47 protein-coding genes and 1 other RNA gene (2 of these 48 cut by a window edge) are annotated in these 57,671 nt (G+C 59.9%); 21 read left to right on the forward strand and 27 right to left on the reverse strand.

Translation table 11 applies throughout. The annotated features are described in order from the left end of the window. On the reverse strand, positions 1-108 hold the 5' end (the start) of the coding sequence (rmf, locus tag AC3Y64_RS09385; RefSeq protein WP_003223300.1) for a ribosome modulation factor. 108 nt of this gene lie to the left of the window's left edge; 108 of the gene's 216 nt are visible here — the first part of the coding sequence; it begins with the start codon at positions 106-108; its stop codon lies off the left edge, out of view. Between the two features lie 532 nt (positions 109-640). Between rmf and rlmKL the strand changes: the two genes are divergently transcribed. Beyond that, entirely contained in the window at positions 641-2,911 is a 2,271-nt protein-coding gene (rlmKL, locus tag AC3Y64_RS09390) for a bifunctional 23S rRNA (guanine(2069)-N(7))-methyltransferase RlmK/23S rRNA (guanine(2445)-N(2))-methyltransferase RlmL (protein WP_158954665.1), read from the forward strand. 145 nt (positions 2,912-3,056) lie between these two features. Continuing rightward, positions 3,057-5,438: a sensor domain-containing diguanylate cyclase gene (locus AC3Y64_RS09395; protein ID WP_489987208.1), complete on the forward strand. Its 2,382-nt coding sequence runs from the start codon at positions 3,057-3,059 to the stop codon at positions 5,436-5,438. 137 nt (positions 5,439-5,575) lie between these two features. On the opposite strand, the gene dacB is transcribed toward AC3Y64_RS09395, so the two are convergent. Beyond that, the gene (dacB, locus tag AC3Y64_RS09400) at positions 5,576-7,036 is read right to left on the reverse strand and encodes a D-alanyl-D-alanine carboxypeptidase/D-alanyl-D-alanine endopeptidase (protein WP_158954669.1); all 1,461 of its coding nucleotides are present in this window, start codon (positions 7,034-7,036) and stop codon (positions 5,576-5,578) included. Positions 7,037-7,270: 234 nt separating this feature from the next. Between dacB and AC3Y64_RS09405 the strand changes: the two genes are divergently transcribed. Then, positions 7,271-7,615, forward strand: coding sequence for a YggL family protein (locus AC3Y64_RS09405; protein WP_007916365.1), 345 nt, complete (start codon positions 7,271-7,273; stop codon positions 7,613-7,615). A gap of 37 nt (positions 7,616-7,652) precedes the next feature. On the opposite strand, the gene AC3Y64_RS09410 is transcribed toward AC3Y64_RS09405, so the two are convergent. Then, the gene (locus tag AC3Y64_RS09410; protein ID WP_489987209.1) at positions 7,653-8,849 is read right to left on the reverse strand and encodes a benzoate/H(+) symporter BenE family transporter; all 1,197 of its coding nucleotides are present in this window, start codon (positions 8,847-8,849) and stop codon (positions 7,653-7,655) included. A 348-nt stretch (positions 8,850-9,197) separates the two neighbouring features. Here AC3Y64_RS09410 and AC3Y64_RS09415 point away from each other — a divergent pair, with 348 nt between their 5' ends. Beyond that, a complete protein-coding gene (locus tag AC3Y64_RS09415; RefSeq protein ID WP_105707893.1) occupies positions 9,198-9,962 on the forward strand; it encodes a GntR family transcriptional regulator in 765 nt (254 codons plus the stop codon). Positions 9,963-10,144: 182 nt separating this feature from the next. On the opposite strand, the gene guaD is transcribed toward AC3Y64_RS09415, so the two are convergent. The 4 genes from guaD to xdhA all read right to left on the reverse strand — a co-directional run bounded on the left by guaD (position 10,145) and on the right by xdhA (position 16,312). Next, positions 10,145-11,449, reverse strand: coding sequence for a guanine deaminase (gene guaD, locus AC3Y64_RS09420; protein ID WP_489987210.1), 1,305 nt, complete (start codon positions 11,447-11,449; stop codon positions 10,145-10,147). 13 nt (positions 11,450-11,462) lie between these two features. Next, on the reverse strand, positions 11,463-12,320 hold the full coding sequence (gene xdhC, locus AC3Y64_RS09425; protein ID WP_489987211.1) for a xanthine dehydrogenase accessory protein XdhC: 858 nt from the start codon (positions 12,318-12,320) through the stop codon (positions 11,463-11,465). Positions 12,321-12,465: 145 nt separating this feature from the next. After that, the gene (gene xdhB / locus AC3Y64_RS09430) at positions 12,466-14,865 is read right to left on the reverse strand and encodes a xanthine dehydrogenase molybdopterin binding subunit (RefSeq protein WP_489987212.1); all 2,400 of its coding nucleotides are present in this window, start codon (positions 14,863-14,865) and stop codon (positions 12,466-12,468) included. After that, the gene (xdhA, locus tag AC3Y64_RS09435) at positions 14,858-16,312 is read right to left on the reverse strand and encodes a xanthine dehydrogenase small subunit (protein WP_489987213.1); all 1,455 of its coding nucleotides are present in this window, start codon (positions 16,310-16,312) and stop codon (positions 14,858-14,860) included. Before xdhA ends, xdhB begins: the two co-directional genes overlap by 8 nt. A gap of 290 nt (positions 16,313-16,602) precedes the next feature. Between xdhA and AC3Y64_RS09440 the strand changes: the two genes are divergently transcribed. The 8 genes from AC3Y64_RS09440 to AC3Y64_RS09475 all read left to right on the forward strand — a co-directional run bounded on the left by AC3Y64_RS09440 (position 16,603) and on the right by AC3Y64_RS09475 (position 28,646). Further along, positions 16,603-17,262: a GntR family transcriptional regulator gene (locus AC3Y64_RS09440; protein ID WP_158955207.1), complete on the forward strand. Its 660-nt coding sequence runs from the start codon at positions 16,603-16,605 to the stop codon at positions 17,260-17,262. Between the two features lie 2 nt (positions 17,263-17,264). Beyond that, complete coding sequence (gene smc / locus AC3Y64_RS09445) at positions 17,265-20,753, forward strand: chromosome segregation protein SMC (RefSeq protein WP_489987214.1); 3,489 nt, start codon at positions 17,265-17,267, stop codon at positions 20,751-20,753. A 259-nt stretch (positions 20,754-21,012) separates the two neighbouring features. Further along, a complete protein-coding gene (gene zipA, locus AC3Y64_RS09450; protein WP_489987215.1) occupies positions 21,013-21,876 on the forward strand; it encodes a cell division protein ZipA in 864 nt (287 codons plus the stop codon). Between the two features lie 145 nt (positions 21,877-22,021). Continuing rightward, positions 22,022-24,379 (forward strand): NAD-dependent DNA ligase LigA, encoded by a 2,358-nt coding sequence (ligA, locus tag AC3Y64_RS09455; RefSeq protein WP_489987216.1) that lies wholly within the window; start codon positions 22,022-22,024, stop codon positions 24,377-24,379. A 155-nt stretch (positions 24,380-24,534) separates the two neighbouring features. Then, complete coding sequence (locus tag AC3Y64_RS09460) at positions 24,535-25,698, forward strand: zinc-binding metallopeptidase family protein (protein ID WP_489987217.1); 1,164 nt, start codon at positions 24,535-24,537, stop codon at positions 25,696-25,698. Positions 25,699-25,832: 134 nt separating this feature from the next. Next, positions 25,833-25,929, forward strand: an RNA gene (gene ffs, locus AC3Y64_RS09465) — signal recognition particle sRNA small type. A gap of 171 nt (positions 25,930-26,100) precedes the next feature. Beyond that, positions 26,101-26,646, forward strand: coding sequence for a hypothetical protein (locus AC3Y64_RS09470; protein WP_489987218.1), 546 nt, complete (start codon positions 26,101-26,103; stop codon positions 26,644-26,646). A gap of 35 nt (positions 26,647-26,681) precedes the next feature. Beyond that, entirely contained in the window at positions 26,682-28,646 is a 1,965-nt protein-coding gene (locus AC3Y64_RS09475) for a hypothetical protein (RefSeq protein ID WP_489987219.1), read from the forward strand. Positions 28,647-28,664: 18 nt separating this feature from the next. Here the strand turns inward: AC3Y64_RS09475 and AC3Y64_RS09480 are convergent, their stop codons facing one another. After that, a complete protein-coding gene (locus AC3Y64_RS09480) occupies positions 28,665-29,414 on the reverse strand; it encodes a substrate-binding periplasmic protein (protein WP_489987220.1) in 750 nt (249 codons plus the stop codon). 145 nt (positions 29,415-29,559) lie between these two features. Between AC3Y64_RS09480 and dnaX the strand changes: the two genes are divergently transcribed. The 5 genes from dnaX (at position 29,560) to AC3Y64_RS09505 (ending at position 35,353) form a co-directional block, all read left to right on the forward strand. Beyond that, entirely contained in the window at positions 29,560-31,668 is a 2,109-nt protein-coding gene (dnaX, locus tag AC3Y64_RS09485; protein WP_489987221.1) for a DNA polymerase III subunit gamma/tau, read from the forward strand. 67 nt (positions 31,669-31,735) lie between these two features. Beyond that, the gene (locus AC3Y64_RS09490; protein WP_042558527.1) at positions 31,736-32,074 is read left to right on the forward strand and encodes a YbaB/EbfC family nucleoid-associated protein; all 339 of its coding nucleotides are present in this window, start codon (positions 31,736-31,738) and stop codon (positions 32,072-32,074) included. Positions 32,075-32,346: 272 nt separating this feature from the next. Then, a complete protein-coding gene (locus tag AC3Y64_RS09495; RefSeq protein WP_489987222.1) occupies positions 32,347-33,381 on the forward strand; it encodes an NADP-dependent oxidoreductase in 1,035 nt (344 codons plus the stop codon). Between the two features lie 66 nt (positions 33,382-33,447). Continuing rightward, the gene (gene recR / locus AC3Y64_RS09500; protein WP_460158140.1) at positions 33,448-34,050 is read left to right on the forward strand and encodes a recombination mediator RecR; all 603 of its coding nucleotides are present in this window, start codon (positions 33,448-33,450) and stop codon (positions 34,048-34,050) included. Positions 34,051-34,204: 154 nt separating this feature from the next. Further along, positions 34,205-35,353 (forward strand): acyl-CoA dehydrogenase family protein, encoded by a 1,149-nt coding sequence (locus tag AC3Y64_RS09505; protein WP_489987223.1) that lies wholly within the window; start codon positions 34,205-34,207, stop codon positions 35,351-35,353. 121 nt (positions 35,354-35,474) lie between these two features. Here the strand turns inward: AC3Y64_RS09505 and AC3Y64_RS09510 are convergent, their stop codons facing one another. After that, positions 35,475-36,023, reverse strand: coding sequence for an adenine phosphoribosyltransferase (locus AC3Y64_RS09510; RefSeq protein WP_024012326.1), 549 nt, complete (start codon positions 36,021-36,023; stop codon positions 35,475-35,477). A gap of 78 nt (positions 36,024-36,101) precedes the next feature. Continuing rightward, positions 36,102-36,836 (reverse strand): fumarate/nitrate reduction transcriptional regulator Fnr, encoded by a 735-nt coding sequence (fnr, locus tag AC3Y64_RS09515; RefSeq protein WP_129391522.1) that lies wholly within the window; start codon positions 36,834-36,836, stop codon positions 36,102-36,104. 154 nt (positions 36,837-36,990) lie between these two features. Here fnr and AC3Y64_RS09520 point away from each other — a divergent pair, with 154 nt between their 5' ends. Beyond that, entirely contained in the window at positions 36,991-37,473 is a 483-nt protein-coding gene (locus AC3Y64_RS09520) for a hypothetical protein (protein WP_489987224.1), read from the forward strand. Here the strand turns inward: AC3Y64_RS09520 and hemN are convergent. The 7 genes from hemN to AC3Y64_RS09555 all read right to left on the reverse strand — a co-directional run bounded on the left by hemN (position 37,470) and on the right by AC3Y64_RS09555 (position 44,996). Then, positions 37,470-38,852 (reverse strand): oxygen-independent coproporphyrinogen III oxidase, encoded by a 1,383-nt coding sequence (gene hemN, locus AC3Y64_RS09525; RefSeq protein ID WP_489987225.1) that lies wholly within the window; start codon positions 38,850-38,852, stop codon positions 37,470-37,472. The genes AC3Y64_RS09520 and hemN overlap by 4 nt on opposite strands. A 170-nt stretch (positions 38,853-39,022) precedes the next feature. Then, positions 39,023-39,706 (reverse strand): sulfite exporter TauE/SafE family protein, encoded by a 684-nt coding sequence (locus AC3Y64_RS09530; RefSeq protein WP_039770036.1) that lies wholly within the window; start codon positions 39,704-39,706, stop codon positions 39,023-39,025. After that, positions 39,699-39,911, reverse strand: a complete 213-nt coding sequence (gene ccoS, locus AC3Y64_RS09535; RefSeq protein WP_039763029.1) for a cbb3-type cytochrome oxidase assembly protein CcoS — start codon at positions 39,909-39,911, stop codon at positions 39,699-39,701. Before ccoS ends, AC3Y64_RS09530 begins: the two co-directional genes overlap by 8 nt. Before the next feature lie 22 nt (positions 39,912-39,933). After that, complete coding sequence (locus AC3Y64_RS09540; protein WP_489987226.1) at positions 39,934-42,384, reverse strand: heavy metal translocating P-type ATPase; 2,451 nt, start codon at positions 42,382-42,384, stop codon at positions 39,934-39,936. Between the two features lie 127 nt (positions 42,385-42,511). Then, positions 42,512-43,051 carry a FixH family protein gene (locus AC3Y64_RS09545; RefSeq protein WP_489987227.1) on the reverse strand — a complete coding sequence of 180 codons (540 nt, stop codon included), beginning with the start codon at positions 43,049-43,051 and terminating at the stop codon, positions 42,512-42,514. Between the two features lie 11 nt (positions 43,052-43,062). Next, positions 43,063-44,478, reverse strand: coding sequence for a cytochrome c oxidase accessory protein CcoG (gene ccoG, locus AC3Y64_RS09550; RefSeq protein WP_489987228.1), 1,416 nt, complete (start codon positions 44,476-44,478; stop codon positions 43,063-43,065). A gap of 257 nt (positions 44,479-44,735) precedes the next feature. Beyond that, complete coding sequence (locus tag AC3Y64_RS09555) at positions 44,736-44,996, reverse strand: hypothetical protein (protein ID WP_489987229.1); 261 nt, start codon at positions 44,994-44,996, stop codon at positions 44,736-44,738. 187 nt (positions 44,997-45,183) lie between these two features. Here AC3Y64_RS09555 and AC3Y64_RS09560 point away from each other — a divergent pair, with 187 nt between their 5' ends. Then, the gene (locus AC3Y64_RS09560) at positions 45,184-46,188 is read left to right on the forward strand and encodes a metallophosphoesterase family protein (protein ID WP_489987230.1); all 1,005 of its coding nucleotides are present in this window, start codon (positions 45,184-45,186) and stop codon (positions 46,186-46,188) included. Positions 46,189-46,249: 61 nt separating this feature from the next. Here AC3Y64_RS09560 and ccoP (AC3Y64_RS09565) read toward each other — a convergent pair whose 3' ends face one another. The 8 genes from ccoP (AC3Y64_RS09565) to ccoN (AC3Y64_RS09600) form a co-directional block, all read right to left on the reverse strand. Beyond that, a complete protein-coding gene (gene ccoP, locus AC3Y64_RS09565; protein ID WP_489987231.1) occupies positions 46,250-47,233 on the reverse strand; it encodes a cytochrome-c oxidase, cbb3-type subunit III in 984 nt (327 codons plus the stop codon). Beyond that, positions 47,230-47,415: a CcoQ/FixQ family Cbb3-type cytochrome c oxidase assembly chaperone gene (locus tag AC3Y64_RS09570; protein ID WP_003175465.1), complete on the reverse strand. Its 186-nt coding sequence runs from the start codon at positions 47,413-47,415 to the stop codon at positions 47,230-47,232. Before AC3Y64_RS09570 ends, ccoP (AC3Y64_RS09565) begins: the two co-directional genes overlap by 4 nt. A gap of 5 nt (positions 47,416-47,420) precedes the next feature. Next, positions 47,421-48,029 carry a cytochrome-c oxidase, cbb3-type subunit II gene (gene ccoO, locus AC3Y64_RS09575; protein WP_158959430.1) on the reverse strand — a complete coding sequence of 203 codons (609 nt, stop codon included), beginning with the start codon at positions 48,027-48,029 and terminating at the stop codon, positions 47,421-47,423. After that, on the reverse strand, positions 48,029-49,471 hold the full coding sequence (ccoN, locus tag AC3Y64_RS09580) for a cytochrome-c oxidase, cbb3-type subunit I (RefSeq protein ID WP_322846513.1): 1,443 nt from the start codon (positions 49,469-49,471) through the stop codon (positions 48,029-48,031). Before ccoN (AC3Y64_RS09580) ends, ccoO (AC3Y64_RS09575) begins: the two co-directional genes overlap by 1 nt. Before the next feature lie 499 nt (positions 49,472-49,970). Further along, on the reverse strand, positions 49,971-50,927 hold the full coding sequence (gene ccoP / locus AC3Y64_RS09585; protein WP_489987232.1) for a cytochrome-c oxidase, cbb3-type subunit III: 957 nt from the start codon (positions 50,925-50,927) through the stop codon (positions 49,971-49,973). After that, the gene (locus AC3Y64_RS09590) at positions 50,924-51,121 is read right to left on the reverse strand and encodes a cbb3-type cytochrome oxidase subunit 3 (RefSeq protein WP_489987233.1); all 198 of its coding nucleotides are present in this window, start codon (positions 51,119-51,121) and stop codon (positions 50,924-50,926) included. Before AC3Y64_RS09590 ends, ccoP (AC3Y64_RS09585) begins: the two co-directional genes overlap by 4 nt. Positions 51,122-51,124: 3 nt before the next feature. Continuing rightward, positions 51,125-51,733 (reverse strand): cytochrome-c oxidase, cbb3-type subunit II, encoded by a 609-nt coding sequence (gene ccoO / locus AC3Y64_RS09595; RefSeq protein ID WP_489987234.1) that lies wholly within the window; start codon positions 51,731-51,733, stop codon positions 51,125-51,127. 10 nt (positions 51,734-51,743) lie between these two features. After that, a complete protein-coding gene (gene ccoN / locus AC3Y64_RS09600; protein WP_217850964.1) occupies positions 51,744-53,168 on the reverse strand; it encodes a cytochrome-c oxidase, cbb3-type subunit I in 1,425 nt (474 codons plus the stop codon). Between the two features lie 95 nt (positions 53,169-53,263). On the opposite strand from ccoN (AC3Y64_RS09600), the gene AC3Y64_RS09605 reads away from it, so the two are divergent. Both AC3Y64_RS09605 and AC3Y64_RS09610 read left to right on the forward strand, forming a co-directional pair. Next, entirely contained in the window at positions 53,264-53,944 is a 681-nt protein-coding gene (locus AC3Y64_RS09605) for an alpha/beta family hydrolase (RefSeq protein WP_489987943.1), read from the forward strand. Between the two features lie 1,482 nt (positions 53,945-55,426). After that, positions 55,427-55,792, forward strand: coding sequence for a DUF6124 family protein (locus tag AC3Y64_RS09610; RefSeq protein WP_489987235.1), 366 nt, complete (start codon positions 55,427-55,429; stop codon positions 55,790-55,792). A gap of 204 nt (positions 55,793-55,996) precedes the next feature. Here AC3Y64_RS09610 and AC3Y64_RS09615 read toward each other — a convergent pair whose 3' ends face one another. Together AC3Y64_RS09615 and AC3Y64_RS09620 are read right to left on the reverse strand one after the other, a co-directional pair. Then, on the reverse strand, positions 55,997-57,562 hold the full coding sequence (locus AC3Y64_RS09615; RefSeq protein WP_158959686.1) for a methyl-accepting chemotaxis protein: 1,566 nt from the start codon (positions 57,560-57,562) through the stop codon (positions 55,997-55,999). 102 nt (positions 57,563-57,664) lie between these two features. Beyond that, positions 57,665-57,671, reverse strand: partial view of a CPBP family intramembrane glutamic endopeptidase gene (locus AC3Y64_RS09620; protein ID WP_489987236.1) — the final stretch only. Its footprint extends 785 nt past the window's final position; only the last 7 of its 792 coding nucleotides appear in the window; its start codon lies off the right edge, out of view; its stop codon occupies positions 57,665-57,667.

Consider the following 57,671-nt stretch of genomic DNA (forward strand, 5'->3'; position numbering starts at 1 on the left):
TACCGACGGTAGAGTAAATGGGCAAAGCTCACGGGATTTGCCACCAACGCCATATTGATATCCGCGCAAAAATGCTCTTTCCAACGGATCACGCTTAAGTCTTCTCATAGGGTGTTTCCCTCACTTGTTGACTGTTTTGTGTCGCGTTGACCTCAACTGAGGTCTGGCAGAAAAAACCTGCCATGGTGCGGCTCGCTGCCGGCGTCGCGAGCCAAGGTGTTGACGCCGTTGCGACGTCAACCTGTGCTCAGTTCTAACCAATGAGTCACAGCGATGGAATGACCGTTTTGTCATAAGGACGTAACGAAAAGGGTGCTATAGCGATAAGTAACTGCGTATTTATTGAATGTTTATTGGGCAAACCCCGGTATGATCGGCCCCCCGCTGGATGATGGGCTTAATTCTTTAGTGAGAATGACCCACGTTTGCGCTGGGGTACTATTCGACGAAGGGTCGCTTTAAGACTTTTTGTTGCATCAACTTTTTTATCTGTCCTGGCATCTAAGCTCTTTTAACCCGAGCAGCGGGGATGGAACGGCACACCTTCGTGCCACGCGGGCGTTCTTTTAGAAAAGCGCCTGATTGAAAACCGGGTCGGCAATGCGTTGCCGATTCACTAGCCAAAGGCTCTGGAAATACCATGTCCGACCGTTTCGAACTCTTCCTCACTTGCCCTAAAGGCCTTGAAGGCCTGCTCATCGAGGAAGCCGTCGGGCTTGGCCTTGAAGAAGCGCGCGAGCACACTTCCGCCGTGCGTGGCATGGCAACCATGGAAACCGCTTATCGCCTGTGCCTCTGGTCGCGTCTGGCCAACCGGGTGCTGCTGGTGCTCAAGCGTTTCCCGATGAAAGACGCGGAAGACCTCTACCACGGTGTGCTCGACATCGAATGGCAGGATCACATGCTCAGCGACGGCACCCTGGCCGTCGAATTCAGCGGCCACGGCTCGGGCATCGACAACACTCACTTCGGCGCCCTGAAAGTCAAAGACGCCATCGTCGATAAACTGCGCACCCCGCAGGGCGACCGCCCGTCGATTGACAAGCTCAATCCGGACCTGCGCATTCACCTGCGTCTGGATCGCGGCGAAGCGATTCTCTCCCTCGACTTGTCCGGCCACAGCCTGCACCAGCGCGGCTATCGCCTGCAGCAAGGTGCGGCGCCGCTGAAGGAAAACCTCGCGGCCGCCATCCTGATCCGCTCCGGCTGGCCACGCATTGCCGCTGAAGGCGGCGCGCTGGCTGACCCGATGTGCGGTGTCGGTACGTTCCTCGTCGAAGCCGCGATGATCGCCGCCGATATGGCACCGAACCTGCGTCGTGAGCAGTGGGGTTTTACCGCGTGGCTCGGTCACGTCCCGGCGCTGTGGAAAAAACTTCACGAAGAAGCCGTCGAACGCGCCGCTGCCGGTCTGGCCAAGCCACCGCTGTGGATTCGCGGTTACGAAGCTGACCCGCGCCTGATTCAACCGGGCCGCAACAACGTTGAGCGTGCCGGCCTGAGTGAGTGGATCAAGATCTACCAGGGCGAAGTCGCGACTTTCGAGCCGCGTCCGGACCAGAACCAGAAAGGTCTGGTGATCTGCAACCCGCCGTACGGCGAGCGTCTCGGCGACGAAGCCAGCCTGTTGTATCTCTACCAGAATCTTGGCGAGCGTCTGCGTCAGGCCTGCCTGAACTGGGAAGCGGCGGTGTTCACCGGCGCCCCGGATCTGGGCAAGCGCATGGGCATCCGCAGCCACAAACAGTATTCGTTCTGGAACGGCGCGCTGCCGTGCAAGCTGCTGTTGATCAAGGTTCTGCCGGATCAGTTCGTCACTGGCGAGCGCCGGACCCCGGAACAACGTCAGGCCGAGCGCGAGCAAGCGGCTTACGATCTGACCCCGGACGAGCCGCAAGAGCGCAAATTCAACAAGAACGGCAACCCGATCAAGCCGACGCCAGCCCCGGCACCGGTGATCGAGCAGCCGCGCTTGAGCGAAGGCGGGCAGATGTTTGCCAACCGTCTGCAGAAGAACCTCAAGGCCATGGGCAAGTGGGTCAAGCGCGAAGGCATTGATTGCTACCGCGTCTACGATGCCGACATGCCTGAATATGCAATGGCCATCGACCTGTACCACGATTGGGTGCACGTTCAGGAATACGCCGCGCCGAAGTCGATCGACCCGGAAAAAGCCTCGGCGCGCATGTTCGATGCGCTGGCAGCGATTCCGCAGGCGTTGAACGTCGACAAGAGCCGCGTCGTGGTCAAGCGCCGCGAGCGCCAGAGCGGCACCAAGCAGTACGAGCGTCAGGCTGCTCAGGGCAAGTTCAACGAAGTGACCGAGGGCGGCGTGAAGTTGCTGGTCAACCTCACCGACTACCTCGACACCGGTCTGTTCCTCGATCACCGCCCGATGCGCATGCGCATTCAGAAAGAGGCGGCCGGCAAGCGTTTCCTCAATCTGTTCTGCTACACCGCGACGGCCAGCGTGCACGCGGCCAAGGGCGGGGCGCGCAGCACCACCAGCGTCGATCTGTCGAAAACCTATCTCGACTGGGCGCGCCGCAACCTGTCGCTGAACGGTTACTCGGACAAGAACCGTCTGGAGCAGGGCGACGTGATGGCGTGGCTGGAAAGCTGCCGCGAAGAGTACGACCTGATCTTCATCGATCCGCCGACCTTCTCCAACTCCAAGCGCATGGAAGGCATCTTCGACGTGCAGCGTGACCAGGTGCAGTTGATCGACCTGGCCATGGCCCGTCTGGCACCGGGCGGCGTGCTGTACTTCTCCAACAACTTCCGCAAGTTCCAGTTGGAGGAGAACCTCGCCGAGCGTTACGCGGTCGAGGAAATCAGCGCGCAGACCATTGATCCGGATTTTGCCCGCAACACCAAGATTCACCGCGCCTGGAAAATCACGGCTCGTTGACGCTCGGCGAAATTGGATCCACAGAGCCTTGATTTTTAAAGGCTCCGTGGATCTTCCCGCGCTAGCTAAATTAGTGGCTAATAGCTATAACTCACACACGGTCAATGGGGTTTTCCCGTAAATGCTGGCGTAGTGAGTTGTTTTTATGTCGTTGCACCCCGTGCGCCCAAAAATTCTGGGTTTTATCAGCGAAGACGTCTCGGCCTGGCTGGTCGCGCTGCTGGTATTGCTCGCCGGCGGGATTCTCACGGGGCTGCTCGCCTGGGGCACGCTCAATCAGTTTCAGCAACAAACGCGTCAGCGCTTTCAACTGCTGGCCAATGAACGATACAGCCGTATCGAAGAGCGTTTTCAGGATCAAGAGCAACGTCTAGACGGTCTGCGCCGTTTCTTCGCCAACTCCGAATCGGTGTCCCGCGCCGAATTCGACGGTTATACCCGACCCCTGTTACTGCGTACCCAAGCCTATTCCTTTGCCCTGAAGGTCAGCGGTGCCGAGCGCGCAGCGTTTGAACAGCGCGTACGCGACGAAGGCCTGAGCAGCTTCACCCTGCGTGAACTCAACGCCCAGGGCGAACTGCAACTGGCGGACGTGCGCGATGAATACGTGCCGGTGCTGTATAGCCAGACCCAGAGCCGTCTCGGTTCACCCCTCGGCTATGACTTGCTGGCGCAACCATTACGCCGCGACACCCTGCAACGCGCCGATAAACTCAACAGCCTGGCAGTCTCGCAGCCGCTGCAACTGGTCAGTATCGAACCTTCCTACGCGCGCGGTGTGCTGTTGGCGGCACCCGTTATCCGCGAGGGCGAGCAGCAGTCGTTCGGTTACGTGATGGCGGTGATCAGCATGCGGCAACTGCTGGCCGACGGTTTGCCGGATGCCTTCCATGATTACCTGTCGGTGCGCATTCTCGACTTGTCGACCAATGATCAGCACGAGGTGTTGTTCGAGTCGACCAACGAACCGGCACCGAGCGATCTCGCCGCGACGCGATTGTTGCGCATGGCCGATCACGATTATCAGGTCGATATCCTGCCGAGCGATGCGTTCGTTCAAGGCAACCATTCGTCGGTTAACAGCGTGGTGATTCTCGGTGGCTTGCTCAGCTTGCTGCTCAGTGCGCTGTTGTATGTGCTGGTCAGTCAGCGTCAGCGCGCCTTGCGCATGGTCGAGCAGCGCACCCAGGAGTTGCATGAGCGCGAACAGGAGCTGCGCGGCACCCACGGCCAATTGCGCGGTGTTTTGAATGCGGCGACTCAAGTGGCAATCATCGCCACCGATCTGCGCGGGGTGATCAACACCTTCAACCCTGGCGCCGAACAAATGCTCGGTTACAGCAGCGCCGATGTCGTCGGCCACATGACCCTGGAAAACCTCCATCTGCCCCGCGAACTGACGGCCCGCGCTGCTGAATTGAGTTCGCGCTACGGCAAAAGCATTCCGACTTGCCACGCGATGCTGGTCGAAGGCGGCGAAGTCGGCGGGCACGAGGCGCGCGAGTGGACGCTGGTGCGTAGCGATGGCAGTCATATTCCGGTGAACATGCTCGCTACCCCGGTGCTCGATGAGCAGGGTTTGTGGGTCGGTCATCTGGCGATCTGCATCGACATCACCGAGCGCAAACGCGTGCACGAAGTGCTGGCGGCGCGGGATGTGTTGCTGAAGAAACTCAGCGCGCACGTGCCGGGCGGCATCTACCAGTTCAAGATGGAATTCGACGGGCGTTTCAGCGTGATCTATGCCAGCGATGGCATCCGCGAGATCTACGAGCTGGAGCCGGATGTGCTGCTGCTCAACGCCGAGGCTATCTTCACCCGGATTCATCCGCAGGACACCACGCGCGTGCGCTCGTCGATTCGCGCCTCGGCCGACAGCCTCAGCCCGTGGCGCGAGGAATACCGCGTGCAACTGCCTGCACGCGGCCTGCGCTGGGTGCGCGGCGAGGCGACGCCGGAAGAACTGCCGGGCGGCGGCGTGCTGTGGCACGGCTACATCTCGGACATTTCCGATCTGAAGCGCGTGGAAGAAGAGCTGCGCGCCTTGTCCGTGACCGATTCTTTGACCGGCATTCACAACCGCCGCTACTTCCAGGAACGCCTGACCACGGAAATGGCCCGGGTTGAGCGCGGCGGTGGCGAGCTGTCGGTGATCATGCTCGACATCGACCACTTCAAACGCATCAACGACCAGTACGGTCATGCCGTCGGCGACCGGGTGCTGCAAGCGGTGTGCGAGCGCATCGGTCACCGTTTACGGCGCACCGATGTGTTCTGCCGTTTGGGCGGCGAGGAGTTCATGGTGCTGTGCCCGGACATCGACGGCGAGCACGCGCACATGCTGGCAGTCGAGTTGTGGCAAGGCTTGCGCGGCGCGCCGGTGGATGTGGTCGGCGTGGTCACGGCGAGTTTCGGTATCGCCAGTTGGCGACCGGGGGAGGGCGCGGATGCGTTGCTGTTGCGCGCGGACTCGGGTGTGTACATGGCGAAGCAGCGCGGACGCGATCGCGTCGAGCAGATGAGCTGATCCTCGATACACCACAAACCTGTGGGAGCTGGCTTGCCAGCGATAGGGTCATTCCAGTCAGCCTATTCGTTGCCTGACACTCCGCTATCGCTGGCAAGCCAGCTCCCACAGCGTTTTGTGGTATTGCTAGAACGGCGTTACAGGACCGAAGCCGTCTGCGGCAAGCGCGGTTGCTTGTAGAGGTCCAGCAGCACCTGATCCAGCACCGACGATGCACCAAACGGCGCCTTGTCGTTGAGGATCGCCACCACCGCCCAGGTATTGCCATTCACGTCACGGCTGAAGCCGGCGATCGCCCGCACGGTGTTGAGGGTGCCGGTCTTGACGTGCGCTTCGCCGCGCATCGCCGTGGTTTTCAGACGCTTGCGCATGGTGCCGTCGGTGCCGGCGATTGGCAGCGAACTGATGTATTCGGCGGCGTACGGGCTGTGCCATGCGGCTTGCAGCATGCTCGCCATTTCACGGGCGCTGACGCGTTCGGCACGGGACAGACCGGAGCCGTTCTCCATCACTAGGTGCGGCGCGGTGATGCCTTTCTTCGCCATCCACTGACGCACTACACGTTGCGCCGCTTTCGCGTCGTCACCGTCGGCGTCGTTGCGGAAGCGCTGGCCGAGGCTGAGGAACAGCTGCTGGGCCATGGTGTTGTTACTGTATTTGTTGATGTCGCGGATGATTTCCGCCAGATCCGGCGAGTAGGCGCGAGCGAGCAGTTTGGCGTTGCTTGGCGTCGACGCCAGACGATCCTTGCCCTGAATGCTGCCACCGAGTTCTTTCCAGATCGCGCGCACGGCCCCGGCGGTGTAGGTCGCGTGATCGAGCAGCGACAGGTAGGTCTGCGAGCTGCAACCTTCGCCCAACTGGCCGGCAACGGTCACGGTCACGCTGCCATCGGCTTCTGGCACCGGGTTATAGCGCACGCCGCCGGTGCATTGCTTGGAGGGCAGGGCTTTAACAGTGTTGGCGATCTTTACGCTGGCGATCGGCGGCTCAACCGAAATCAGCACCCGGCCATTATCGTTGCGGGCGACAAAGCGCAGGGCCTTGAGGTTGACCAGCAACGAGTCGGGTTTGACCAGAAACGGTTTGTTCTCGTCATTGCCATCATCGTTGAATTCCGGCAGCACCGGCTGCACGAAGAAGTTGCGGTCGAGGATCAGGTCGCCGGTGATCTGGGTCACGCCGTTGGCGCGCAAGTCGCGCATCAGCAGCCAGAGTTTTTCCATGTTCAGCTTCGGATCGCCGCCACCCTTGAGGTAGAGGTTGCCGTTGAGGATGCCGCCGTTCAGGTCGCCATCGGTGTAGAACTCGGTTTTCCACTGATGGTTGGGGCCGAGCATTTCCAGCGCCGCGTAAGTGGTGACCAGTTTCATGGTCGAGGCCGGGTTGACCGAGACATCGGCGTTGAACACGGTCGGCGTGCCCGGGCCGTCCAGCGGCACCATCACCAGCGACAGGGCGCTGGGCTGCAATTTGCTCGCCTTGAGGGCTTTTTCGACGTTGGGAGTCAGGGAAGTATTAATGGCGGCAGCAGAAACATTCAGGGCCAGAGGAAGAAGGAGGCCGGCGAGAAAGAGTGGACGCAACGATTTGATCATATGAAATAAAACCCTACAGCCGAGGGGAAAAAAGACGAGGACATGGATGAAAAGGTCCTCAGTGGTCACGAAAGTGTCGGCATTATGCCCCAAGGTGTAACCGATTGTGCCGTCCTCGGGGTGGCGATTCGTTGATTTTTTTACAGGCGGTCGTTCGCTGTGTCCAGAGAGTCGGGCAATCGATTGCTTAAACTGGTAAAGTGCCCGCCGTATTTACTTAAGAGGATTGTTCCAATGGCGACTAACCGTTCCCAGCGTCTGCGCAAAAAACTGTGCGTTGATGAATTTCAAGAGCTGGGTTTCGAACTGAACCTGGACTTCAAAGAAGACTTGTCCGAAGAAGCCATTGACGCTTTCCTCGAAGCATTCATCAAAGAAGCCATGGAAGCCAACGGTCTGGGTTATGTTGGCGGCGACGACTTCGGTCTGGTATGCCTGCAGAAGCGTGGCTCGGTCAACGAAGAGCAGCGCGCTGCCGTTGAAGCCTGGCTGAAAACCCGCTCCGAGCTGACCAAGTATGAAGTCAGCCCGTTGCTGGACGTTTGGTATCCGGAAAAGCCGATCAACGCGGCTAAGTGATACTGAAAAAAACGGCGACCTTCGGGTCGCCGTTTTTTTATGCCTGGGTTTTGCGCCAATTCAGGATCAATAGCGTCAAAACCCCCGCGACAATCCCCCAAAACGCCGACCCGATAGAAAACAGCGTCAGCCCCGACGCCGTGACCATAAAGGTAATCAGCGCGGCTTCGCGCTCCTTCACTTCGGTCATGGCGATGCTCAAGCCATTGATGATCGAGCCGAACAGCGCCAACGCGGCAATCGACAGCACCAGTTCCTTGGGCAGCGCGGCAAACAGTGCGGCCAATGTGGCGCCGAACACCCCGGCAATCCCGTAGAAAATTCCGCACCAGACCGCTGCGGTGTAGCGTTTGTTGCGATCTTCATGAGCATGCGGCCCGGTGCAGATCGCCGCGCTGATCGCCGCCAAGTTGATGCCGTGGGAGCCGAACGGTGCCAGCAACAGCGAGGCGATGCCGGTGGTGGTGATCAGCGGCGAGGCCGGGACGTTGTAGCCATCGGCGCGTAACACGGCGATGCCGGGCATGTTCTGCGAGGTCATCGCCACTACAAATAGCGGAATGCCGATACTGATGGTCGCTGCCAGCGAGAAGTGCGGCGTGGTCCACACCGGTGTTGCCACTTCCAGATGAAAACCGCTGAAATCCAGCAACCCCATGAAGCCCGACAGTGCCGTGCCGATCAGCAACGCGGCGAGTACCGCATAACGCGGCGACAGGCGCTTGACCACTAAATAAGTGAAGAACATCCCCAGCACCAGGCCGGTTCGGTGCTGCGCGGCGACGAAGATTTCGCTGCCGATCTTGAACAGGATTCCCGCCAACAATGCCGCCGCCAGTGAGGCCGGGATCTTTTTTACCAGCCGTTCGAAGCTGCCGGTCAGCCCGCAGATCGTCACCAGCACCGCGCAGGTGATGTAGGCGCCGATGGCTTCGCCATAACTGACGCCACCCAGGCTGATGATCAGCAATGCCGCGCCGGGCGTCGACCAAGCGATGGTGATCGGTGTGCGATAGCGCAGCGACAGGCCGATCGAACACACCGCCATGCCAATCGAAATCGCCCAGATCCACGAGGAAATCTGCCCGCTGGTCAGGCCCGCCGCTTGCCCGGCCTGGAACATCAGCACCAAGGAGCTGGTGTAGCCGGTCATCATCGCGATGAACCCGGCGACGATGGCCGAGGGCGACGTGTCGGCCAGTGGACGGAGTTGGGTGTGGGTGGCGTCGTTCATGACGGCGGTGTTCCTTATACCAATGAAGATGTCCGCATAACGCAAACCCTTGTAGGAGCTGCCGAAGGCTGCGATCTCTTTGATCTTGCTTCTCAAAGTCAAAAGATCGCAGCCTTCGGCAGCTCCTACAGGGGAGGCGGTGTTCTGGCAGCGGATTCTGTGATCAAGCCTAAACTCATTCGTAACGGATCGTTGCAATACAGCCGAAGTCACAAATTGCCGTACAGTCGTGTTGCCACCTTTCATTGTGTACAATCGCGCTGTTTTTTACGCGATACTTGCCAGCGACCTACTGTGCCGTATTACAGTCACGGTCTATTCGCCGCAGTTCTCCCGACTCGAGTGCCCATGAACGAACAGTTGCAACCCCTCAAGAAACAACCGCGAGCAGGCAAAGCCGGCCGCAGCGGAACCCAGGACGATATTGTCTACGCGCATATCTTCGAGGCCATCCTCGAACAGCGTCTGGCGCCCGGCACCAAGTTGAGCGAAGAAGCGCTGGGGGAAATCTTCGGGGTCAGCCGCACCATCATTCGCCGCGCGCTGTCGCGTCTGGCCCATGAAGGCGTGGTGCTGTTGCGGCCGAACCGTGGCGCTGTTGTCGCCAGCCCTAGCGTTGAAGAAGCGCGTCAGGTGTTCATGGCCCGTCGTCTGGTCGAGCGCGCGATCACTGAACTGGCCGTGCTGCACGCCACCGCCGAACAGATCGCTGAGCTGCGCCAGATGGTCAACGACGAGCGCGACAGTTTCTCTCGCGGCGATCGCGGCGCCGGTATTCGTCTGTCGGGCGAATTCCACCTGAAACTGGCCGAAGCGGCGAAAAACGCTCCGCTGGTGAGTTTCCAGCGCAGCCTGGTTTCGCAGACTTCGTTGATCATTGCCCAATACGAAAGCGGCAACCGCTCGCACTGCTCGTATGACGAACACACCCAGTTGATCGACGCGATCGAGAAGCGTGACGGCGAGCTGGCGGTGAACCTGATGATGCATCACATGGATCACATCGACAGCAAGCTCAACCTCGACGAGGAAGGCGCGTCGGATGATCTGCACGCGGTGTTCTCGCATTTGTTGCAGACCAAGAAGCCGGGGCGCCCTGCGGCCAAGCTATAAGTCAGACCGAGTTGCGCCCAATCGCTGGCAAGCCAGCTCCCACAGGGTTTTATGGGGCTCACCCGCTCTGTGATACACCGAAAAACCTGTGGGAGCTGGCTTGCCAGCGATAGCAATCTGACAGGCAATAAAAATCCCCCGGACTGAAAAGTACCGGGGGATTTTTTATGTCTTGGGAAAGCTTAGCGCTGATGCACCAGCGCACCCGCCGCATACGTCTGCTGCACCGTGCGGTCATCGCCCAGGGTCATCAACACAAACAACGACTCGGCAATGTTGTTGGCCTGCTTCATGCGGTAGCTCAACAGCGGCGTGGCGTTGTAATCGAGCACCAGGAAGTCGGCATCGGAACCCGGTTGCAGATTGCCGATCTTGTCTTCCAGACGCAGCGCCCGAGCACCACCCAACGTCGCCAGATACAGCGACTTGAACGGGCTCAGTCGCGCACCTTGCAGTTGCATCACTTTGTACGCTTCGTTCAGCGTCTGTAGCAGCGAGAAACTGGTGCCGCCGCCGACGTCAGTGCCCAGACCGACATTGAGTTTGTGCTTCTCGGCCATCGGCAGGTTGAACAGGCCGCTGCCGAGGAAGAAGTTCGAGGTCGGGCAGAACGAGATCGCCGAACCGGTTTCTGCCAGACGCGCGCATTCGTCGTCGCACAGGTGCACGCCGTGGGCGAACACCGAGCGCTCGCCGAGCAGCTTGTAGTGATCGTAGACGTCGAGGTAGCCCTTGCGCTCCGGGAACAGCTCCTTGACCCACTCGATTTCCTTGAGGTTCTCGCTGATGTGGGTCTGCATGTACAGATCCGGGTATTCGGTGAGCAATTGGCCGGCGAGGGTCAGTTGTTCCGGGGTGCTGGTCGGTGCGAAACGCGGGGTCACTGCGTAGTGCAAGCGACCCTTGCCGTGCCAGCGCTCGATCAGCGCTTTGCTCTCGACGTAGCTCGATTCAGCGGTGTCGGTCAGGTAGTCCGGTGCGTTGCGATCCATCATCACCTTGCCGGCGATCATGCGCAGGTCGAGCTTCTCGGCGGCTTCGAACAACGAGTTCACCGACTGCGGGTGCACGCTGCCGAACACCAGCGCGGTGGTGGTGCCGTTGCGCAGCAGCTCCTTGACGAAAACGTCAGCGACCTCGTCGGCGTGGGCCTTGTCGCCGAACTGGCTTTCGCACGGGAAGGTGTAGGTGTTGAGCCAGTCGAGCAGTTGCTCGCCGTAGGCGCCGACCATGCCGGTTTGCGGAAAGTGAATGTGGGTGTCGATGAAGCCTGGGGTGATCAACGCGTCTTGGTAATGCTCGATTTCGATGTCCGCCGCCAGGGTCGGCAGCAGGTCACTGGCGTGGCCGAGGGCGCTGATCTTGCCGCCATCGACCACCAGCAGGCCGTCCTCGAAATATTCGTAGGAGGCTTCGATCCCGACTTCGGCGGGGTCGGCGATGCTGTGCAGGATGGCGGCGCGGTAGGCTTTACGAGTCAGAGGCATGAGGGTTCTCTAATCAGTTTGAGGCTTTGAGTTTGGCGGCCTGACTGCGCCGCGAAACCGGCAGCAGTTTGGCAATCGGTTCGGCGCTGGCAGTCTGCTGGCCGAAGTTGGCGTTGTAAGTGGCGATGATTTCGCCAGCGATGGAGATGGCGATTTCCACAGGCAGTTTGCCTTTGACTTCGCCGATGCCCATCGGGCAGCGCATGCGTTGCACGACGCCGCTGTCGAAACCGCGATCACGCAAACGGTGTTCGAACTTCGCGCGTTTGGTCTTCGAACCGATGAGGCCGAAATAGGCGAAGTCGTTGCGCTTGAGAATCGCGGCAGTGAGTTCAAGGTCGAGCTGATGGTTGTGGGTCATGACGATGCAATAACTGCCGGCGGGCAGCTCATCGATTTCATCCACAGGCTCTTCGGACACGATTTTACGCACGCCGTGGGGGATCTGTTCGGGGAATTCGGCATCCCGCGAATCGATCCAGCGCACCCGGCAGGGCAGGCTGGCGAGCAATGGCACCAAAGCGCGGCCGACATGACCGGCGCCGAACACGGCGATTTGCGCCTGCACCTGACCCATCGGTTCGAACAGCAACACCGTGGCGCCGCCGCAGCACTGGCCGAGGCTGGCGCCGAGGCTGAAGCGCTCCAGATGGGTGTCCTGCTTACCGCTGGCGAGCATTTCCCGGGCGATCTGCATGGCTTTGTATTCCAGATGCCCGCCACCGATGGTGTCGAAGCTCTGGTTAGCGCTGATGACCATTTTCGAGCCGGCGTTGCGTGGCGTCGAGCCGAGTTCTTCGATGATCGTCACCAGCACACAGGGTTCGCCCTGGTTCTGCAGGTCGGCGAGGGCGTCGATCCAGTTGTACATAGTTCACCCCTACAACATCGTTGTCTGTTCGGGCCTCATCGCTGGCAAGCCAGCTCACACAGGATTTGCGGTGTGACGCCTTTCGGTTAATCACCACAAAACCCTGTGGGAGCTAGCCCTGCTAGCGATTGGCCGCGCCTCGGTCCTAGAGCGGAGCCAACTCGGTTTCAGCCGCAACCGCTTTCACAGTCTTGAGCTGACGCATCTGCTCACAACCCCACAACACCCGCTCCGGCGTCGCTGGCGCATCGATCTGCGGCTGATGCTTGTAATCACCGAGGCTCGCCACCGCATCTTTGATCGCGCACCACGAAGCAATCCCGAGCATGAACGGCGGTTCACCGACAGCCTTGGAATGGAACACCGTGTCTTCCGGGTTCTTGCGGTTTTCCACCAGTTTCACCCGCAGATCCAGCGGCATGTCTGCCACGGCCGGGATCTTGTAGCTGGCCGGGCCGTTGGTCATCAGCTTGCCTTTGTTGTTCCAGACCAGCTCTTCCATGGTCAGCCAGCCCATGCCCTGGATGAAGCCACCCTCGACCTGACCGATGTCGATGGACGGGTTCAGCGAGGCGCCGACGTCGTGAAGAATGTCAGTGCGCAGCATTTTGTATTCGCCGGTCAGGGTGTCGACGATCACTTCGCAGCACGCCGCGCCGAAGGCGAAGTAGTAAAACGGACGGCCACGGGCCTGGCTGCGGTCGTAGTAGATTTTCGGGGTCTTGTAGAAGCCGGTGCTCGACAGCGAGACCTGATTGAAATACGCCTGCTGGATCAGCGCTTCAAAGGTCAGGATATGGTCGCGAACCCGCACGTGACCGTTGTGGAACTCGACGTCTTCCTCAGTGACTTTGTATTGACGCGCAGCGAATTCGACCAGACGTTTCTTGATGATTTCTGCCGCGTTCTGCGCCGCTTTACCGTTCAGGTCAGCGCCACTGGACGCCGCTGTCGGCGAGGTGTTCGGCACCTTGTCCGTGTTGGTCGCGGTGATCTGCACGCGGTCCATTTCCACCTGGAACACTTCAGCCACAACCTGCGCGACTTTGGTGTTCAGGCCCTGGCCCATCTCGGTGCCGCCATGGTTGAGGTGGATGCTGCCGTCGGTGTAGATGTGGATCAGTGCACCGGCCTGGTTCAAGAAGCTCGCGGTGAAGGAAATGCCGAATTTCACCGGGGTCAGCGCCAGGCCTTTTTTCAGAATCGGGCTGTTGGCGTTATAGCGACGGATTGCTTCGCGGCGTTCGTGGTACTGGCTGCTTTCTTCCAGTTCGGCGGTCATCTCTTCGAGCATGTTGTGCTCGACGGTCTGGTAGTAATGGGTGACGTTGCGCTCGGTCTTGCCGTAGTAGTTGGCCTTGCGCACAGCGAGTGGATCGAGTTGCAGATGACGAGCAATCGCGTCCATCACTTCTTCGATCGCGACCATGCCTTGCGGGCCACCGAAGCCACGGTAAGCAGTGTTCGACGCGGTGTTGGTCTTGCAGCGGTGACCATTAATCGTCGCGTCGCCCAAGTAATACGAGTTGTCCGAGTGGAACATCGCGCGGTCAACGATCGAGGCGGACAGGTCCGGCGAGCAGCCGCAGTTGCCGGCCAGGTCCATGTTGATCCCGTGCAGTCGTCCGGTGCTGTCGAAGCCGACGTCGTATTCGACGTAGAACGGGTGACGCTTGCCGGTCATCAGCATGTCTTCGACGCGCGGCAGGCGCATCTTCGTTGGCTGGCCGGTGAGGTGCGCCACCACCGCGCACAGGCACGCCGGGCTGGCGGCCTGAGTTTCCTTGCCGCCGAAACCACCGCCCATGCGGCGCATGTCGACGACGATTTTGTTCATCGACACGTCGAGCACTTCGGCGACCAGTTTTTGCACTTCGGTCGGGTTCTGCGTCGAGCAGTAGACGATCATGCCGCCGTCTTCGGTCGGCATCACCGAGGAGATTTGTGTCTCCAGATAGAAGTGTTCCTGGCCGCCGATGTGCAGCGTGCCTTGAATGCGGTGTTCAGCGGTCGCCAGCGCAGATACCGAGTCGCCGCGCTGGTGGGTGTGGCTGTCGAGCACGAAGTGGCGTTTGCGCAGGGCTTCAACCACGTCGAGCACCGGCTCGAGATCTTCGTATTCGATGATCGCGGCCATGGCCGCTTTGCGCGCGGTTTCCAGATCTTTCGCCGCGACGGCGAGCACCGGTTGACCGACGAATTGCACGTCATCGATGGCCAGCAGCGGGTCGCCCGGCATCAATGGGCCGATGTCTTTCAGGCCTGGTACGTCTTCGTGGGTGATGGCGATGCGCACGCCTTCGAAGGCGTAGCACGGCGAGGTATCGATGCTGATGATTTTCGCGTGGGCGCGATCCGACATGCGTGCATACAGGTGCAACTGGTTCGGGAATTCCAGGCGATCATCGATGTACTGCGCTTCACCGGACACGTGCTTGGCGGCGCTGTCATGCTTGACGCTGCGGCCAACACCAGAGGTCAGGTCCTTGGCGAACAGTTCAGCCAGTTCAGCTTGAGTTTTCTCTACGCCGTGATGGTTAGACATAAGCGGTCACCCGAGTCTCGATGTGCGGTGTTTGCAGTTCGATGAAGTATTTGCGCAGCAGGTTCTGCGCGCTGAGCAGGCGATATTCCTTGCTGGCGCGGAAGTCCGAGAGCGGGGTGAAGTCTTCGGCCAGCGCAGCGCAAGCGCGTTCGACCACGGCGCTGTTGAAGGGCTGACCGACCAGCATGGCTTCACAATGTGCCGCCCGTTTCGGGATCGCGGCCATGCCGCCGAAGGCCATGCGCGCATCGGTGATCATGCAGTTTTCCACGCGCAGGTTGAACGCGGCGCAAACGGCAGAGATATCGTCGTCCAGACGTTTTGAGACTTTGTAGGCGCGGAACAATTGCTCAGCGCTGGCGCGTGGAACGATGATCTTCTCGATGAACTCACTTTCCTGACGGGCCGTGACTTTGTAGTCGATGAAGTAATCTTCCAGGTTCAGCGTGCGGCGGGTTTCGCCTTTGCACAGCACGACTTGCGCGCCGAGGGCGATCAGCAGCGGTGGCGAGTCACCGATTGGCGAAGCGTTGCCGATGTTGCCGCCGAGGGTGCCCTGGTTGCGGATTTGCAGGGAGGCGAAGCGGTGCAGCAGTTCACCGAAATCGGGGTACTCGGCGTTCAACGCTTCGTAGCAGTCGGAGAGGGCGGTGGCGGCGCCGATTTCGATGCGGTCATCAAAGGTTTCGATGCGCTTCATTTCCGCGACGTTGCCGACGTAGATCATCACCGGCAGGGTGCGGTGGAACTGCGTGACTTCCAGCGCCAGATCGGTGCCGCCAGCGAGCAGACGCGCTTGTGGATAAGCGTCATAAAGGTCGGCCAGATCGGCGACGGTCAGCGGTACCAGGCAGCGCTTGTCGCCGCTGTTCAGTTCGCCGATATCGGTCGGGGCAATGGCTTTGAGGCGCGCGATGGTGTCTGCTTCGCGGGCATCGAATTGATCTGGCTGTTTGCCGCAGCACGATTGCTCGGCAGCCGCCAGAATCGGCCGGTAACCGGTGCAGCGGCAGAGGTTGCCGGCCAGCGCTTCGTGGGCCTTTGCGTGATCGGGCGCATCGCTGTTCTTTTGCAGGGCGAACAGCGACATGACGAAACCGGGGGTGCAGAAACCGCACTGCGAACCATGGCACTCGACCATGGCTTTCTGCACGCTGTGCAGTTCGCCTTGGTGCTTGAGGTCTTCGACGCTGATCAGTTGTTTGCCGTGCAGCGAGGAAACAAAGGTCAGGCACGAGTTGAGGCTGCGATAGCGAATGTGTTCGCGGCCAGCGTCATCCGTTTGCAACTCGCCGACCACTACGGTGCAGGCGCCGCAGTCACCGCTGGCGCAACCTTCTTTGGTGCCCGATTTACCAACGTGTTCACGCAGGTAATTGAGCACAGTCAGATTCGGGTCCAGGGCGTGCTCGCTACGGAGTTCCTGGTTAAGTAAAAACTGGATCACGGAAGGCCTCGCAGACTCATTATTGTTGTTAACCGACGTGAACCGAATTTAGCAGGTCTGACTTTTCGGTCAATGGTTTTCTGACTTAAAGGTCAGGAAAATGCATTTCGTCGATCAACAACGTGTCTATTCAGTATTGACCCTGATCGGTCGCCCTGGTTTTTTGTTTGGTTTTCTAAAGAAAACTGCGGGAATCGTGCCAAAAACCGCTGAGTGGGCACTCCGCCATGAGCCCGCATTTGCGCTACACTGCGCCGCTTGTGCAGATCGATAGAGTTTGAAGGACAACCATGACGTTCAAGGCGCCGGACAGCCTCGCCGAGCAAATCGCTCACCACCTCGCCGAACGCATCATTCGTGGCGAAATGAAGCCGGGAGAGCGCATCCAGGAACAGAAGGTCACGCTGGCGCTGAACGTCAGCCGCGGTTCGGTCCGCGAAGCCCTGCTGATCCTCGAACGCCGTCACCTGATCGCGATCCTGCCGCGTCGTGGCGCGCACGTCACCGAACTGACGCCGCACAAGGTGCAGAGCCTGTGCACGCTGATGAGCGAGCTGTACATCCTGCTCGGCAACTCGGTAGCCAACGGCTGGCAAGTACAGTCGGACATGGCGCCGTTCGTGCAGATCCAGCAGCGCCTGACCACCAGCTACGAGCGTCAGGACATCCGCAGCTTCGTCGACGACAGCTTCGCCGTGATGCGCGCCGCCTATCCGTTCGCCAACAACCCGTACCTGCAAGAAACGGTCGAGAACCTGCAACCGGCCATGAGCCGTGCGTATTTCCTCGCCCTCGAACAGCGCAAGGCCTCAATGAGCGAGTTCCTCGAACTGTTCGAACGTTTGCTGGCTGCCGTGCTCGCCCGTGATTTGCCGCAGATCCGCATCGTGCTGACGGCTTACGCCCAGCGCAGCTGCGATCTGGTGGTGTCTGCCCTGACGGTCGCCTAAGCGTGCGGCTCAAGTGCATCAAACTGGCGGGATTCAAATCCTTCGTCGATCCGACCACGGTGAACTTCCCCAGTAACATGGCGGCGGTCGTCGGGCCGAACGGTTGCGGCAAGTCGAACATCATCGACGCCGTCCGCTGGGTGATGGGCGAAAGCTCAGCGAAAAACCTGCGTGGCGAATCGATGACCGACGTCATCTTCAACGGTTCGACCAGCCGCAAACCGGTGAGTCAGGCCAGTATCGAACTGGTCTTCGACAACTCCGACGGCACCTTGCTGGGCGAATACGCGGCCTACGCGGAAATCTCGATTCGCCGCAAAGTGACCCGCGACAGCCAGACCACTTACTACCTCAACGGCACCAAATGCCGTCGTCGCGATATCACCGATATCTTCCTCGGCACCGGTCTCGGCCCGCGCAGCTATTCGATCATCGAGCAGGGGATGATCTCCAAGCTGATCGAATCCAAGCCCGAAGACCTGCGCAACTTCATCGAAGAAGCCGCCGGCATCTCGAAATATAAAGAGCGCCGCCGCGAGACCGAAAACCGCATCCGTCGCACCCACGAAAACCTCGCGCGTCTGACTGACCTGCGCGAAGAGCTCGAGCGGCAACTCGAACGCCTGCACCGCCAAGCCGAGGCCGCCAAGAAGTATCAGGAATTCAAGGCCGAGGAGCGCCAGCTCAAGGCGCAACTGTCGGCGCTGCGCTGGCAGGATCTGAATGATCAGGTCGGCCAGCGCGAGTCGATCATCGGCACTCAGGAAATCAGTTTCGAAGCTTTGGTCGCCGAGCAGCGTAATGCTGACGCGGCCATTGAGCGCCTGCGCGACGGACACCATGACCTGTCCGAACGCTTCAATCTGGTGCAAGGGCGCTTCTATTCGGTCGGCGGCGATATCGCCCGGGTCGAGCAGAGCATCCAGCACGGCCAGCAGCGTCTGCGGCAGTTGCAGGACGATCTGAAGGAAGCCGAGCGCGCACGTCTGGAAACCGAATCCCATCTGGGCCACGACCGCACGTTGTTGCTGACCCTCGGCGAAGAGCTAGACATGCTCACCCCCGAGCAGGAAGTCACCAGCGCCGCTGCCGAAGAAGCCGCCGCTGCGCTGGAAGATTCCGAATCGGTCATGCACGGCTGGCAGGAACAGTGGGACGCCTTCAACCTGACTGCCGCCGAACCGCGTCGTCAGGCCGAAGTGCAGCAGTCGCGCATCCAGCAGCTGGAAACCAGCATGGAGCGCCTCGCTGATCGGCAGAAACGCCTCGGCGAAGAGCGCGCGCTGCTCTCGGCGGACCCGGAAGACGCGGCGATCATGGAACTCAACGAGCAGCTCGCCGAGTCCGAAGCGACCCTCGAAGATCTGCAGACCAGTGAAGAAGCCCAGGTCGAAAAACTTGAACAACTGCGCCAGGAGTTGCAGCAGGCGCTGACCGCGCAGCAACAGTCGCAGGGCGATTTGCAGCGCCTCAACGGTCGCCTGGCGTCCCTGGAAGCCTTGCAGCAAGCCGCGCTCGATCCGGGCACCGGCACCGCCGAATGGTTGAAGGAACACAACCTCGCCGAGCGTCCGCGTCTGGCCGAAGGACTGAAGGTCGAGGCCGGTTGGGAATTGGCAGTGGAAACCGTGCTCGGCGCTGATCTGCAAGCGGTGCTGGTCGACGATTTCAGCGGTTTCGATTTGTCCGGTTTTACCCAAGGCGATCTGCGCCTGCTCAGCCCGGCCAGCGATGGCGTGCGGGTGGCGGGCAGCTTGCTCGACAAGGTTGATGCGCAGATCGATCTGTCGCCGTGGCTCGGTCAGGTCAAACCGGTCGACAGCCTTGAACAAGCCTTGGCCTTGCGCGGGCAATTGAGCGCCGGCGAGAGCCTGATCAGCCGTGACGGTTACTGGGTCGGCCGGCATTTCCTGCGCGTACGTCGGGCCAGCGAAGCGGAAAGCGGCATGCTCGCCCGCGGCCAGGAAATCGAAGACCTGCACCTCGAACGCGAAGAGAAAGAAGCCACGGTCGAGGCCATGGAAACCCGTCTGCAAACCCTGCGCGCGCAACAGCGTCAGCAGGAAAACGGTCGCGAACATTTGCGTCGTTTGCTGCAAGACGAAGCGCGTCAGCAGGGCGAATTGAAAGCGCAACTGTCCGCCGGCAAAGCCAAGGCTGAACAGCTGACATTGCGCCGTACCCGTCTCGATGAAGAGCTGGTCGAACTCGGCGAACAGCGCGAGCTTGAGCACGAGCAAATCGGCGAAGCGCGCATGCAATTGCAGGACGCGCTGGATGCCATGGCGCTGGACACCGAACAGCGCGAGTTGCTGTTGGCTCAGCGCGACAGTCTGCGCGAGCGCCTCGATCGCGTGCGTCAGGAAGCCCGCCAGCACAAGGATCATGCGCATCAATTGGCCGTACGTCTGGGCTCCTTGCGCGCGCAGCACGACTCCACGCGTCAGGCGCTCGAGCGTCTGGAAATGCAGGCCGAGCGCCTCACCGAAAAACGCGAACAGTTAAGTCTGAACCTGGAGGAGGGCGAGGCGCCGCTGGAAGAGCTGCGCCTGAAACTCGAAGAGTTGCTCGACAAGCGCATGACCGTCGACGAAGAACTCAAAACCGCGCAGATCGCTTTGGAAGACGCCGACCGCGAATTGCGCGACGCGGAAAAACGCCGAACCCAGGCCGAACAGCAATCACAATTGATTCGCGGCCAGCTCGAACAGCAACGCATGGAATGGCAAGCCCTGACCGTGCGCCGCAAGGCTTTGCAGGATCAATTGCTCGAAGACGGCTACGATCTTAACGGCGTGCTCGCGACATTAACCGCGCAGGCCAGTGAACGCGAAGCCGAAGAAGAACTCGAACGCATCAGCGCGCGGATTCAGCGCCTGGGTGCAATCAACCTCGCGGCCATCGACGAATACACGCAACAATCCGAGCGTAAACGTTATCTGGATGCCCAGGACGCCGATCTGGTCGAAGCGCTGGAGACCCTTGAGAACGTTATCCGCAAGATCGACAAGGAAACCCGCAACCGTTTCAAAGATACCTTTGATCAGATCAATGGCGGTTTACAGGCACTTTTTCCAAAAGTTTTCGGTGGTGGACGGGCGTATTTGGAACTGACGGGCGAAGATCTACTCGATACAGGGGTAACGATCATGGCGCAGCCGCCAGGGAAGAAGAACAGCACCATCCATTTGCTCTCCGGCGGGGAAAAAGCCCTGACCGCGCTGGCACTGGTTTTTGCCATCTTCAAGTTGAACCCGGCGCCGTTCTGCATGCTCGATGAGGTTGACGCACCGCTGGATGACGCTAACGTTGGACGCTACGCACGCTTGGTCAAAGAGATGTCGCAGACCGTGCAGTTCATCTATATCACCCACAACAAGATCGCCATGGAAATGGCCGAGCAGTTGATGGGCGTAACGATGCATGAGCCGGGTTGTTCGCGACTGGTAGCAGTGGATGTCGAGGAGGCGATGGCGATGGTGGACGCCTGAGCCAGTGTGGTGTCGGACAGGGATGAGAAGGTTGTAGGACTTTTTTACCGGGTTCGACTTGCTGGCCAATCGACATATTCGCGCAAGCCAATGAGACAGACGGTGTAAAGTTGTCTTTGGTCGTGCTAGTTTAATGTCAATTTTTCGTATACGTGGGCAAAACGCCTGTCAGAACATAGAGTTGGCGCCACGTTTTAAAGCGGTTTGCACAATGTAAACCCCTTATTTTTCAGCATTTTTTATAGAGGCACGGGATTACATGGAAATCGGTCTGCGCGAGTGGCTGATCGTCATCGGCATCATTGTGATAGCCGGTATTCTTTTCGATGGCTGGCGCCGTATGCGCGGCGGCAAGGGAAAACTGAAATTCCGTCTTGACCGAAGTCTGTCCAACCTGCCGGACGAGGACACCAGCGCCGAGCTGTTGGGCCCGGCCCGCGTTCTGGACACGCATAAAGAGCCGCAACTGGACGAACATGATTTGCCGTCGGTGAGCATGCCGGCCCGCGAAGCACGCGAGCCTCGCGAAACCGCCTCGAAACGTGGCAAGCGCGGCAGCAAAGGTTCGGTGCAGGGCGACTTGAACCTGGATCTGGATCTGGACGACGGCCCGAGCTTCAGCAGCCGTGACGACGATTTCGTTGAAGACACCAAGCCTTCGCCGGCGGTGGTCGACAAAGACCAGCCACAAGCGGAAGAAGTGCTGGTGATCAGCGTGATCTGCCGTGACGCCGCCGGCTTCAAAGGCCCGGCGCTGCTGCAGAACATTCTGGAAAGCGGTCTGCGTTTCGGCGAGATGGATATTTTCCACCGTCACGAAAGCATGGCTGGCAACGGTGAAGTGCTGTTCTCCATGGCCAATGCGGTCAAGCCGGGCATCTTTGATCTGGACGACATCGACCATTTCAGCACCCCGGCGGTGAGCTTCTTCCTCGGCCTGCCAGGCCCGCGTCATCCGAAGCAAGCCTTCGACGTGATGGTGGCCGCAGCGCGCAAGCTGTCGCAGGAATTGAACGGCGAGCTGAAAGATGACCAGCGCAGCGTTCTGACCGCGCAGACCATCGAGCACTACCGTCAGCGCATCGTCGAATTCGAACGCCGCGCATTGACCCAGAAGCGCTAAGGCCAGATCAAAAGATCGCAGCCTGCGGCAGCTCCTACAAAGGATCGCGATCCTGTAGGAGCTGACGAGTGCAACGAGGCTGCGATCTTTTAAGGATGAAACTGGAGCAGCCTCGGCTGCTCTTTTGCTTTATGAGAGAACACCCATGACCGCCGCCAAAAACCGCATTCTAGAGCTGCGTGCTGAAATCGATCAGCACAACTACCGTTACCACGTCCTCGACGAGCCGAGCATTCCGGACGCCGAATACGACCGGTTGTTTCACGAGCTCAAGGCGCTGGAAGCGGCCAATCCGGAATTGATCACCAGCGACTCGCCGACCCAGCGTGTCGGCAGCGTGGCGCTCACCGCGTTCACACAGGTGCGGCACGAAGTACCGATGCTCAGCCTCGGCAACGCCTTCGAAGAAACCGACATGCGCGAGTTCGATCGCCGCGTCACAGAGGGTCTGGATGTCCCCGCTGGCGATCTGTTCGGCGGTGGCGCGGCAGTGGAATACAGCTGCGAACCGAAACTCGATGGCCTGGCGGTCAGCCTGCTTTATGAGAATGGTGTATTGGTGCGCGGCGCCACGCGCGGCGACGGCACCACCGGCGAAGACATCAGCGTCAACGTGCGCACCGTGCGCAACATTCCGCTGAAGCTGCACGGCGAAGGCTGGCCGGCGACGCTGGAAGTGCGCGGTGAAGTGTTCATGTCCAAGGCCGGTTTCGAACGCCTCAATGCCTCGCAACTGGAAGTTGGCGGCAAGACTTTCGCCAACCCGCGTAACGCCGCCGCCGGCAGCTTGCGTCAGCTCGATTCGAAGATCACCGCCAACCGTCCGCTGGAGTTCTGCTGCTACGGCATCGGTCAGGTGTCCCACGATATTTCTGACACCCACATCGGCAACCTCAAGCAGTTGCAGAAGTGGGGCATGCCGATCAGCCATGAACTGAAACTGGCCAAGGGCATCGACGAATGCCTGGATTACTACCGCGATATTGGCGCGCGGCGTAACGATCTCGGCTATGAAATCGATGGTGTGGTGTTCAAGGTCAACAGCATTGCCGATCAGCGCGAACTGGGCTTCCGCGCTCGCGAACCGCGCTGGGCCATCGCACATAAATTCCCGGCGATGGAAGAACTCACTGAACTGCTCGACGTGGAATTTCAGGTTGGTCGCACGGGTGCCGTTACGCCAGTCGCACGCCTGAAACCGGTCAAGGTGGCTGGCGTCACCGTCGCCAACGCCACGCTGCACAACATGGACGAAGTTGCGCGCCTGGGCTTGATGATCGGCGACACCGTGATTATACGTCGTGCCGGTGATGTGATCCCGCAAGTGGTGCAAGTGGTGCTGGAGCGTCGTCCGGAACACGCCCGAGCGGTGCAGATCCCCGAGAGCTGCCCGGTGTGTGGTTCCCACGTCGAGCGCACGCAACTGATCAAGCGCAGCAAGGGCAAGGAAACCGTCAGTGAAGGCGCGGTGTATCGCTGCGTTGGGCGTCTGGCCTGTGGTGCGCAACTCAAGCAGGCGATCATTCACTTCGTCTCGCGCCGGGCGATGGACATTGAAGGTCTGGGCGACAAGAGCGTCGAGCAATTGGTCGATGAAGGTCTGGTCAGTTCGCCGGCCGATCTGTACGCGCTGAAGTTCGAAGACATCGTCGATCTGGAAGGTTTTGCCGAGGTGTCGAGCAACAAGCTGCTCGCGGCCATCGAAGACAGCAAGAAGCCGGGACTGGCACGCTTCATCTATGCGCTGGGCATTCCTGATGTCGGCGAAGAAACCGCCAAGGTGCTGGCGCGCTCGCTGGGTTCGCTGGAGCGTGTGCAGCAGGCGCTGCCGCAAGTGCTGACCTACCTGCCGGACGTCGGTCTGGAGGTGGCGCACGAGATTCACAGCTTCTTTGAAGATGCGCATAACCAGCAGGTGATCGACGAGTTGATCCGCCATGGTTTGCAGATTCAGGATCAGGGCGAATTGGGCGCCGAGTTTGCCGCCAGTACCACGCTGGGTGGTTTCCTCGACAAGCTGCACATCCCTTCGGTAGGCCCTGGTGGCGCACAGAAACTGGCGGACAAGTTTGGCTCGCTGGAAGCGGTGATGAACGCCGACTGGCTGGACATGCGTCAGGCGTTGCCGGAGAAGCAGGCGAATTCTGTTCGCGAGTTTTTTGCGGTTGCAGAGAATCGGCAGCTTGCTGAAGCATCCGAAGAGCAACTGCGTAAATTCGGCATGCACTGGCAGAGCGAAAAGAAAGTGGTTGAAGGCTTGCCGTTGTCCGGCGAGACCTGGGTGCTGACCGGCAAGGTCGAGTTGATGAGCCGTGACGTCGCCAAGGAGCATCTGGAAAGCCTCGGCGCCAAGGTTGCCGGTTCCGTGTCGGCGAAGACTCATTGTGTGGTCGCAGGCCCCGGTGCTGGTTCCAAACTGACCAAGGCCAATGAGCTGGGCGTGAAAGTGATGGACGAAGAAACCTTCATCGCCTTCCTCAAAACCCACGGTATCTCCGCCTGAGTGATCGTTCCCACGCTCCCGCGTGGGAATGCCGCCCCGGACGCTCCGCGTCCGCTGTGACGCAGAGCGTCACTGGATGCATTCCCACGCAGAGCGTGGGAACGATCATCGCGCCAGAATGATCTAGTCTTGGCTAGCCCCAAGGAGACATCGTCATGCACCGCTTTTTCGAGCAGCTCAGTTCTCGCATCATCGCGCCGTTCTTGGGCGAATCTTCACGCAACAGCAAAGTCTGGCCGTGCCGTTGCGGCCAGTCGCTGTTCTTTCGCAACAGCCAGTGCCTGGCTTGCAATGCCTTGCTCGGCTATCAGCCCGAAGAAAGTCGCCTGACTTCGCTGCAACCGGGCCCGTATGAGGGCACCTGGACGCTGGACGCCGATCCCGAGGCCGGGCTGTTCCGCCGTTGTGCGAACCTTGATACGGCAGCGGCGTGCAACTGGCTGTTGCCGGCCAACGATCACGACAGCCTGTGCATCGCTTGCAGCCTCAACCGCACCATTCCTGATTTGTCCGACCCGGAAAACCCCGAACGCTGGCGCAAAGTCGAAATCGCCAAGCGTCGACTGGTGGCGCAACTGATCACCCTTGGCTTGCCGGTCATCCCGAAAACGGTCGACGAAAACACTGGTCTGGCCTTCGATTTCATTGGCGTCGACCTGGAAGGCAATGCGCCGATGACCGGCCACGCCAACGGCCTGATCACCCTCGACATCAAGGAGGCCGACGACGCGCACCGTGAGCAGGTGAGGGCGCAGATGCATGAACCGTATCGCACGCTGCTCGGGCACTTTCGCCACGAAGTCGGCCACTACTATTGGGATCGGTTGATCGCCAACGGTCCGTGGCTCGGCTCATTCCGCAATCTGTTCGGCGACGAGCGCGCCAGTTACGCGGAGGCGTTGGACCGTCATTACCAACAAGGCGCGCCATTGGATTGGCCGCAGCAGTACGTCAGCGCATACGCGACCATGCATCCCTGGGAAGACTGGGCGGAAACCTGGGCGCATTACCTGCACATGATGGACGCGGTCGACACCGCGCTGGGTTTCGGCATGAGCGCGCGGGAGATGGATTTCGACTACCAGCCATTCCCGACCAGCACCCTGTACGACCCGGAACATCCCGGTGGCGAGGCGTTCCTGTCGTTCGTCAACGCCTGGATCGAACTGGCCGGCATGCTCAATGAACTGTCGCGCAGCATGGGCCAGCCGGATTTCTATCCGTTCGTGCTGCCGGCGCCGGCGATTGCCAAGCTGCACTTCATTCATCTGGTGATCCAGCAGGCGGGTGGCAAGGCAGACGAGGTGCTGGCCCTGTAAGTGATGCCACAGGCAGCGATCTTTATGTCCTTGAAGCGATTCATATTTTTAATCTGAAACCAACGGTTGTAACTTCGTCTCAGATAGGTACAATGGCGCGGCTCGCCGACAGGTGAGCGTCGTTATGGTGACCCCATCGGTCCCCCCGCAACGATTACCCGTGAACCTGGTCAGAGCCGGAAGGCAGCAGCCACAGCGGGAACATTGTGTGCCGGGGTGTGGCTGGTGGGGTCGCCACCTTAACGAAACATCGAAAGCTGCAAACAGAACTGCATGGGTTTTGCCCACTGCGGTTTTTTTATGCCTGCGATTTGGCGTCTGATATTTCCCGTCGTGTCCTGCACCCTCGCTCGGTGCTGCCGTTGAACAGTGGCATACTCCCTTGCCTGGCATCGTGAGGTAATGGAAGTGGGTGAAGTTGACGATCTGACGCGAGAAAGACTCCGGGAGTGGCAGTTGCGCCGCTTGGAGATCAAGGATCAGATGCAGGATCATCCCGAGCGCACGCTGGAGCTGTCGAGGGTGCTTGATCTGATGGATGACGAGCATGCCGAGATTCTGGCGGCGGCAGCGACCATCAAGGCGGCCGGTACGTGTGAATCAGCGTCATCCAGTCCCGTCGAGCACGGGTTGCCTCAATTCGATGTGCAATTGCGGGTGGCTGCCCGTAGTGCCGAAGACTTGCGCAAGCTGCTGGAACTGGCGCTCTACGAAGTGCAGGCGCAGATCGACCGCAACCCGGTCGCGATCGGTGAAGATCGAAGCTATCCAGGCGATATGTCGGGAACGCTGGGTGAATACCACTTCGCGCTGCGCATCAACGATGAACGCGCTGATAAACCCGCTCTGGATGAGGTTGCGCACCTCGCCGGCCGGTTCTCCGCAGGGACGGGCGCCAGTCCTGCAGCGCATGAACGCAAAATCAACAAAGCGTATGACCAGGACTGACCTGGTGATGTGTCCCTGCCCAGGCGTGAGGTTGTATGCAGCCGGAACATTTTAATTTATCCACCCCTGTGTTCTTGCCGGTCACCCATGATGTCTGCACGGCGTTGTTGCAGGCCGATGGCGCAATAACGCTGGTCAGCCTGACGGATCCTGAACTGGCGGCGATCCTCGTCATCCAGAACCTCGCCCAGGCCACTGAAAAAGACCTGACGGCCAGCGCCGCAGAAAAAATTCTCGCCAAATTGATTGATTGGGCCGTCGATGCCCGGGGCACAGCATCTGTCGCCGGATTGCTGCCGGAAGCTCAGCGCCTGTTCGATCCGCGCAAGTTGTATTTCGGCCTCAATGCGATCAAAGGCCTGAACCTGCGTTTTCTGATGGCCGACGAGGTTACGGCGCAGGGCTATCTGTTGCCCGATGGCAAATGGGACGTGGATTACAAGATTCGCCTCAAACAACAGAACAATCCGTTCATCCAGCAAATGGTCACGCCGCGCCTCCGCGAGCGTTGGTTGAGCGATGCGCAAGACAAACTGCTGAGAACCTTTCGTGCCAATCTCGACGAAGACCTGCATGTGCAAGGCTATGCGGGCATCGGCAAAAGCCATCTGCTGGGGGCGCTGATCGAGTGCCTGCGGAGCGACAGGACCTTGGTCCTGGCGCGCACGCCGGCGAAGCTGGAAACCCTGCGCAAGCACCTCAAGCAAGCGCAGGACAAGGACGTCGCCCAGACCTTCCGCCACTTTGCGCAAACCCAGTTATATGGGCCAAGGCCTCCGGTGGCCAGAGCGCCGGCGCGCCTGCCGAGCAAACAAGCACTTGCGCAGGAGCTGAATATCTTCGGCTTCCGCCGTCACGACGGGCAGGCCACGCTGGACGTTTGTCTGCGGGTGCTTGAGCTGTACTGTGGCTCACGGGATCACAGTTTATCGGCCAGGCATTTGCCGTTTTTCCAGCAGCCGTTGTCGAGCGCGGACACCCAGGTCTTGCTGGAGTATTCAAGTCGTGTGTGGGTCTACCTGGAGACGAATCCGGCGTGGGGCAGCCAGACCGGGTTCGAAACCTTGCTGATGATCAAGCGCGCCAGTCTGTCGGGTTGCCGGGTGCCTTCGCGCTATACGCACGTGATCATCGACGAGAGTCAGGATGTCCCGGCGTCGCTGCTGCAAATGATCGAGCGCGGGCGTCAGGTGCTGATTACCCTTGGCGATGAGTATCAGCAAGCCACCGGCGAAGCACTCCAGCGCAAGCGTGAGGTGCGGCAGAGCGACATCAGTTATTCCGTGCGCTCGGGGCGCAATGTCGAGCGGCTGGTCAATCCGCTGATCTCGCGCCATTCGCACAAGAGCAAGGTGCCGTTCGAAGGCGCGCGCAATGCTGACGTCGATATCGAGCACTATCCTGAAGATTTCGTGCCGCCCGAGGGCTGCGTGATCCTCACCGCATCGCCTTGGGACACGATGATGTGGGCGATCCATTTGCACGATGCCAATTGCGCGTTCAGTTTCCCCGACAAGGACATGCAGGCCGGTCTCAAGCATTTCATGACTACCGCCATCCAATTGTTCAAGCCCGAGTTCTACGACGCCGAGTTCAGCGAAAAAGGCCGGCATCCGTCTTTCAGCGACCTGGCGGACTGGCAGCAAGTGCGTGAAGCCCACCAGTTCGATGAGGCATTTTTGTGGGTTGAAGCCGAGCTGGAAAAAGGCTTCAAGGTGGCTGAGTTGACGCGCTTGAACGGCCGCATCGGCGAGCCGGGCAAAGCCTGCATGTTGATGATGGCCGAGCAGGCGGGCGGCATGGAGTTCAACCGGGTCCTGCTGACGCGCGCATTGCTCAGCAATGAGAAGTTCAAGGACGCCTACGCGTTCGATCAACGGATCTGCGCGGTGTACATCGCCATTTCCCGGGCTCGGCAGCAGCTTTACCTGCCGTACGATGTGGTCGAGTGGATCGAGTTTCACGATTATCAGAAATTCCGCGAGTCGCACGGGTATTGATGGAAGTCCCCTGTGGGATCAAGGTTTGCCCTCAGAACTGCCGGTGTACAAACGGATAATGTCATCAATCTCCCCGGACATTTTCATCCGCAGCAAGGTGCGCAATATCCGCTGCACTGGCACGTTGGGGTCATTTCTGACGTAACAACCGACTTGCTGCTCCTGCAGCACCGCGACGCCTTGCAACTTCTGCTCGGGCGGCAGGCGTTGATTGAGCCAGTCCAGCGTCCACTGGTTGCTCACCGCATAGCGGTAGCGCCCGGCCAGGAGTTTTTCCAGAACCTGTTCCTGATTGCGCGCATCTTCGCGCTGCAGCTGGCCGCTATCGAACAAGGGCTGCAGGGTGGGGTAGGTGTAGCCGAGCACGGTGCCGATCGATTGGCGTGGCAGGGCTTTCGCTTCAACGCTGGTGGGCGAGCCTTGGCGGCTGACCAGCAGATCGCGCTGAAACAGCAGCGGGATGCTCCAGATGTAATCCCCGGACTGGTTCGGCAGCCACGACTGTGCGGCATAGCAGCGCACGTCGATCTCGCCGTGCTCCATGGCGCTCTGCACTCGGGTGCGCGGCAGGACGTGAAATTGCGCCGGTACGCCGACCTGGGTGGCCAAGCTGAGCATGATGTCGTAGAGGATGCCTTGGGTCGGGCGGCCACGTTCGTATTGCACCATCGGCATCGCCCAGCTGTCGGGCATGGCGAAGCGCAACGGGGTTTCCGCTGCCGTCACGCTCAGGCTGATTCCCAGCAGTGCCCCCACGGCCCAACGCATAAACGCTCCGGTAATTCCCTGTCCTGAGCCGATAAAAGCCTCTGCTCATGCAGCTTAGCCACATTAGACGAGGACACCGGATGCAATTTTGCCCTTGCTCCGCTAGCATTAGCCGCTTCTGCTTCCTTCGCTGCGACGGTTTTCGATGAGTTATCAGGTTCTTGCACGTAAATGGCGTCCGCGCTCGTTCCGCGAAATGGTCGGCCAGACCCATGTGCTCAAGGCTCTGATCAATGCCTTGGACAGCCAGCGGCTGCACCATGCGTACCTGTTTACCGGTACGCGCGGGGTGGGTAAGACCACCATTGCGCGGATCATTGCCAAATGCCTGAACTGTGAGACAGGTATCACTTCCAGCCCGTGCGGCGAATGCTCGGTGTGCCGGGAAATCGATGAAGGTCGCTTCGTCGACCTGATCGAGATCGACGCCGCGAGCCGCACCAAGGTCGAAGACACCCGCGAGCTGCTCGACAACGTGCAGTACGCGCCGAGCCGTGGGCGCTTCAAGGTCTACCTGATCGACGAAGTGCACATGCTCTCCAGCCATTCCTTCAATGCGCTGCTGAAAACCCTCGAAGAGCCGCCGCCGTACGTCAAATTCATCCTGGCGACCACTGACCCGCAGAAACTTCCGGCAACGATTTTGTCGCGCTGCCTGCAGTTCTCGCTGAAGAACATGACACCCGAGCGTGTGGTCGAGCATTTGACCCACGTACTGACCGCCGAAAACGTGCCGTTCGAAGACGATGCACTGTGGCTGCTGGGTCGCGCCGCTGACGGTTCGATGCGTGACGCCATGAGCCTGACCGATCAGGCCATCGCCTTCGGTGAAGGCAAGGTACTGGCCACCGACGTGCGGGCGATGCTCGGCACGCTGGATCACGGCCAGGTCTATGACGTCCTGCATTCGCTGATCGAAGGCGACGCCAAGGCGTTGCTCGAAGGCGTGCGCCACCTGGCTGAACAAGGCCCGGACTGGAACGGCGTGCTCTCGGAAATTCTCAACGTGTTGCACCGCGTGGCCATCGCTCAGGCGCTGCCGGAAGGTGTCGACAACGGCCATGGCGACCGCGATCGCGTGTTGGCATTGGCGCAGGCGTTGCCGGCCGAAGACGTACAGTTTTATTACCAGATGGGTCTGATCGGTCGCCGCGATTTGCCGCTGGCGCCGGACCCGCGCGGTGGTTTCGAGATGGTCCTGCTGCGGATGCTGGCCTTCCGGCCCGCCGACACGGCGGACGCCCCGAGGCAACCGCTAAAGCCAGTGGGGATCAGCCAGGCCACAGTTGATTCCGCAAACTCAGTGGCTGCCGCGCCTAAACCTGCGCCGGTAGTCGCCGCGGCGGTTGCGCCGGCTCCTGCGCCAGTGGCGGCACCTGCACCTGCACCTGCACCTGCTCCCGAGCCTGCGCCGGTTGCTGCCGTTGCTGCGCCAGAACCCGAGCCAGCGCCCGTCGTCGCTGAAGAAGTCGTCGACCTGCCATGGAATGATCCGGTAGAGGCTGCGCCCGACGCCGAGCCCGAGCCCGAGCCGGCCCAGCAACCCGCCGTTGAACCGGTGCTGGAAACCGCCGCCGAGCAGCCCGAGTTGCCGCCGATGCCGCTGCCGACCCCGGACAGCGTGGTCCCGGACGCCCCGGAGTGGGCCGCCGCGCCGATTCCCGAGCCGTCAGTCGCGGACGTTGATGCCGCCACACCGGGCATGGACATGGACGATGAGCCGCCGCTGGACGAGGATTACATCGAGCCAGACATGGACTCGGCTTATAGCTACCTCGACGAACTGGCCAGCGAACACGCCGCCGACCCAGAGCCGGAACCCGAGCCTGAGCCCGCAGCGGCGCCGGCCACCGGTCTGGCCTTGCAATGGCTGGAGCTGTTCCCGAAACTGCCGATATCCGGCATGACCGGCAGCATCGCCGCCAACTGCACGTTGATCGCTGTCGATGGCGACCACTGGCTGATGCACCTCGACCCGGCGCACAGTGCACTGTTCAATGCCACGCAACAGCGTCGTCTCAACGATGCGTTGAACCAGTTCCACGGTCGCACGCTGACCCTGACCATCGAGCTGATCAAGCCCGAGCAGGAGACTCCGGCCCAGGCCGCGTCCCGTCGCCGTGCCAACCGTCAGCGCGAGGCGGAGGAGTCGATTCACGGCGATCCGTTCATCCAGCAGATGGTTCAGCAGTTTGGCGCGGTGGTGCGACACGATACTATTGAACCTGTCGACGCCTTGGTCGCCCAAGGCTAATAACTGAAGGTGCTCGGCCTCCATGGCCGGGCGCTGTTTTGATCCAAGTACTTTTGAGGTGATTCCCATGATGAAAGGTGGCATGGCCGGCCTGATGAAGCAGGCGCAGCAGATGCAGGAAAAAATGGCCAAGATGCAGGAAGAACTGGCCAACGCCGAAGTCACCGGTAAGGCCGGTGGCGATATGGTCACCGTGGTGATGACCGGTCGTCACGACGTTAAAAGCGTCAGCATCGACCCAAGCCTGGTTGAAGGCCTGAGCGAAGACGACAAAGAAATGCTCGAAGCCGTTGTGGCTGCCGCCGTCAACGACGCCGTGCGCAAGATCGAAGCCAACAGCCAGGAAAAAATGGGCGGCATGACCGCCGGCATGAACCTGCCAGCGGGTATGAAACTGCCATTCTGATTCGCCAATCGGCGGCAGATGAGCTACACAAAATGCCAGGCATCGCGCCTGGCATTTTTGTTTCTGCGCGGTGGTCTTGCGGTGTCTGGTCTACCGCTATCGCCAGCAGGGCTGGCTCCCACACGGGTTGTGTCCACTGATAACCCTGTGGGAGCTAGCCCTGCTAGCGATTGAATCCACCACGGTCTACCTGAAGAAACATCGAACACACCAAAGCCACAACGGTCTGCTCCCTATACCCGCTGAATTCACCATTCACAGGAGACGCTGACATGTCCGACCCTCTCACGCTCAACCAACGTTTTGTCCTCGCCTCGCGTCCCGTAGGCGCGCCGACCCCGGAAAACTTCCGCCTCGAGCGCGAAGCGCTGCCGGATCTGCAGGACGGTGAAGTACTGCTGAAAACCCTCTACCTGTCCCTTGACCCTTACATGCGCGGACGCATGAGCGACGCCCCGTCCTACGCCGCGCCGGTACAAATCGGCGAAGTGATGACCGGCGGGGCTGTCAGCCGAGTCGAGGATTCGCGTCATCCCAAATTCCATAAGGGCGATCTGGTGGTCGGCGCCACCGGTTGGCAAAGCCACAGCATCAGCGACGGGCGCAACATCATTCCGATCCCGTCCGGGTTGCCGAGTCCGTCGATGGCCCTCGGGGTGCTGGGCATGCCGGGCATGACCGCGTACATGGGGCTGATGGACATCGGCCAGCCGAAAGAAGGCGAGACATTGGTTGTCGCCGCCGCGTCTGGTGCTGTGGGTTCGGTGGTCGGGCAAGTGGCGAAGATCAAAGGCCTGCGCGCAGTCGGCGTGGCCGGCGGTGCCGAAAAGTGCAAATACGTGGTCGAAGAGCTGGGCTTTGATGCCTGCATCGATCACAAGGCGGCCGATTTCGCCGAGCAACTGGCCAAGGCCTGTCCTGATGGCATCGACATTTACTACGAAAACGTCGGCGGCCATGTGTTCGACGCCGTGGTGCCGCTGCTCAATGCCAAGGCGCGGATTCCGTTGTGCGGTCTGATCGCCGGTTACAACGCTTCTGAGGCTCCCGAAGGCCCGGATCGTCTGCCGATGCTGCAGCGCACGCTGTTGACCAAACGCGCACGCATTCAAGGCTTCATCGTCTTTGACGACTACGGTGATCGTCAGCCGGAATTCATTAGCCACATGGTGCCGTGGGTGCGCGAAGGCAAGGTGAAATTCCGTGAGGACGTGGTCGAAGGGCTGGAGCAGGCGCCGGAGGCGTTTATCGGTCTGCTGGAGGGGCGCAACTTTGGCAAACTGGTGGTTCGGGTCGCCTCGGACTGAGTATTTGACGCTGGCCAGAGGCGCGGGTATAAACCGCGTCTCGTTGTTTAGTCGGACTGTTTATCCATGAGCTTCAGCCCTTTGATTCGCCAACTGATCGATGCTTTGCGCACCTTGCCGGGCGTCGGTCAGAAAACCGCCCAGCGCATGGCGTTGCAGTTGCTCGAACGTGACCGCAGCGGCGGCTTGCGTCTGGCCCAGGCCCTGAGCCAGGCCATGGAAGGCGTCGGCCACTGCCGCCAGTGCCGCACGCTGACCGAAGACGATCTGTGCCCGCAATGCGCCGATACCCGTCGCGACGACACGTTGCTGTGCGTGGTCGAAGGGCCGATGGACGTGTACGCGGTCGAGCAGACTGGTTTCCGCGGTCGCTACTTTGTGCTCAAGGGGCACTTGTCGCCGCTCGATGGCCTGGGACCTGAGGCCATCGGCATTCCGCAGTTGATGACGCGGATCGAAGAGGCGGGCACGTTTACCGAAGTCATCCTCGCGACCAATCCGACGGTGGAGGGTGAGGCGACCGCGCATTACATCGCGCAGTTGCTGAACAACAAAGGCCTGATCGCTTCGCGCATTGCCCACGGTGTACCGCTGGGTGGTGAGCTGGAACTGGTTGATGGCGGCACGCTGGCGCATTCGTTTGCCGGGCGCAAACCGATTTCCCTCTAATAAAAATCAAAAGATCGCAGCCTTCGGCAGCTCCTACCTAGGAATGCGTTTCCCTGTAGGAGCTGCCGAAGGCTGCGATCTTTTGATCTTCTGTATCTTGTAAACCAAGCAAGCGCTCGGTTAAGTTCGGCGAACCCTCCCGTGGAGCTCGCCCATGCCTGCCTTTCAGGAATACTTCGACCCCAGCCACCAATTGGTCCGCGACAGCGTCAGACGTTTCGTCGAACGCGAGATACTGCCGGACATTGACCAGTGGGAAGAGGCCGAAAGCTTTCCCCGTGAGCTGTACCTGAAGGCCGGCGCCGCCGGCATCCTCGGTATCGGTTACCCCGAGGCGCTCGGTGGCAGCCATGAGGGCGATCTGTTCGCCAAGGTCGCCGCCAGTGAAGAACTGATGCGCAGCGGCTCTGGCGGTCTTGTCGCTGGGCTGGGATCGCTGGATATCGGCTTGCCACCGATCGTCAAATGGGCACGACCTGAGGTGCGCGATCGCGTCGTGCCGCAAGTGCTCCGCGGCGAAAAAATCAGCGCTCTGGCCGTGACCGAACCGGGCGGTGGTTCGGACGTCGCCAACCTGCAGACTCGCGCCGTGCGTGATGGCGATTATTACCGGGTCAGCGGCAGCAAAACCTTTATCACCAGTGGCGTGCGCGCCGACTTCTACACCGTGGCGGTGCGCACCGGTGCGCCGGGTTTCGGCGGCATCAGTCTGTTGTTGATCGAGAAGGACACGCCCGGCTTCACCGTCGGCCGTCAGCTGAAGAAAATGGGCTGGTGGGCGTCGGACACCGCTGAATTGTTCTTCGACGATTGCCGTGTGCCTGTAGGCAATCTGATCGGCGCCGAGAACATGGGCTTCGCCTGCATCATGGGCAACTTTCAGAGTGAACGCCTGGCGCTGGCGCTGATGGCCAACATGACGGCGCAGCTTGCACTGGAGGAGAGCCTGAAATGGGCGCGTGAACGTGAGGCGTTCGGCAAGCCGATTGGCAAATTTCAGGTGATCAAGCATCGGTTGGCTGAGATGGCAACGGCGCTGGAGGTGTCGCGGGAATTCACCTATCGGCAGGCGGCGAAAATGGCGGCGGGGCAGAGCGTGATCAAGGAGATCTCCATGGCGAAGAACTTTGCCACGGACACCTCGGACCGGATCACTACTGACGCGGTGCAGATTCTCGGCGGGCTCGGTTACATGCGCGAGAGTCTGGTCGAACGGCTGTATCGGGATAACCGCATCCTGTCGATTGGCGGCGGGACGCGGGAGGTGATGAACGAGATCATCAGCAAGCAGATGGGGCTTTGAATCTTTGTTGCGGCGACTGGCCTCATCGCTAGCAGGGCTAGCTCCCACAGGGGTTTTGTGAACGACACAGATCCAGTGTGGGAGCTAGCCCTGCTAGCGATGGCGGCAGTGCAGGCGCTACTTACTTATCAGTCAAAGCAAACTGCGTCAGGCAGAAAGTAGGAATGCCCATGTCCTGCAGACGCTGTGAACCTTGCAGCTCCGGCAGATCAATAATCGCCGCCGCCTCATGCACCCGTGCGCCCATGCGACGAATCAGGTTGGCCGCCGCAATCAGCGTGCCGCCGGTCGCGATCAAATCATCGAACATCACCACCGAGTCGCCTTCACACAGGCTGTCGGCGTGCACTTCCAGGAACGCTTCGCCGTATTCGGTTGCGTAACCTTCGGCCAGCACGTCCGCCGGCAGTTTGCCTTGCTTGCGGAACAGCACCAGCGGCTTGTTCAACTGATAAGCCAGCACCGAACCGATCAGGAAACCACGGGCATCCATCGCGCCGATGTGGGTGAAGTCGGCTTCGACATAGCGGTGGGCGAAGCTGTCCATCACCAGGCGCAGGGCCGTCGGCGACTGAAACAGCGGGGTGATGTCGCGAAAGATCACGCCCGGTTTCGGGAAGTCGATCACGGGGCGGATAAGGGATTTGATGTCGAAGGAGTCGAAGACCATCGTCGAGGTGTCCTGGCAGGGCTGCAAACGGCGCAGTATACCCGCGGCTGAAACGCTTCGCTCAACCGCGGATCGAGATCAGCCTTCGATCGAGCCACCGGCCAGCGCGCAGAGCTGGATTGGGTCAAGGATGTGAATCTCCTTGCCCTCGGCGGCGATCAGCTCGTTTTGCTGGAAGCGGGTGAACACGCGGGACACGGTTTCCACGGCCAGACCGAGGTAGTTGCCGATTTCGTTACGCGACATTGCAAGGCGGAATTGGTTGGCCGAGAAGCCGCGAGCGCGGAAGCGTGCGGACAGGTTGACCAAGAACGTGGCGATGCGCTCGTCGGCGGTTTTCTTCGACAACAGCAGCATCATTTGCTGGTCATCGCGGATTTCACGGCTCATCACACGCATCAACTGACGACGCAGCTGCGGCAGTTGCAGAGCCAGTTCGTCGAGGCGTTCGAAAGGAATTTCGCAGACCGAGGTGGTTTCCAGCGCTTGGGCCGACACCGGGTGTTTCTCGGTGTCCATGCCGGACAGGCCGACCAGTTCGCTCGGCAGGTGGAAGCCCGTCAGTTGTTCTTCGCCGCTGTCGCTCAGGCTGAAGGTTTTCAGGGCGCCGGAGCGTACTGCATAAACGGAATCGAACGTGTCGCCCTGACGGAACAGGAACTCGCCTTTTTTCAACGGGCGGCCGCGTTTAACAATTTCGTCCAGCGCATCCATGTCTTCCAGATTCAGAGAAAGTGGCAGGCAGAGAGGAGCCAGGCTGCAATCCTTGCAATGGGCCTGGTTGTGAGCGCGCAGTTTAACTGGCTCGGACATTTCTTTAATCCTTGTGGGAAAACACACATAAGCCGTAAGGGTAACCCACAGGAGGACATTCAGGCCAGTCTGAGGCGACTTTGCCCTACAGGCATAAAGCCGCAAGGCAAGCCGCCGATAAACAGGTATCAGAACGCATACAAGGAAGGCTTCGATGACCGCCATTGGCACGCTGGGCCCCAGTAACAGCGACGTTGCGGCAATGCCGGAAACGTTGAAAACTTCGCCTGGCAATGCACGCGAATCAGGCTCGACCGAAGAGGCAACCCCGACCTTGGTCGAAGGCGTCAAAGTGTCGCTGTCCGGTGCATCGATTGCAAAAGCCGCCAGTGTCGGTGGCGAAAACAGCGACATCGAAGACAGCGGGCTGCCGGAAAACGTCCAGCAATTGCTGAAGATGATCCGCAAGTTGCAAAAGCAGATCGCTGAGAAAAAGGCGCTGATCGAAGCGGTGATGGCAGACAAGCGTCTTTCCAATGAAGAAAAGATCAACAAGGTCGCGGCTCTGCGCGGCGCCATTGCCGCACTGAACACGGGGCTGATCACCGCCAATCTGGCCCTGTCCAAAGTGGTCGGGCAGTCGGGCATGACAGCGGATCAGAACCTGAAAGTCGGCTCACTGCTGACGAAAAACTAAATCACCCGCGAGAAACGCTGGCGGTTCTGTTGCTCAAGGTAGGCGTCAAACACCATGCACACCGAGCGCACCAGCAGGCGACCCGCCGGCAACACTTCGATCCGTTCACGATCGAGTTCAATCAGGCCATCGTTGGCCATGCCTTGCAGTTGCGGCCACAGCGCGCCGAAGTAGCCTTGAAAATCGATGTTGAACTGCTGCTCGATCTCGGCGAATTCCAGGCTGAAATTGCAGATCAGTTGCTGAATGACGGCGCGGCGCAGTCGATCATCGGCGTTGCACACCAAGCCACGGCTGGTCGCCAGTTGCGCGGCGGCGAGGGTGTTCTGGTACTGGTTGAGGTCGCTGCTGTTCTGGCAATACAGATCACCGATCTGGCTGATCGCGGAAACGCCCAAGCCGATCAGATCGCAATGGCCGTGGGTGGTGTAACCCTGGAAATTGCGTTGCAGGGTTTCTTCTTCCTGAGCGACCGCCAGTTCGTCGTCGGGCAGGGCAAAGTGATCCATGCCGATGTAGCGGTAGCCGGCGGCGGTCAGTTGTTCGATGGTGCGCTCGAGCATCTCCAGCTTGTGAGCGGGCGATGGCAAGTCACTGGCGTTGATCCGCCGCTGCGGCATGAAGCGCTCCGGCAGGTGCGCGTAATTGAACACCGAGAGCCGGTCCGGTTGCAGGCTGATCACTTCTTCGACGGTGCGGGCGAAGTTCTCCGGGGTCTGCTTGGGCAAGCCGTAGATCAAGTCGATGTTGATCGAGCGAAATTGCAGCGTGCGCGCGGCGTCGATCACGGCGCGGGTTTCCTCCAGGCTTTGCAGGCGATTGACCGCGCGCTGCACCGTCGGATCAAGGTCTTGCAGGCCGATGCTGACCCGGTTGAAACCCAACTCGCGCAGCAGGCCCATGGTCGACCAGTCGGCTTCGCGCGGGTCGATTTCGATGCCGTAATCGCCGGAGTCGTCATCGAGCAAATTGAAATGCTTGCGCAGGTGCGCCATCAACTGGCGCAGTTCGTCGTGGCTGAGAAAAGTCGGGGTGCCGCCGCCAAAGTGCAGTTGCTCGACTTTTTGCGCCGGGTCGAGGTGACAGCCGATCAGCTGGATTTCCTGCTCCAGCCGTTGCAGGTATGGCAAGGCGCGGCCGCGATCCTTGGTGATGACCTTGTTGCAGGCGCAGTAGTAGCAAATGTTCGCGCAGAACGGCACATGCACGTACAGCGACAACGGGCGCAGCGCTTTGCGACTGTCGCGCAGGGCGTGGAACAGGTCGAAGGTGCCGACCTGACTGTGAAATTGCACAGCGGTCGGGTAGGAGGTGTAGCGCGGCCCCGCCAGGTCGTAGCGGCGGATCAGATCAGAGTCCCAACAAATGGCGTCGAGCATGCGGGCATTCCCCCGGATAGGCTGGCAGTGTGGCGAGTCTATCGGGGTGCGGCGATGGGGCACTTGATTTGCATCAACAGCATAAGATCAAAAGATCGCAGCCTTCGGCAGCTCCTACATGGAAACGCATTCCAAATGTGGGAGCTGCCGAAGGCTGCGATCTTTTGATTTTAGTGGCCCATCAACCAATGCTGATGCGGGCCGGGAAGGGTCCAGATCCCGAACAGAATCACCAACAACCCGCCAGCCATGCGCACACTGCGTTTGCGCAACAGTGCCGTAACCCGCTCAGCCGCAAGCCCGGTGGCGAGCAACACCGGCCAGGTGCCCAGCCCAAACGCAAGCATCAACAACGCACTGTCCAGCGCATTGCCCTGACTCGCGCTCCACAGCAGCGTGCTGTAAACCAGCCCACACGGCAGCCAGCCCCACAACGCGCCGAGCAATAAAGCGCGGGGCAGACTCGACACCGGCAGCAGGCGGTTGGCCACTGGCTGAATGTAACGCCACAGGCCGCGCCCAAGGCTTTCGATGCGGGTCAGGCCACTCCACCAGCCGGCCAGATACAGCCCCATGGCGATCAGCAACAACCCGGCCAGCACGCGCATGAACAGCGCCGCCGGGCTGTTGGCCACCGCCCAGCCGGCGAGGCCGATCAGCAATCCAGCCGTGGCATAACTAAGGATTCGCCCAAGGTTGTAGGCCAGCAGCAAGCGAAAGCGGCGACTGCGTTGCTCCTTGGGGATCGCCAAAGTCAGCGCGCCCATCAGACCGCCGCACATACCCAGGCAATGGCCGCCGCCGAGCAGGCCGAGGATCAACGCCGAGACCAGCAAGGGCGCCAGTTCAAGCATGGGGCGGTGCCTTGTCGTCCGGTTTGCCGGCGTTGGCTTCGTCCACCGCAGCGGTGTGGTTCGGGTCCTGATCGTCGAACAGGATGCTGTGCGCCGGGCCGTCGAGGTCGTCGTACTGACCGCTGTCCACCGCCCAGAAGAAGATATACACGGCGATGGCCACGATCAGCAGTGCGGCCGGGATCATCACGTAGAGAGCTGGCATCTGTACTCCATGCCCGCGCGGCTCAGGCCGGCAGCGGACGGGTTTCTGACGAGGCGCTGGCCTTCGGCGTACTCGGCAGGCGAGTCAGGCGCAGGGCGTTCAGCACCACGGTCAACGAACTGATCGACATGCCGACGGCAGCCCACACCGGAGTGATCCAGCCGAGGGCGGCGAACGGCAACATGAGGCCATTGTACAGCGCCGCCCACAGCAGGTTCTCGATGATCACTCGACGGGTGCGGCGCGCCAGCGTGAAGGCCTGCACCAAGGCGTCGAGGCGATTGGACAGCAGCACCGCATCGGCGCTGGTTTTCGCCAGATCGGTGGCCGAACCCATGGCCACACTGATGTCGGCCGCCGCCAGCGCTGGCACGTCATTGACGCCGTCGCCGAGCATCAACACTTTGCGACCTTCCTTGTGTAACTGTTGCAACACTTGCAGCTTGTCGTCGGGGCGCAAGCCGCCGCGGGCCTCATCAATACCCAGTTCCGCCGCCACGCTAGCGACCATCGGCGAGCTGTCACCCGAGAGCAGCAACGTGCGCCAACCGCGCGCCTTGCACACGGCAAGCAGGGCGGGGGCGTCGTCACGCAGGCGATCATCGAGGACGAACCATGCCAGTGGCCCTTGAACGTCACCCAGCAGCAGCCATTGGCCCGGCTCGTTTGGCATCGTCGGCACATCGGCAGCGCTGAGGGCGCTGACAAATTCCGCCTGACCGATACGCAAACGCTGTTCGCCCACCAAGCCCTCAAGGCCAAGCCCCGGCGTGCTGTGAACTTCTTCTGCGGCCAACGGTGCGCGGCCAAACGCACGGGCAATCGGGTGTTCCGAACGGTTTTCCAACGCGGCGGCAAGGCTCAGGCATTGTTCGCTGTCGAGTGCACCGAGCGGGCGAATCGAACGCAGCACCAATCGGCCTTCGGTGAGCGTGCCGGTCTTGTCGAAGATCACCGTGTCGATCTGATTCAAGCCTTCCAGCACATGCCCGCGCGTCAGCAGCAAGCCGAGTTTGTGCAAGGTGCCCGTGGCTGCCGTTAGCGCGGTTGGCGTCGCCAGCGACAGCGCACACGGGCAGGTCGCGACCAGCATGGCGAGAACGATCCAGAATGCCCGCGACGAATCCAGCTCCCACCACAGCAGCCCGATTGCGGCCGCAGCAATCAATGACAGCAGCAAAAACCATTGCGCCGCGCGGTCGGCGATTTCCGCCAGCCGTGGTTTTTCCGCTTGAGCGCGGTCGAGCAGGCGGACGATGGCCGACAAACGCGTGTCGTGCCCCAGCGCCTGCACTTCAACGGTCAACGCGCCTTCGACGTTGAGCGTGCCCGCCGTGACTGCGTCACCGAGCATTCGCGTTTGCGGCAGGTATTCACCGGTCAGCAACGACTCATCGATGCTCGACTGGCCGTCGATGATCTTGCCGTCTGCCGGTAAGACCGAGCCGGGTTGCACGAGAATTCTGTCGCCCAAGCGCAATTCGCTGAGCAGGATGCGTTCGCTCTGGCCGTGTGCATCGAGGCGCAGGCAGGAGGCCGGCAACAGATTCACAAGTTGTGCGGTGGCAGCGGCGGTGCGTTCCCGGGCGCGGCGCTCCAGGTAGCGTCCGGCGAGCAGGAACAACGCGAACATCCCGACCGCATCGAAATACAGTTCGCCAACGCCGGTGATCGCGGTCCAGATCCCGGCGATGTAGGCGCTGCCGATGGCCAGCGAGACCGAGACGTCCATGGTCAGGTGCCGCGTGCGCAGATCGCGCATCGCGCCTTTGAAGAACGGCGCGCAGCTATAGAACACGATTGGCGTGGTCAGGAACAGCGCGACCCAGCGCAGGATCGTGTGCAGCTCGGGGCTGAGGTCGATGTTGAATTCCGGCCAGGTGGCCATCGTCGCCATCATTGCCTGGAACCACAGCAGCCCGGCGACGCCCAGTTGGCGCAGGGCCAGACGATTTTCGCTGGCCAGTTGTTCGCTGGCGCGATCGGCCTGATACGGGTGGGCGGCGTAACCGATGTGGCGCAACTCGGCGAGAATCTGGCTAAGCGGCAATTGTGCGTCGGCCCAGCTCACGTGCAAGCGATGGTTGGACAGGTTCAGGCGTGCCTCAGCTACGGCGGGCAGCGTGCGCAGGTGTTTTTCAATCAGCCAGCCGCAGGCGGCGCAACTGATGCCTTCCATCAGCAGGGTGGTTTCGGCCAGCTCGCCCTGATGACGCACGAACGGTTGCTGGACGTCGGCGCGATCATACAGCGCCAGTTCGTCGGTCAATTGCACGGGCAGCGCTTCAGGGTTGGCCGAGGCTTCGCTGCGGTGCTGGTAATAACTTTCCAGACCACCGGCGACGATGGCTTCAGCCACGGCCTGACAGCCCGGACAGCAGAACTCGCGGGACTCCCCGAGTACAACGGCGGTGAAGCGGCTGCCGGACGGGACGGGCAGGGCGCAGTGATAGCAGGGGAGTGGGGTGGTCATCGAGTGTTCACTAATACTGCTGATTCACTACACCCCCGTGTAGGAGCTGCCGCAGGCTGCGATCTTTTGACTTTAAAACAAGATCAAAAGATCGCAGCCTGCGGCAGCTCTTACATAGGGTATCGGGTTACTTCTTGAGGTCTTCGGCGCCTTGCAGCGGTTCGTCGCCGAGCAGCAGATCCTTGTCATGGCTGACCAGTTCTTCTTCGAACATGCGCCACACATGGTCATCCTGACTGCCGAGCAGTTCGACAAAGCGCCGGCCTTCAACCTTGTCACCCAACTGACCGATATAGCGACCGGTTTCGCTTTCGCTGCGGGTCAGGACGATCTTGCGATCCTTTTCCGGTTGCGTCGGCGAGATCAGGTTCAGTTCCAGGGTTTGCGGCTGGCTGTCACCGCTCAGGCGCAAATCGACTTCGCCGGTGACGTCATCCAGATGCACGTTGGCGCGCATCTTCAGGTTTTGCGCCAGTAGCTCACGATCTAGCGAACGGTTGATGCCTTTGCCGGCCTCGTAATAGTTGTCGTTGACCAGGTTGTCAGGGTTGTTCACCGCGATGGTCACCATCGACAGGGTCAGGGTCACCGAACAGGCCAGAATCCCGATGATGATCCAAGGCCAAAGATGCTTGTACCAAGGGCTTGCGGCATTTGCTGCGGGCATGTTCAGTTCTCTCAACGGATTTGTGGGCCGATGAATCGGCTCTTGGCTTCAACGTGGACGCTGTCGTCATCGGCATCCCTGAGGATGAATTTCACCTCGTTGGTGCTCGATGGCAATTGTTCCGGTGCACTCGACAACTCGACCGGCATGCTGAATATATCGCCGGCAGCGACTTTGATTTCGCGTTTGCCTTGCAGGCGCAGGTCCGGCAGACCGGCGGCCTCCAGCAAGTAGGTGTGATCGCGCTGGTCCTTGTTCATGATCTTCAGGCTGTAAACGTTTTCGATCCGGCCTTCGGCATTCTCGCGGTACAACACGCGATCCTTGCTGACGTCGAAACCGACCAGCGAACGCATGAAGAACGCGGTGACCAACAGGCTGATCATCGCCAGCAACACCACGGCGTAGCCGATCAGGCGAGGCCGCAGTTTATGGGTTTTCTGCCCCGACAGGTTGTGTTCGGTGGTGTAGCTGATCAACCCGCGCGGGTAGTCCATTTTGTCCATGATGCTGTCGCAGGCGTCGATGCACGCGGCGCAGCCAATGCACTCGATCTGCAGGCCATCGCGTATGTCGATGCCGGTCGGGCAGACCTGCACGCACATCGTGCAATCGATGCAGTCACCGAGGCCTTGAGCCTTGTAATCGATGCCTTTCTTGCGCGGGCCACGGCTTTCGCCGCGACGCGGATCATAGGAAACAATCAATGTGTCCTTGTCGAACATCACGCTCTGGAAGCGCGCATACGGGCACATGTAGATGCACACCTGCTCGCGTAACCAGCCGGCGTTGCCGTAGGTGGCGAGGGTGAAGAAGCCTACCCAGAAATACGACCAGCCATCGGCCTGGCCGGTGAAGAACTCGAAGACCAGTTCCCGGATCGGCGAGAAGTAACCAACGAAGGTCATGCCGGTGACAAAACCGATCAGCAGCCACATCACGTGCTTGGCGGCTTTGCGCAGGAATTTGTTGGCGCTCATCGGCGCTTTGTCGAGTTTGATGCGCTGGTTGCGGTCGCCTTCGGTGACCTTTTCGCACCACATGAAAATCCACGTCCACACACTTTGCGGGCAGGTGTAGCCGCACCAGACGCGACCCGCATACACAGTAATGAAGAACAGGCCGAACGCGGCAATGATCAGCAGGCCGGAAAGCAGAATAAAGTCTTGTGGCCAGAAGGTAGCGCCGAAGATGAAGAACTTGCGCTCCGGCAGGTTCCACCACACCGCCTGATGGCCGCCCCAGTTCAGCCAGACCGTGCCGAAATACAGCAGGAACAATGCCGCGCCGCCCATCATCCGCAGATTGCGGAACAGGCCGGTGAAAGCGCGGGTGTAGATTTTTTCTCGTGAGGCGTAAAGATCGACGCTGTTGTTCGCGTTTTTGCTCGGTGGTGTGACGTCGTGTACCGGAATCTGGTTGCTCATCATTGCATCCCACGGCAGTGGAAAAATGCCTCGGTCGATACGTGCCAACCGCGGTCAAAAAGGGGCGTTGCAGTGGCGCAATGATACGCCGGAAGCTCTGGATCAAGGGTGCGACCTTTGGTCGCGTTGGGGGAAATCAATTGATGGTGTAGTGACCTGAATCAATTGACTTGTGAAGTATGGACGGTTTTCCCGTGAAGCGACGGCCAATCTCCACGCAGATCGACTGGCCGCGGCCTCATGCCCGCGCTACTTGCTCAAGGCAACCTGCCGCCTCCCAGCGAATCGAGACCGCCGCTGTATTTGCGGCGCTTGTTATCGTCGACTGACCGCGTGGTTCGCGAGCGCGCTTCTTCACTCTCGATTGGCGCGTCACGCGCAGTGTCCGGCTCCGAAGGGGCGATCGGCGTGGTTTGGGTACTTTCCGAGTTGTTGTGATGATGCAATGTCATTTTCGTTTCATCCTTGAATAATGGCCTGAATAATGGCGAGGCCAGCGAGACATTAATAACAATCAAGTTGTGAGTCCAGAGGCTAAATGTCGCAAGATATTGGATGTGTAAAGTTCATTGGTGGAAATATATAAACTCAATTGCGAGCTGTTTAGGGTTTGCCAGTTTTGCTGATTCTGAATAAGTTGTTGTGCAGTTGATGTGTTCATCAAGTGTGCAAATTTTTTGGAGTTGAACTGGAAATGGATGTTCTATGAAACCTAACAGAATGATGGCTTCGTTAACCGCGCTGATGATGTTGTTGCTGACACCACTGGCCTATTCGCTTGAAGGAGCTCCGCTTCACATGGTGTTCGCCTCCGATCCGCAATATCCCTGGACGGACAAGACCGACAGCGGTGAGCCCGAGTCGGACAAGGACTTCGAGGTGCGCGCAAAAGTGCTGGTGGAAAGTCAGTTTGCGAGCATTGCCGACTTCAGGAAGAACATGGGTGGCCAGGCGCAGGTTCCGTTGATGATCAACGGCGATATGACGGCGTTCGGTCACGGCTGGCAGCGCTCTTATATCAACCATGCCCTGAAGCGTCACTTTGGCGATGATTATTTATATGGTCTGGGTAATCACGATTATGAAAACAATGTCGACGATTGTTTTAGTAATAATTGTGCGGCGGGCAGTATCGTAGATTTTGCAGATCACCATACCAACAGGGTAGATAACTTCGATTTGGCCGTGTCGGGCTGGTTCATGGATAAGTTGTACGCGGGCAGTCTGGCTTATTCGAAAAATATCGGTGAAGTGCATTTGGTGCAGCTCAATAATGAACCTACCTATTCCACCTATATCGCCGACGCGCTTAATCCAACCACATTCGCCATTACTCATGCGTTGACCTGGCTGGAAAAAGACCTGGCGGCTGCTCATAAAAAGGGTTACGCCATTATCCTCAATATGCATAAGCCGTATAACTGGGGCGATGACACGCAGCTTTTCCGTCGTTTCGTGGACATCATCAAGAAGTATGAAGTGACGGCCATTTTCGGCGGGCATTTGCATTTTGACGGTGGCAATGTGTGGATGATGAACGGTGTGCCGATTTTCGTCAGTGGCAGTGCTTCCCAGCAAACTTATCTGACGGCCAGTTTTTCCGAGGATCGCAAGCAATTGCACATTTCTCTGGTGAAGAACAATGACTGGCGGAACCGTGAACGGATCGACACGATTCCCGTGAAATCGGCTGTCGCCAGACGCCCGTAATGAAAAAGCCCCCGCCAGTGTCGACTGGCGGGGGCTTCGTTTACTGCGGGTAAAAGCGTATTTACTGCGCTTCGGCTTCCGGGGCTTTTTCACCGTGGGACAGGCTGTAGACATACGCCGCCAGCAGGTGAACCTTGTCGTTGCCCTGCAATTGTTCCTGCGCAGGCATCTGGCCCTGACGGCCGTAACGGATGGTCTGTTGCAGTTGCGCGAAGCTCGAACCGTAAATGAACGCGCCAGGGTGGGTCAGGTCAGGCGCGCCCATGGCAGGGGTGCCTTTACCAGCTGGACCGTGGCAAGCCACACAGTTGGCGGCAAACAGCTTGCCGCCGTTTTCCGGGTCAGCCTTGGCATCTTCCGGCAGTTTGCGGCCGTCGAGCTTGGTCACGACGAACGCGGCAACGTCGGCAACGCCTTGCTCGCCAATCACTTCAGCCCACGCCGGCATCACCGCGTGACGACCGCCCATGATGGTGGTCTTGATGGTTTCCGGTTCGCCGCCCCAGCGCCAGTCGGCGTCGGTCAGGTTCGGGAAGCCATAAGCGCCCTTGGCGTCGGAACCGTGGCACACCGAGCAGTTGGAGGCGAACAGACGGCCACCCATCTTCAGTGCTTGCGGATCCTTGGCGACTTCTTCGATCGGCATGGCAGCGAACTTGGCGAAGATCGGACCGAACCTGGCGTCCGAACGGGCCATTTCCTTTTCCCACTCGTGCACGCCGGTCCAGCCGGTCTGGCCGTTGGCGAACGCGGTCTGCTTGTCGTTATCGAGGTAGTTGTAGCCCGGCAGCAGGCCTTTCCAGTTGCCCAGGCCCGGGTACAGCACCAAGTAACCCAGGGCAAAAATGATCGTGCCCACAAACAGCATGAACCACCATTTCGGCAGTGGGTTGTCGTACTCCTCGATCCCGTCGAAGGAGTGCCCGACCGTCTCGTCCGTTTGCTCGCTGCGCTGGCCCTTGCGGGTCGACAGCAACAGCCAGGTCAGGGCGAAGATCGTACCGAGACTGAGGACTGTGACGTACAGACTCCAGAATGTAGTCATTCTTTGTTACTCCTAGAAGCTTGCTCGACGTGCTTGATGGCTTCGGGATCATCCGCAAAAGGCAACAAGGTCGCGTCTTCAAACTCCGACTTGCGCTTGGGGCTGAACACCCACAGCGCCAGACCGATGAAGGCCACCATCACAACAACGGTGCCCAGGCCACGAATCATCCCGATATCCATCTAATTCACCGTTTGCTTTTGATGATGGTGCCCAGGCCTTGCAGATAGGCCACCAGCGCGTCCATTTCGGTTTTGCCCTTCACGGCAGCCTGTGCACCGGCAATGTCTTCGTCGGTGTAAGGGACGCCGAGCGTGCGCAAGACTTCCATTTTTTTGGCCGTCTCTTTGCCGTCGAGCTTGTTTTCCACGAGGAACGGGTAAGCCGGCATTTTCGACTCAGGCACCACGTTGCGCGGGTTGTACAAGTGCGCACGGTGCCAGTCATCGGAGTAACGACCGCCGACGCGAGCCAGGTCCGGACCGGTACGCTTGGAACCCCACAGGAACGGGTGATCCCAGACGCTTTCACCGGCAACCGAGTAGTGGCCATAGCGTTCGGTTTCAGCGCGGAACGGACGGATCATCTGCGAATGGCAGCCGACACAACCGTTGGCGATGTAGACGTCGCGGCCTTCCAGTTCCAGGGCCGGGCGCGGCTTCATGCCTTCGACCGGCTTGTTGGTGACGTCCTGGAAAAACAGCGGAACGATTTGGGTCAGGCCGCCAACGCTGACGGCGATGACCATGAAGAAGGCCAGCAGGCCAATATTCTTCTCGACAGCTTCATGCTTCATCAGTGAGCTCCAACGACAGCGATCTGGGCAGCGGCTTCAGCTTCAACCGGGTTCGAGGCGCGCACGGTGCGCCAGACGTTGTAAGCCATCAGGAACATGCCGCTGGCGAAGAATGCACCGCCCAGGGCGCGGACGATGTAGCCCGGGTGGCTGGCCTGCAGTGCTTCAACGAACGAGTAGGTGAGGGTGCCGTCGTCGTTGATTGCACGCCACATCAGGCCCTGAGTGATGCCGTTGACCCACATCGAAGCGATGTAGAGCACGGTGCCGATGGTCGCGAGCCAGAAGTGCGCGTTGATCAGGCCGACACTGTGCATCTGCGCACGACCGAACAGTTTCGGGATCATGTGGTAGATCGCGCCGATCGAGATCATCGCAACCCAGCCCAAGGCACCGGCGTGAACGTGGCCGATGGTCCAGTCGGTGTAGTGCGAGAGCGAGTTGACGGTCTTGATCGCCATCATCGGCCCTTCGAAGGTCGACATGCCGTAGAACGCCAGCGAGACCACGAGGAAACGCAGGATCGGGTCGGTGCGCAGCTTATGCCAGGCGCCCGAGAGGGTCATCATGCCGTTGATCATGCCGCCCCAGCTTGGCGCCAGGAGAATGATCGACATCGCCATGCCCAGCGATTGTGCCCAATCCGGCAGCGCGGTGTAGTGCAGGTGGTGCGGGCCGGCCCAGATGTAAAGGGTGATCAGCGCCCAGAAGTGCACGATCGACAGGCGATAGGAGTAGATCGGACGTTCGGCCTGTTTCGGCACGAAGTAGTACATCATCCCGAGGAAACCGGTGGTCAGGAAGAAACCCACGGCGTTGTGGCCGTACCACCACTGGATCATCGCATCCGTCGCGCCCGAGTAGGCGGAATAGGACTTGAACAGGTTCACCGGCAGCGACATGTGGTTGACGATGTGCAGCATCGCGGTCACGACGATGAATGCGCCGTAGAACCAGTTACCGACATAGATGTGCTTGGTTTTGCGCTTGGTGATGGTGCCGAAGAACACCAGACCGTAGGTGACCCAGACAATGGCCAGCAAAATGGCGATCGGCCATTCCAGTTCCGCGTATTCCTTGGTGGTGGTGTAACCCAGCGGCAAGGTAATGATCGCGCCGACGATGACCGCTTGCCAGCCCCAGAAGGTGAAGGCGGCGAGGCTGTCGGAGATCAGTCGCGTCTGGCAGGTTCGCTGCACGACATAGTAGGAAGTGGCAAACAGTGCACAACCACCGAAGGCGAAAATCACCAGGTTTGTGTGCAACGGGCGCAGGCGTCCAAAGCTCGTCCACGGCAGACCGAAGTTCAACTCCGGCCAAACCAGTTGCGAGGCGATGAAGACACCGAGCCCCATGCCAAGGATCCCCCAGACCACCGTCATGATGGCGAACTGGCGGACTACCTTATAGTTATAAGCAGTCGGACTGATTGCTGTGCTCATTCTAAGGTTCCACGGTTTGGGTGTTTTATTAGGATTAAAATCGGTCGCAAGTATGCAGAGAGCAGGGGGTCAATGCAACGCGCCATGACCTGAGTCAATGCTTTCCAGCGCTGATTCTGCGGCCTTTCCATGTGCCGCGTAAGGACAAAAATGACCTCTGACAAAATGTCGCAGCGAACGAAAAAAGCGAGGGGTTCAGGTCACTTGTAACGAGGTGTGTTGGAACGGCCAGTTCGGCTGATGAATGGCAATCGGCGCGACAGCCGGGATCTACCGGCCTTTGCGGCGAGTCTGTCAGCCAATTCATCGAACACATCGCTCGGGGTCGACCTGGAACCGGCACGGGCCAGTCCGCATTGAGCAAGCGTAGACCCGAATTCGGGGAACCGAAAGGAGAGGGTGCGAAGGGGTGCGACAAAAAGAAGCAGCTGCGAGTTGAAAGCTGCAAGCGACAAGATGATTCAAGTCGCCTGCAGGATTGTATACAGTGATGTTGATTTTACTTGGAGCTTTCAGCTTGAAGCTTGTCGCTCAATTGCTCGCGATCTTTTGATAGGTTGTATACATACGCGGCGAGCAATTGCACTTTATCGTTCCCCAGCAGTTCGTTCTGTGCTGGCATGTGGCCTTGACGACCATGGCGAATGGTCTGCTCGAGTTGCGTCAGGCTGGTGCCATAGATAAATCCGGCCGGGTGCGTCAGATTCGGCGCCCCCATGGCTTCAGTGCCGTGGCCGGTGGCCCCATGACAGGCTACGCAAGTGGTGTTGAACGCTTGCTGTCCGGCTTGCAGGTCAGCCTTGTTGTCGGCGGGCAGCGGCAGGCCGGCCAGTTCGTGACGCACATAAGCGGCCACGTTTTTCACCCCGGCCTCGCCCAACACTTCACCCCAGGCCGGCATCGCCGCCATCCGGCCACCCATGATGGTGGTCTTGATGGTCTCGGCGTCGCCGCCCCAGCGCCAGTCGCTGTCGGCGAGGTTAGGGAAACCGAACGCGCCCTTGGCATCGGAACCGTGGCACACCGAGCAGTTGGAGGCGAACAAGCGACCACCCATTTTCAGCGCCTGCGGATCCTTCGCCACTTCTTCCACCGGCATGGCGGCAAACTTGGCGAAGATCGGCCCGAACTTGGCGTCGGCCTTGTTCATTTCCTTTTCCCACTCGTGCACACCGGTCCAGCCATCCTCGTAACCGGGCAGGATGCCTTTCCAGTTGCCCAGGCCCGGATAGAGGATCAGATAGCCCACGGAAAACACCAGCGTGCCGGCGAACAGCATGAACCACCACTGCGGCAGCGGGTTGTCGTACTCCTCGATGCCGTCGAAGCTGTGGCCCATGGTCTGGTCGACGCTGCCCTTGGTTTCGCCCCGACGGGTGCCGATCAGCAGCCACGTCAGGCCGATCAGGCTGCCGATGGTCAGTACGCAGATCCACGTACTCCAGAAGGTGGTCATGGCCGGGTACTCCTTGTTTCATTTACTGGGGTTGTGTCGGCTTGCGGCTCGTCGGCGAACGGCAGCAGGCGCGCTTCGGCGAATTCCGGCGTGCGCTTGCGGTTGAACACCCACAAGGTCAAACCGACAAAGGCAACGAACACCACGACTGTGCCGAGGCCGCGAATCAGGCCTGCACTCATTTCAATGACCATGGCTCACCTCTTGCTCTTGATTGCAGTGCCAAGCACTTGCAGGTAGGCGACGAGGGCGTCCATTTCGGTCTTGCCCTTGAGGCTGGCCACCGCGCCGCTGATATCGTCGTCGGTGTACGGCACGCCGAGGGTGCGCATGACCTTGAGCTTGGTTTCGGTGTGGCTGCTGTCGACCGCCTGCGTGACCAGCCACGGGTAGGCCGGCATCTTCGATTCCGGTACGACGTTGCGCGGGTTGTACAAGTGCGCGCGGTGCCAGTCATCCGAGTAGCGCGCGCCGACCCGGGCCAGATCCGGCCCGGTACGTTTCGAGCCCCACAGGAACGGGTGATCCCAGACGCTTTCGCCGGCCACCGAGTAGTGCCCGTAGCGCTCGGTTTCGGCGCGGAACGGCCGGATCATCTGCGAGTGACAACCGACGCAACCTTCGCGGATATAGATGTCGCGACCTTCCAGTTGCAGCGCGGTGTAGGGCTTCATGCCTTCGACCGGTTTATTGGTGACGTCCTGGAAGAACAGCGGGACGATCTGGGTCAGGCCGCCGATGCTCACGGCGAGCACCATGAGCAACATCAGCAGGCCGACGTTCTTTTCAATCGTTTCGTGTTTCATGGCGGACTCCTCAGGCCATCTGCGCGGCGGCAACGACGTCAGCAGGCTGCGAGGCCCGCACGGTGCGCCAGGTGTTGTAAGCCATCAGGAACATGCCGCTGAGGAAGATCGCCCCACCGATCAGCCGCACGACGAAGCCTGGGTGGCTGGCCACCAGGGTTTCGACGAAGGAGTAGGTCAGCGTGCCGTCCTCGTTCACCGCGCGCCACATCAGGCCCTGGGCGATGCCGTTGACCCACATCGAAGCGATGTACAGCACGGTGCCGATGGTCGCGAGCCAGAAGTGCGCGTTGATCAAACCGACGCTGTGCATCTGCGCTTTGCCGAAGATTTTCGGGATCATGTGGTACAGCGCGCCGATGGAAATCATCGCCACCCAGCCGAGTGCGCCGGCGTGTACGTGGCCGATGGTCCAGTCGGTGTAGTGGGAGAGGGCGTTGACCGTCTTGATCGCCATCATCGGACCTTCGAAGGTCGACATGCCGTAGAACGCCAGCGAGACCACGAGGAAGCGCAGGATCGGGTCGCTGCGCAACTTATGCCAAGCACCCGAGAGGGTCATCATGCCGTTGATCATGCCGCCCCAACTCGGTGCCAGCAGAATCAGCGACATCACCATGCCCAGCGACTGTGCCCAGTCCGGCAGCGCGGTGTAGTGCAAGTGGTGCGGGCCGGCCCAGATGTACAGGGTGATCAAAGCCCAGAAGTGCACGATCGACAGGCGATACGAATACACCGGACGCTCGGCCTGTTTCGGCACGAAGTAGTACATCATCCCGAGAAAACCGGCGGTGAGGAAAAAGCCTACGGCGTTGTGGCCGTACCACCATTGCACCATCGCGTCGGTTGCACCGGCGTACACCGAGTAGGACTTGGTGAAACTCACCGGCAACTCAAGGTTGTTGACGATGTGCAGAATCGCCACGGTGATGATGAACGCGCCGAAGAACCAGTTGCCCACGTAGATGTGTTTGGTTTTGCGCTGCATGATCGTGCCGAAGAACACGATCGCGTAGGCGACCCAGACGATGGTGATCAGGATATCGATCGGCCATTCCAGCTCGGCGTATTCCTTGGAACTGGTGTAACCCAGTGGCAGGCTGATTGCTGCCAGCAGGATCACCAGTTGCCAGCCCCAGAAGCAGAAAGCGGCGATTTGTGGTGCGAACAGCTGAGTCTGGCAGGTACGTTGCACCGAGTAGAACGAACTGGCGAACAGCGCGCAGCCACCGAACGCGAAGATCACCGCGTTGGTGTGCAGCGGGCGCAGACGGCCGAAACTGGTCCAGGGCAAATTGAAGTTAAGTTCGGGCCAGACCAATTGGGCCGCGAGAAAAACCCCGAGCCCCATGCCGACGATGCCCCACACCACCGTCATAATGGCGAATTGGCGGACCACCTTGTAGTTGTAGGCGGTACTGATAGAAGTGTTCATGGTTCCCCATCCACGGTTCAGCCGAAGTGAGCGCGCGCAAAACACGCGGCGAATCCTTCGTCTGGAGTTATAGGCAGACTAAAAGCGAGGCAAGCATGGACAAACAGCACAAGGCCAGTATTGACGGGGATCAATGGGCGCAGTGCGTGCGGGATCATGGGTGGCTTTGGGATGCCGCATCGGGCAAGGCTTCGGCGACGTTGATCCTTGCTCACGGTGCTGGCGCGCCGATGGACAGTGACTGGATGAACGACATGGCTGGGCGCCTTGCCGGGCTTGGGGTGAATGTGTTGCGGTTTGAGTTTGCGTATATGGCGCAGCGGCGGGTGGATGGGGTGAAGCGGCCGCCGAATCCTGCGGTGAAATTGCAGGAATGCTGGCGTGAGGTGTATGCCGAGGTGCGGCGTCATGTCGCTGGGGTTTTGGCCATTGGCGGGAAGTCGATGGGCGGGCGGATGGCCAGTCTTTTGGCTGACGAATTGGGTGCTGATGCGTTGGTGTGTTTGGGCTATCCGTTTTATGCGGTAGGGAAGCCGGAGAAGCCTCGGGTTGAGCATTTGGCTGGGTTGCAGACGCGGACGTTGATTGTGCAGGGGGAGCGGGATGCGCTGGGTAATCGGGAGGCTGTCGGGGCTTACACCTTGTCACCGAGTATTGAGGTGGCGTGGTTAGCTGCTGGCGATCATGACCTCAAGCCATTAAAGGTTTCCGGGTTTACCCATGAACAGCATTTGGCCAGCGCCGCGCTTAAGGTGGCCGAGTTTCTCAGCAAGTGACAGAGCCGGGCTGCGATTTTGAACTACATGAAGATCTGCTCCCTTTCCCCTCGCCCCCATGGGGGCGGTCCGACGTTTCGGGAGGGCTGGGGTGAGGGGGATGGATCTTGGATGCGCTGCAGTCTTTCGTTTTGGGTACATATCCATTCCTGCGGCAACGGCCACTTAGGGTTTCGCCCTGACGGCGACTCACTTTTTTTACAAACGCCTAAAAAAAGTAAGCAAAAAAACGCTTGCTCCTACGTTCGGCCCGCTCGCTGGGGCTCGGGGTTCCTTCGCTGCGGGATCGATCCGGGCGCAGCGCCTACGGTTTGCTTCGCTGCACCTCCTCTCGCTGTGTTTGGCTGCGCCAAACGGTCGCTGCGCTCCCACGCCCGGATCAATCCCTCCACTCAGCCTTCCGATGTCGCCCGTGGATCAAGATCAAAAGCGAGGCGAGCTGACACTCGGCCTATTGGCAGGCTCTGCCACTGTGGGAGCCAGCCCTGCTGGCGATGGCGGCCTACGAGCCGACCAGTCTCTAACCGATGTACCCAATCCAAATGTGGGAGCCAGCCCTGCTGGCGATGGCGGCCTGAAAGCCGACCAGTCTCTAACCGATGTACCCAATCCAAATGTGGGAGCCAGCCCTGCTGGCGATGGCGGCCTGCGAGCCGACCAGTCTCTAGCCGACGTACCCAATCCAAATGTGGGAGCCAGCCCTGCTGGCGATGGCAGCCTGCGAGCCGACCAGTCTCTAACCGATGTACCCAATCCAATGTGGGAGCCAGCCCTGCTGGCGATGGCGGCCTGAAAGCCGACCAGTGTCTAACGGATGTACCCAATCCAAATGTGGGAGCCAGCCCTGCTGGCGATGGCGGCCTGCGAGCCGACCAGTCTCTAGCCGACGTACCCAATCCAAATGTGGGAGCCAGCCCTGCTGGCGATGGCGGCCTAGGAGCCGACCGATCTTTATCAGATGTATTCAATCCTTGTGGGAGCTGGCTTGCCAGCGATGGCGGTCTGCGAGCCAACTCATCCCTCACCGGTGTACCAAATCCCACTGTGGGAGCGGGCTTGCTCGCGAAAGCGGCCTGACAAACAACACCAAAACAACAGGCCAACTTCCCGCTTTTTCTGCTCATAAACGCAATCCTGCCAGCACGTTTAAATTACACAAACCGTTACGCCACGAGCCCTACAACACCTTGCGCCGTTACCTACGCGTACGCCAGAATCCGCCGGCTTACACGACCTAGCGCGGGCTATATCGTTTCCCTGCCACTGCCCATCAGTGGTCGGGTTTAGTAGCCCGCATGGTTTTAGTAGGTGCATGAGTCCCATTAAGTCAGGCGTATCAGCCTGCACTCAATGGTGGCTGTGCTCAGGGCGCTTTCGAGCGCGCCGGTCTTGCTAATTCCTCCGGTCTACTAACCTGCGCACAGCCGCCACCCTTCTTTTAGTAGAGAACGGTCGCGGCCCTCGTTCAGGAATTAGATATCTATGTTCAAAGCTACGCCAAACCCTCCGGGCACAGACCCAACCCCTCACGACCCAGCGCTTGAGTCTCAAAAGACAAAAGAAGCAACCGACCGCGCCCTCGACTACTACCTCAGACCCGAAGCACTGGGTGCTCCGCCAAGCTCGCCCAAGTTTCGCCCCGTCTATCTCGTCGATCCCACGCTGGATGACGAAACCCTGCTGATCGAGGCGAGCGAGTCGCTTTCATACGCCCATGCCATGGCCGGTAACATCGCCAACTCAATCGGCGGCCCGGAGCGCAAACCGCTGCTGGCGCTGCAACAGGTGATCATGCTCAACGAACTGTTGGTCAATCGGCTGCTGGATAAGCTGAAGTTGCCTCAATAATTTAACTGGCTGTTATGGCTTCATCGCGAGCAGGCTCACTCCTACATTGGATCTGCGGTGATCACAGATTGTGAGCCCGACAACGATTCCCTGTAGGAGTGAGCCTGCTCGGGATGACGATCTGCCAGACTCAAAAAAGCCCAAATCAAAAATAAAAAACCCGGAAGCTCTCGCTATCCGGGTTTTTCGTTATCGCCAGTTCAATCAGCGGTTAAACCGCTCCACCAACGAATACTGCGTATTCGCCGTCTTCGTCAGCTCTTCACTCAGCAACGCCGAGTTATGCGCCTGTTCCGACGTCTGATCCGCCAGCTCCGAGATATTGCTGATGTTGCGGCTGATTTCTTCAGCCACCGCACTTTGCTCTTCGGTCGCCGCAGCGATCTGCGTGGTCATGTCGGTGATGTTGGCCACCGCTTCGCTGATGCCGACCAATGCCTGATCCGCTTCCAGCACCCGCGCCACACCTTCTTCAGCCTGACGATGGCCGGCTTCCATGGTTTGTACAGCGCTGGACGCAGTCTGTTGCAGCTTGGCGATCAGGGCGTGAATCTGCCCGGTCGATTCGCTGGTGCGTTGCGCCAGTTGGCGAACTTCGTCTGCTACCACGGCAAAACCACGGCCCATCTCACCGGCACGCGCGGCTTCGATCGCGGCGTTCAGAGCGAGCAGGTTGGTCTGGTCGGCGATGCCTTTGATCACATCAACAACGCCGCCGATTTCGTCGCTGTCCTTGGCCAGTTGGGTCACGGTCAAACCGGTTTCGCCAACAACGACGGACAAGCGCTGAATGGCTTCGCGGGTTTCCCCGGCGATGTCACGACCACGACCGGTCAGACGATTGGCTTCCTGGGTCGCGTCAGCGGTGCGCTGTACGTGGCTGGCGACTTCCTGGGTGGTCGCGGCCATCTGGTTGACGGCGGTGGCGACCTGTTCGGTTTCCACGCGCTGACGTTCCAGACCCGTGGAGCTGTTGTGCGCCAAGGCGTCGGACTGTTTGGCCTGATCGGTCAGGTGCTCTGCGGTGTCCTGCAGACGGGTCAGGCAGGTTTTCAGGCGCGCTTCCTGGCTGAGGATCGACATTTCCAGACGCGCCTGCGCACCACGGCTGTCGGTGTACATCTGCGCGATCAACGGGTCGGAGGTGGTCTGTTCGGCCAGGCGCAGCAGACGCTTGAGCCCGCGTTGCTGCCATTGCAGGCCCATCAGGCCCAGCGGCACCGACAAACCGGCGGCGAGGGCGAAGCCCCACTGCGAGTTCAGGGTCGCGCCAATCACGAAGCTCAATTGACTGACCAGAATGAATGGCAGCCAGTCCTGCAGCACCGGCAGCCATTTATCGCTGGACGGGACCGCCGACTTGCCTTGGTTGATGCGTTGGTAGAGCGCTTCGGCGCGGCGGATCTGTTCGGCAGTGGGTTTGATCCGCACCGACTCGTAACCGACCACCTGATTGCCGTCGAACACCGGTGTCACGTAGGCGTTAACCCAGTAATGATCACCGTTCTTGCAGCGATTCTTGACAATGCCCATCCATGGCAAGCCTTGTTTCAGTGTGCCCCACATGTGCGAAAACACCGCCGCCGGGACGTCAGGGTGACGGACCAGGTTGTGCGGCGCACGGATCAGTTCTTCACGCGAAAACCCGCTGATTTCGACGAAAGCGTCGTTGCAGTAAGTGATCACGCCCTTGGCGTCGGTTGTGGAAATCAACCGCTGCTGAGCCGGGAAAGTCCGTTCGCGTTGTGTAATGGGCTGGTTGTTACGCATGGTTTTTCAATCCGCAAGGCTTTGAAAGGTTGTCGGCGCTGACAGCTTTTTATTGAAGTTTTTTTTCAGATTTAAGAATGGCGTCGCAAAACGGCGCTTGCTTCAGCCA

The sequence above is a fragment of the Pseudomonas sp. 4CAES_32.4 genome (assembly GCF_058136335.1).

Bases quoted from the DNA above. Each gene is read 5' to 3' on its own strand.
- AC3Y64_RS09570 (WP_003175465.1), bottom strand. From the start codon at position 47,415: ATGGATATCGGGATGATTCGTGGCCTGGGCACCGTTGTTGTGATGGTG.
- AC3Y64_RS09470 (WP_489987218.1), top strand. From the start codon at position 26,101: ATGGAAGTGGGTGAAGTTGACGATCTGACGCGAGAAAGACTCCGGGAG.
- AC3Y64_RS09610 (WP_489987235.1), top strand. From the start codon at position 55,427: ATGTTCAAAGCTACGCCAAACCCTCCGGGCACAGACCCAACCCCTCAC.
- ccoN (WP_322846513.1), bottom strand. From the start codon at position 49,471: ATGAGCACAGCAATCAGTCCGACTGCTTATAACTATAAGGTAGTCCGC.
- xdhB (WP_489987212.1), bottom strand. From the start codon at position 14,865: ATGTCTAACCATCACGGCGTAGAGAAAACTCAAGCTGAACTGGCTGAA.
- AC3Y64_RS09475 (WP_489987219.1), top strand. From the start codon at position 26,682: ATGCAGCCGGAACATTTTAATTTATCCACCCCTGTGTTCTTGCCGGTC.
- guaD (WP_489987210.1), bottom strand. From the start codon at position 11,449: ATGCCTCTGACTCGTAAAGCCTACCGCGCCGCCATCCTGCACAGCATC.
- AC3Y64_RS09605 (WP_489987943.1), top strand. From the start codon at position 53,264: ATGGACAAACAGCACAAGGCCAGTATTGACGGGGATCAATGGGCGCAG.
- AC3Y64_RS09490 (WP_042558527.1), top strand. From the start codon at position 31,736: ATGATGAAAGGTGGCATGGCCGGCCTGATGAAGCAGGCGCAGCAGATG.
- AC3Y64_RS09510 (WP_024012326.1), bottom strand. From the start codon at position 36,023: ATGGTCTTCGACTCCTTCGACATCAAATCCCTTATCCGCCCCGTGATC.
- AC3Y64_RS09395 (WP_489987208.1), top strand. From the start codon at position 3,057: ATGTCGTTGCACCCCGTGCGCCCAAAAATTCTGGGTTTTATCAGCGAA.
- fnr (WP_129391522.1), bottom strand. From the start codon at position 36,836: ATGTCCGAGCCAGTTAAACTGCGCGCTCACAACCAGGCCCATTGCAAG.
- zipA (WP_489987215.1), top strand. From the start codon at position 21,013: ATGGAAATCGGTCTGCGCGAGTGGCTGATCGTCATCGGCATCATTGTG.
- AC3Y64_RS09410 (WP_489987209.1), bottom strand. From the start codon at position 8,849: ATGAACGACGCCACCCACACCCAACTCCGTCCACTGGCCGACACGTCG.
- ccoN (WP_217850964.1), bottom strand. From the start codon at position 53,168: ATGAACACTTCTATCAGTACCGCCTACAACTACAAGGTGGTCCGCCAA.
- AC3Y64_RS09590 (WP_489987233.1), bottom strand. From the start codon at position 51,121: ATGGTCATTGAAATGAGTGCAGGCCTGATTCGCGGCCTCGGCACAGTC.
- AC3Y64_RS09405 (WP_007916365.1), top strand. From the start codon at position 7,271: ATGGCGACTAACCGTTCCCAGCGTCTGCGCAAAAAACTGTGCGTTGAT.
- AC3Y64_RS09545 (WP_489987227.1), bottom strand. From the start codon at position 43,051: ATGCCCGCAGCAAATGCCGCAAGCCCTTGGTACAAGCATCTTTGGCCT.
- ccoS (WP_039763029.1), bottom strand. From the start codon at position 39,911: ATGCCAGCTCTCTACGTGATGATCCCGGCCGCACTGCTGATCGTGGCC.
- ccoO (WP_158959430.1), bottom strand. From the start codon at position 48,029: ATGAAGCATGAAGCTGTCGAGAAGAATATTGGCCTGCTGGCCTTCTTC.
- AC3Y64_RS09540 (WP_489987226.1), bottom strand. From the start codon at position 42,384: ATGACCACCCCACTCCCCTGCTATCACTGCGCCCTGCCCGTCCCGTCC.
- AC3Y64_RS09460 (WP_489987217.1), top strand. From the start codon at position 24,535: ATGCACCGCTTTTTCGAGCAGCTCAGTTCTCGCATCATCGCGCCGTTC.
- xdhC (WP_489987211.1), bottom strand. From the start codon at position 12,320: ATGTACAACTGGATCGACGCCCTCGCCGACCTGCAGAACCAGGGCGAA.
- AC3Y64_RS09505 (WP_489987223.1), top strand. From the start codon at position 34,205: ATGCCTGCCTTTCAGGAATACTTCGACCCCAGCCACCAATTGGTCCGC.
- ccoP (WP_489987232.1), bottom strand. From the start codon at position 50,927: ATGACCACCTTCTGGAGTACGTGGATCTGCGTACTGACCATCGGCAGC.
- dacB (WP_158954669.1), bottom strand. From the start codon at position 7,036: ATGATCAAATCGTTGCGTCCACTCTTTCTCGCCGGCCTCCTTCTTCCT.
- ligA (WP_489987216.1), top strand. From the start codon at position 22,022: ATGACCGCCGCCAAAAACCGCATTCTAGAGCTGCGTGCTGAAATCGAT.
- AC3Y64_RS09480 (WP_489987220.1), bottom strand. From the start codon at position 29,414: ATGCGTTGGGCCGTGGGGGCACTGCTGGGAATCAGCCTGAGCGTGACG.
- AC3Y64_RS09530 (WP_039770036.1), bottom strand. From the start codon at position 39,706: ATGCTTGAACTGGCGCCCTTGCTGGTCTCGGCGTTGATCCTCGGCCTG.
- AC3Y64_RS09520 (WP_489987224.1), top strand. From the start codon at position 36,991: ATGACCGCCATTGGCACGCTGGGCCCCAGTAACAGCGACGTTGCGGCA.
- AC3Y64_RS09495 (WP_489987222.1), top strand. From the start codon at position 32,347: ATGTCCGACCCTCTCACGCTCAACCAACGTTTTGTCCTCGCCTCGCGT.
- ccoP (WP_489987231.1), bottom strand. From the start codon at position 47,233: ATGACTACATTCTGGAGTCTGTACGTCACAGTCCTCAGTCTCGGTACG.
- ccoO (WP_489987234.1), bottom strand. From the start codon at position 51,733: ATGAAACACGAAACGATTGAAAAGAACGTCGGCCTGCTGATGTTGCTC.
- dnaX (WP_489987221.1), top strand. From the start codon at position 29,560: ATGAGTTATCAGGTTCTTGCACGTAAATGGCGTCCGCGCTCGTTCCGC.
- AC3Y64_RS09615 (WP_158959686.1), bottom strand. From the start codon at position 57,562: ATGCGTAACAACCAGCCCATTACACAACGCGAACGGACTTTCCCGGCT.
- ccoG (WP_489987228.1), bottom strand. From the start codon at position 44,478: ATGAGCAACCAGATTCCGGTACACGACGTCACACCACCGAGCAAAAAC.
- AC3Y64_RS09415 (WP_105707893.1), top strand. From the start codon at position 9,198: ATGAACGAACAGTTGCAACCCCTCAAGAAACAACCGCGAGCAGGCAAA.
- AC3Y64_RS09440 (WP_158955207.1), top strand. From the start codon at position 16,603: ATGACGTTCAAGGCGCCGGACAGCCTCGCCGAGCAAATCGCTCACCAC.
- AC3Y64_RS09560 (WP_489987230.1), top strand. From the start codon at position 45,184: ATGAAACCTAACAGAATGATGGCTTCGTTAACCGCGCTGATGATGTTG.
- rlmKL (WP_158954665.1), top strand. From the start codon at position 641: ATGTCCGACCGTTTCGAACTCTTCCTCACTTGCCCTAAAGGCCTTGAA.
- hemN (WP_489987225.1), bottom strand. From the start codon at position 38,852: ATGCTCGACGCCATTTGTTGGGACTCTGATCTGATCCGCCGCTACGAC.
- recR (WP_460158140.1), top strand. From the start codon at position 33,448: ATGAGCTTCAGCCCTTTGATTCGCCAACTGATCGATGCTTTGCGCACC.